The sequence below is a fragment of the Streptomyces sp. AC627_RSS907 genome (assembly GCF_019049165.1).
Window position 1 is genome coordinate 56,351 of the sequence record NZ_JAGMUE010000005.1, and the last position, 46,088, is coordinate 102,438.

Annotated in this window: 45 protein-coding genes and 1 pseudogene (1 of these 46 cut by a window edge); 25 read left to right on the forward strand and 21 right to left on the reverse strand. The window is 72.1% G+C overall.

All coding sequences use genetic code 11. From position 1 onward, the window contains the following. Positions 1–1,080: the 3' portion of a SchA/CurD-like domain-containing protein gene (locus KUM32_RS01005; RefSeq protein WP_217139803.1), read on the forward strand. The gene continues 60 nt to the left of window position 1, outside the view; the window shows 1,080 of its 1,140 coding nt (coding positions 61–1,140); its start codon lies beyond the left edge, outside the window; it ends in the stop codon at positions 1,078–1,080. A 92-nt stretch (positions 1,081–1,172) separates the two neighbouring features. On the opposite strand, the gene KUM32_RS01010 is transcribed toward KUM32_RS01005, so the two are convergent. Beyond that, positions 1,173–2,201, reverse strand: a complete 1,029-nt coding sequence (locus KUM32_RS01010) for a methyltransferase (protein ID WP_217139804.1) — start codon at positions 2,199–2,201, stop codon at positions 1,173–1,175. Positions 2,202–2,250: 49 nt separating this feature from the next. Then, positions 2,251–3,312 (reverse strand): nitrous oxide reductase family maturation protein NosD, encoded by a 1,062-nt coding sequence (locus KUM32_RS01015; protein ID WP_217139805.1) that lies wholly within the window; start codon positions 3,310–3,312, stop codon positions 2,251–2,253. A 114-nt stretch (positions 3,313–3,426) separates the two neighbouring features. Between KUM32_RS01015 and KUM32_RS01020 the strand changes: the two genes are divergently transcribed. From KUM32_RS01020 to KUM32_RS01030, 3 genes are all read left to right on the forward strand, one after another. Next, on the forward strand, positions 3,427–3,963 hold the full coding sequence (locus KUM32_RS01020) for a cysteine hydrolase family protein (protein WP_217139806.1): 537 nt from the start codon (positions 3,427–3,429) through the stop codon (positions 3,961–3,963). A 251-nt stretch (positions 3,964–4,214) separates the two neighbouring features. After that, complete coding sequence (locus KUM32_RS01025; protein WP_217139859.1) at positions 4,215–5,144, forward strand: dihydrodipicolinate synthase family protein; 930 nt, start codon at positions 4,215–4,217, stop codon at positions 5,142–5,144. A 191-nt stretch (positions 5,145–5,335) separates the two neighbouring features. Then, positions 5,336–5,698: a transglycosylase family protein gene (locus KUM32_RS01030; protein ID WP_217139807.1), complete on the forward strand. Its 363-nt coding sequence runs from the start codon at positions 5,336–5,338 to the stop codon at positions 5,696–5,698. 394 nt (positions 5,699–6,092) lie between these two features. Here the strand turns inward: KUM32_RS01030 and KUM32_RS01035 are convergent, their stop codons facing one another. Beyond that, positions 6,093–6,929, reverse strand: coding sequence for an ABC transporter ATP-binding protein (locus KUM32_RS01035; RefSeq protein ID WP_217139808.1), 837 nt, complete (start codon positions 6,927–6,929; stop codon positions 6,093–6,095). Positions 6,930–7,157: 228 nt separating this feature from the next. Beyond that, complete coding sequence (locus KUM32_RS01040) at positions 7,158–7,910, reverse strand: sulfite exporter TauE/SafE family protein (protein ID WP_217139860.1); 753 nt, start codon at positions 7,908–7,910, stop codon at positions 7,158–7,160. Positions 7,911–8,242: 332 nt separating this feature from the next. On the opposite strand from KUM32_RS01040, the gene KUM32_RS01045 reads away from it, so the two are divergent. The 6 genes from KUM32_RS01045 (at position 8,243) to KUM32_RS01070 (ending at position 13,451) form a co-directional block, all read left to right on the forward strand. Then, complete coding sequence (locus tag KUM32_RS01045; RefSeq protein WP_217139809.1) at positions 8,243–9,415, forward strand: sensor histidine kinase KdpD; 1,173 nt, start codon at positions 8,243–8,245, stop codon at positions 9,413–9,415. Beyond that, complete coding sequence (locus tag KUM32_RS01050; RefSeq protein ID WP_217139810.1) at positions 9,412–9,813, forward strand: roadblock/LC7 domain-containing protein; 402 nt, start codon at positions 9,412–9,414, stop codon at positions 9,811–9,813. The genes KUM32_RS01045 and KUM32_RS01050 overlap by 4 nt, the downstream gene beginning before the upstream one ends. Beyond that, entirely contained in the window at positions 9,810–10,187 is a 378-nt protein-coding gene (locus KUM32_RS01055) for a DUF742 domain-containing protein (RefSeq protein WP_217139811.1), read from the forward strand. Before KUM32_RS01050 ends, KUM32_RS01055 begins: the two co-directional genes overlap by 4 nt. Continuing rightward, positions 10,162–10,755 (forward strand): ATP/GTP-binding protein, encoded by a 594-nt coding sequence (locus KUM32_RS01060; protein WP_217139812.1) that lies wholly within the window; start codon positions 10,162–10,164, stop codon positions 10,753–10,755. The genes KUM32_RS01055 and KUM32_RS01060 overlap by 26 nt, the downstream gene beginning before the upstream one ends. Before the next feature lie 15 nt (positions 10,756–10,770). Then, positions 10,771–12,120 carry a cytochrome P450 gene (locus KUM32_RS01065; RefSeq protein ID WP_217139813.1) on the forward strand — a complete coding sequence of 450 codons (1,350 nt, stop codon included), beginning with the start codon at positions 10,771–10,773 and terminating at the stop codon, positions 12,118–12,120. Between the two features lie 203 nt (positions 12,121–12,323). Further along, the gene (locus tag KUM32_RS01070; protein ID WP_217139814.1) at positions 12,324–13,451 is read left to right on the forward strand and encodes a tryptophan dimethylallyltransferase family protein; all 1,128 of its coding nucleotides are present in this window, start codon (positions 12,324–12,326) and stop codon (positions 13,449–13,451) included. Positions 13,452–13,537: 86 nt separating this feature from the next. On the opposite strand, the gene KUM32_RS01075 is transcribed toward KUM32_RS01070, so the two are convergent. From KUM32_RS01075 to KUM32_RS01085, 3 genes are all read right to left on the reverse strand, one after another. Then, positions 13,538–14,836: an NAD(P)/FAD-dependent oxidoreductase gene (locus KUM32_RS01075; protein ID WP_217139815.1), complete on the reverse strand. Its 1,299-nt coding sequence runs from the start codon at positions 14,834–14,836 to the stop codon at positions 13,538–13,540. A 143-nt stretch (positions 14,837–14,979) separates the two neighbouring features. Then, positions 14,980–16,326 carry a phenylacetate--CoA ligase PaaK gene (paaK, locus tag KUM32_RS01080; RefSeq protein WP_217139816.1) on the reverse strand — a complete coding sequence of 449 codons (1,347 nt, stop codon included), beginning with the start codon at positions 16,324–16,326 and terminating at the stop codon, positions 14,980–14,982. After that, positions 16,323–16,769, reverse strand: a complete 447-nt coding sequence (locus tag KUM32_RS01085; protein ID WP_217139817.1) for a hotdog fold thioesterase — start codon at positions 16,767–16,769, stop codon at positions 16,323–16,325. The genes paaK and KUM32_RS01085 overlap by 4 nt, the downstream gene beginning before the upstream one ends. A 175-nt stretch (positions 16,770–16,944) precedes the next feature. Here KUM32_RS01085 and paaA point away from each other — a divergent pair, with 175 nt between their 5' ends. Genes paaA through paaE form a run of 5 tightly spaced genes read left to right on the forward strand, consistent with a single transcriptional unit; the run spans position 16,945 to position 20,655 of the window. After that, entirely contained in the window at positions 16,945–17,922 is a 978-nt protein-coding gene (gene paaA / locus KUM32_RS01090; RefSeq protein ID WP_217139818.1) for a 1,2-phenylacetyl-CoA epoxidase subunit PaaA, read from the forward strand. Further along, positions 17,919–18,212, forward strand: a complete 294-nt coding sequence (paaB, locus tag KUM32_RS01095) for a 1,2-phenylacetyl-CoA epoxidase subunit PaaB (protein ID WP_217139819.1) — start codon at positions 17,919–17,921, stop codon at positions 18,210–18,212. Before paaA ends, paaB begins: the two co-directional genes overlap by 4 nt. Positions 18,213–18,221: 9 nt before the next feature. Next, positions 18,222–19,049, forward strand: a complete 828-nt coding sequence (paaC, locus tag KUM32_RS01100; protein WP_217139820.1) for a 1,2-phenylacetyl-CoA epoxidase subunit PaaC — start codon at positions 18,222–18,224, stop codon at positions 19,047–19,049. Continuing rightward, entirely contained in the window at positions 19,043–19,549 is a 507-nt protein-coding gene (gene paaD, locus KUM32_RS01105; protein WP_217139821.1) for a 1,2-phenylacetyl-CoA epoxidase subunit PaaD, read from the forward strand. Before paaC ends, paaD begins: the two co-directional genes overlap by 7 nt. Further along, positions 19,549–20,655 carry a 1,2-phenylacetyl-CoA epoxidase subunit PaaE gene (paaE, locus tag KUM32_RS01110; protein WP_217139822.1) on the forward strand — a complete coding sequence of 369 codons (1,107 nt, stop codon included), beginning with the start codon at positions 19,549–19,551 and terminating at the stop codon, positions 20,653–20,655. Before paaD ends, paaE begins: the two co-directional genes overlap by 1 nt. Before the next feature lie 109 nt (positions 20,656–20,764). Here the strand turns inward: paaE and KUM32_RS01115 are convergent, their stop codons facing one another. Further along, complete coding sequence (locus tag KUM32_RS01115) at positions 20,765–21,340, reverse strand: tellurite resistance TerB family protein (RefSeq protein WP_217139861.1); 576 nt, start codon at positions 21,338–21,340, stop codon at positions 20,765–20,767. A gap of 437 nt (positions 21,341–21,777) precedes the next feature. On the opposite strand from KUM32_RS01115, the gene KUM32_RS01120 reads away from it, so the two are divergent. Further along, entirely contained in the window at positions 21,778–22,185 is a 408-nt protein-coding gene (locus tag KUM32_RS01120) for a RidA family protein (RefSeq protein WP_217139823.1), read from the forward strand. A 284-nt stretch (positions 22,186–22,469) separates the two neighbouring features. Here the strand turns inward: KUM32_RS01120 and KUM32_RS01125 are convergent, their stop codons facing one another. Beyond that, positions 22,470–23,522 carry a LacI family DNA-binding transcriptional regulator gene (locus KUM32_RS01125; protein WP_217139824.1) on the reverse strand — a complete coding sequence of 351 codons (1,053 nt, stop codon included), beginning with the start codon at positions 23,520–23,522 and terminating at the stop codon, positions 22,470–22,472. 211 nt (positions 23,523–23,733) lie between these two features. Between KUM32_RS01125 and KUM32_RS01130 the strand changes: the two genes are divergently transcribed. Continuing rightward, positions 23,734–25,557, forward strand: a complete 1,824-nt coding sequence (locus KUM32_RS01130; RefSeq protein ID WP_217139862.1) for a beta-galactosidase family protein — start codon at positions 23,734–23,736, stop codon at positions 25,555–25,557. A 72-nt stretch (positions 25,558–25,629) separates the two neighbouring features. Next, entirely contained in the window at positions 25,630–27,450 is a 1,821-nt protein-coding gene (locus tag KUM32_RS01135; RefSeq protein WP_217139825.1) for an RICIN domain-containing protein, read from the forward strand. An 86-nt stretch (positions 27,451–27,536) separates the two neighbouring features. On the opposite strand, the gene KUM32_RS01140 is transcribed toward KUM32_RS01135, so the two are convergent. After that, the gene (locus tag KUM32_RS01140; RefSeq protein WP_217139826.1) at positions 27,537–28,337 is read right to left on the reverse strand and encodes a sulfite exporter TauE/SafE family protein; all 801 of its coding nucleotides are present in this window, start codon (positions 28,335–28,337) and stop codon (positions 27,537–27,539) included. A gap of 84 nt (positions 28,338–28,421) precedes the next feature. Here KUM32_RS01140 and KUM32_RS01145 point away from each other — a divergent pair, with 84 nt between their 5' ends. After that, positions 28,422–29,204: a helix-turn-helix domain-containing protein gene (locus KUM32_RS01145; RefSeq protein WP_217139827.1), complete on the forward strand. Its 783-nt coding sequence runs from the start codon at positions 28,422–28,424 to the stop codon at positions 29,202–29,204. Between the two features lie 98 nt (positions 29,205–29,302). Continuing rightward, a complete protein-coding gene (locus tag KUM32_RS01150; RefSeq protein ID WP_217139828.1) occupies positions 29,303–30,796 on the forward strand; it encodes a family 43 glycosylhydrolase in 1,494 nt (497 codons plus the stop codon). 21 nt (positions 30,797–30,817) lie between these two features. Here the strand turns inward: KUM32_RS01150 and KUM32_RS01155 are convergent, their stop codons facing one another. Beyond that, complete coding sequence (locus tag KUM32_RS01155) at positions 30,818–31,867, reverse strand: LacI family DNA-binding transcriptional regulator (protein WP_217139829.1); 1,050 nt, start codon at positions 31,865–31,867, stop codon at positions 30,818–30,820. 186 nt (positions 31,868–32,053) lie between these two features. Between KUM32_RS01155 and KUM32_RS01160 the strand changes: the two genes are divergently transcribed. From KUM32_RS01160 to KUM32_RS01175, 4 genes are all read left to right on the forward strand, one after another. Further along, entirely contained in the window at positions 32,054–33,475 is a 1,422-nt protein-coding gene (locus tag KUM32_RS01160) for an extracellular solute-binding protein (protein ID WP_217139830.1), read from the forward strand. A 21-nt stretch (positions 33,476–33,496) separates the two neighbouring features. Continuing rightward, positions 33,497–34,441 carry a carbohydrate ABC transporter permease gene (locus KUM32_RS01165; RefSeq protein ID WP_217139831.1) on the forward strand — a complete coding sequence of 315 codons (945 nt, stop codon included), beginning with the start codon at positions 33,497–33,499 and terminating at the stop codon, positions 34,439–34,441. A gap of 2 nt (positions 34,442–34,443) precedes the next feature. Then, complete coding sequence (locus KUM32_RS01170) at positions 34,444–35,343, forward strand: carbohydrate ABC transporter permease (protein ID WP_217139832.1); 900 nt, start codon at positions 34,444–34,446, stop codon at positions 35,341–35,343. A gap of 67 nt (positions 35,344–35,410) precedes the next feature. Further along, on the forward strand, positions 35,411–37,234 hold the full coding sequence (locus tag KUM32_RS01175) for a glycoside hydrolase family 2 protein (protein WP_217139833.1): 1,824 nt from the start codon (positions 35,411–35,413) through the stop codon (positions 37,232–37,234). Here the strand turns inward: KUM32_RS01175 and KUM32_RS01180 are convergent. The 4 genes and pseudogenes from KUM32_RS01180 to KUM32_RS01195 form a co-directional block, all read right to left on the reverse strand. Then, positions 37,141–37,605: pseudogene (locus KUM32_RS01180) on the reverse strand (TauD/TfdA dioxygenase family protein); the annotation flags it as partial. The gene KUM32_RS01175 and the pseudogene KUM32_RS01180 overlap by 94 nt on opposite strands. A 21-nt stretch (positions 37,606–37,626) precedes the next feature. Then, positions 37,627–38,067: a DUF2267 domain-containing protein gene (locus KUM32_RS01185; protein ID WP_217139835.1), complete on the reverse strand. Its 441-nt coding sequence runs from the start codon at positions 38,065–38,067 to the stop codon at positions 37,627–37,629. A gap of 79 nt (positions 38,068–38,146) precedes the next feature. After that, positions 38,147–38,566, reverse strand: coding sequence for a DUF2267 domain-containing protein (locus tag KUM32_RS01190; protein WP_217139836.1), 420 nt, complete (start codon positions 38,564–38,566; stop codon positions 38,147–38,149). A 99-nt stretch (positions 38,567–38,665) separates the two neighbouring features. Continuing rightward, positions 38,666–39,103, reverse strand: a complete 438-nt coding sequence (locus tag KUM32_RS01195; RefSeq protein WP_217139837.1) for an Hsp20/alpha crystallin family protein — start codon at positions 39,101–39,103, stop codon at positions 38,666–38,668. A gap of 127 nt (positions 39,104–39,230) precedes the next feature. Here KUM32_RS01195 and KUM32_RS01200 point away from each other — a divergent pair, with 127 nt between their 5' ends. Beyond that, the gene (locus tag KUM32_RS01200) at positions 39,231–39,875 is read left to right on the forward strand and encodes a type III effector protein (protein ID WP_217139838.1); all 645 of its coding nucleotides are present in this window, start codon (positions 39,231–39,233) and stop codon (positions 39,873–39,875) included. Here KUM32_RS01200 and KUM32_RS01205 read toward each other — a convergent pair. The 6 genes from KUM32_RS01205 to KUM32_RS01230 form a co-directional block, all read right to left on the reverse strand. Continuing rightward, complete coding sequence (locus KUM32_RS01205) at positions 39,856–40,689, reverse strand: class II glutamine amidotransferase (protein WP_217139839.1); 834 nt, start codon at positions 40,687–40,689, stop codon at positions 39,856–39,858. The two genes, KUM32_RS01200 and KUM32_RS01205, sit on opposite strands and share 20 nt — an antisense overlap. A 51-nt stretch (positions 40,690–40,740) precedes the next feature. Further along, the gene (locus KUM32_RS01210) at positions 40,741–42,219 is read right to left on the reverse strand and encodes a glutamate-cysteine ligase family protein (protein ID WP_217139840.1); all 1,479 of its coding nucleotides are present in this window, start codon (positions 42,217–42,219) and stop codon (positions 40,741–40,743) included. 141 nt (positions 42,220–42,360) lie between these two features. Then, a complete protein-coding gene (locus KUM32_RS01215) occupies positions 42,361–42,858 on the reverse strand; it encodes a peptidylprolyl isomerase (protein WP_217139841.1) in 498 nt (165 codons plus the stop codon). Between the two features lie 49 nt (positions 42,859–42,907). Continuing rightward, complete coding sequence (gene gap / locus KUM32_RS01220; protein ID WP_217139842.1) at positions 42,908–43,906, reverse strand: type I glyceraldehyde-3-phosphate dehydrogenase; 999 nt, start codon at positions 43,904–43,906, stop codon at positions 42,908–42,910. A gap of 126 nt (positions 43,907–44,032) precedes the next feature. Then, complete coding sequence (locus KUM32_RS01225; RefSeq protein WP_217139843.1) at positions 44,033–44,989, reverse strand: GlxA family transcriptional regulator; 957 nt, start codon at positions 44,987–44,989, stop codon at positions 44,033–44,035. 28 nt (positions 44,990–45,017) lie between these two features. Beyond that, positions 45,018–45,893, reverse strand: a complete 876-nt coding sequence (locus KUM32_RS01230) for an SGNH/GDSL hydrolase family protein (RefSeq protein ID WP_217139844.1) — start codon at positions 45,891–45,893, stop codon at positions 45,018–45,020. Positions 45,894–46,088: the final 195 nt, after the last annotated feature.

Consider the following 46,088-nt stretch of genomic DNA (forward strand, 5'->3'; position numbering starts at 1 on the left):
TCCCAGTCCGTGTTCGACGGTTCCCGACTCCGCGTCGTCCTGCTGGTGGAGGTCTACGACGGAGCCCAGCAGCAGTTCCTCGAGACGTACGAGCAACTGCGCAGCCACGTCGAGTCCGTCCCCGGGCACATCAGTGAACAGCTGTGCCAGTCCATCGAGAACCCCTCCCAGTGGCTCATCACGAGCGAGTGGGAGAGCGCCCCGCCGTTCCTGAGCTGGGTGAGCAGCGAAGAGCACGTGCGGATGGTGAAGCCGTTGCACAGCTGCGTCCGGGACACCAGGTCGCTCCGCTTCCACGTCGTCCGGGAGACGAGCAACCCGGTGGCGGGCGCCGAGTCCCCCCGGGGCGGACTCCAGACGCCCCGGATCGGTGACGGAGTGATCCGCCACGCGCTGACGTTCACGGTCAAGCCGGGGAGCGAGGACGTGGTCGCCGAGATCCTCGCCGACTACGCCTCACCCGAGCCGCGGGTCGACGACACCACACGGGTGTGCCGCACCTCGCTGTTCCTGCACGGCAACCGCGTGGTGCGCGCCCTCGAGGTGCGCGGCGACCTGCTCGCGGCCCTCCGGCACGTGGCGGAGCAGCCCGAGGTGCGGGCCGTCGAGGAGGCCATCAACCCGTACCTCGAGCAGGACCGTGACCTCGGCGACCCGGAGTCCGCCCGGGTGTTCTACACGCGGGCCGCACTGCCCGCCGTCCACCACGTGACGACGGGGGAGCGGGACCCGGCGGCGCAGCGGCACGCGCTGTCGTACCCGGCTCGTCCGGGCTGCGGCATGCGCCTGGCCCAGCTGCTCGCCGAGCGCGACGAGGCGGCGGCGGACGACCCGCACGGTGCGGTCCTGTGCAGCACGATCTTCCAGCGCGACGACGTGGTCGTACGGCTGATCGATGTACGGGGCGACCTCGCCGCCGCCGATCCGGCGGTGACCCTCGGTCTCCCGGACGCCGGCCGGGTGACCGAGCTGACCACGCTCCTGGACGACGCCTCCACGGCCGGGGGCGGTGCCCTCGCCCGCGCCCTCGCGGGCGCCCGCATGGAACCCGTCACCGACCGCCGCTCGCCCGACGCCTGACGCGCGTTCCCGCAGGGCGTGCACGCACATCGGCCGCCGGTCCGCGTACGTCGCGGTCCGGCGGCCGATGAGCCGTGTGCCTCCCGGTCGGATCAGGCGGGCACGGTGCAGTCGAACGCGTGCAGGTACGGGTTGACCGGGCGGATGTCGCCGATGACGAGGCCCGCGTCGGTCAGCCGGCCGACCATGCTGTCGGTGGTGTGCTTCGCGCCGCCCACGTTGAGCAGCAGCAGCAGGTCCATGGCGGTGCTGAACCGCATCGAGGGCGTGTCGTCGACGAGGTTCTCGATGACCACGACCCGCGCGCCGGGCCCGCCCGCCTCGATGACGTTGCGCAGGGCACGGGCGGTGCTGTCGTCGTCCCACTCGAGGATGTTCTTGATGATGTACACATCGGCCTCGACGGGGATGGACTCACGGCAGTCACCCGGCACGATCCGCACCCGGTCCGCGAGCGAGCCGCCCTCGCGCAGCCGCGGGTCGGCGTTCTCCACCACCCGTGGCAGATCGAGCAGTGTGCCCCGCATCGACGGGTACTTCTCCAGCAGGCTCGCCACCACGTGCCCCTGGCCGCCGCCGATGTCGGCGACCGACGCGCTCCCCGACAGGTCGAGGAGGGCCGCCACGTCCTCGGCCGACTGGCGGCTGGACGTGGTCATGGCGCGGTTGAAGACCTCGGCCGACTCGGGAGCGTCCTCGTTGAGATAGGTGAAGAACTCCTTGCCGTACAGGCCCTCGACGACGTTGCGGCCGGTACGCACCGCCTCGTCCAGACGGGGCCACGCGTCCCAGGTCCACGGCTCGGTGCACCACAGCGTGATGTAGCGCAGGCTGTGCGGGTCGTCCTCGCGCAGCAACCGGGACATGTCGGTGTGGGCGAACGTCCCGTCCTTCCGCTCGGCGAAGACGCCGTAGCAGGTCAGCGCGCGCAGCAGCCGGCGCAGCGGCCGGGGCTCGGTCTTCACCGCGGCCGCGAGGTCCTCCACGGCCATGGGGGTCTCGCCGAGGGCGTCGGCGACGCCGAGCCGGGCGGCCGCGCGGAGGGCGGCGGCACATGCCGCCCCGAACACGAGCTCCCTCAGCCGCATCGGCGGTGGTGGGGCGGACTGTGCGGTCGTCATGTGCCGCTTTCCTTCCTTCGTCGGTCCACGGGTTACTGGGGCCGGCCGGTCAGCACAGGCCGGAGGGCCGGGACGCCGCGCAGGTGTTGCCGTTGAAGGTGTTGGTCGTGCCGGTCTCCGTGCTGACGAGGTCGGCCGGGGCGTTGTCGCGCAGCCTGTTGCCGATGATCTCGTTGTGTTCGCCGGTGACGCCCACGAGACTCTTGAACAGGACGATGCCGCCGGACAGCGGGGAGGTGCCGGAGTTGTCCTCGACCGTGTTGTCCGTGACCCGCACGTCCTCGGTGCCGGTCAGGACGATGCCGGAGCCCTGCAGTGCGGGCAGCCGTTCGGTCTTCGGGCAGGACTTGTTGTTGCTGACGACGTGGTTGCCACGCACCGACAGGTCGCCGGCCTTCGGCCTGTTCTCGTCGCCGACGACGAACACACCCGCGCAGTTCCCGGTGACGTAGTTGTCCGAGACGCTGAGGTTGCGCAGGCGCCGTACGGTGACGCCGATCCGGTTGCCCTCGAGGTGGTTGCGCTCGACGCTCGTGCCCCGGGTGTCCTGGGCGCCTTCCTCGGCGGTGATCGTGTTGGCCACGAAGATGCCGGCGTCGCCGTTGTCCCGGGCGGTGTTGCCCCGGAACACGCCGCGGACCGACCGCTCCTGGGCGATGCCCCAGATCCCGTTCTTCACGGCCGTCACGTTCCGCACGGTCAGACCGTCGGTGGCCGTCGAGTAGACACCGGTGCGGGCGAAACCGGTCACGGTCAGGGAGGCGACGGTGACGCCCTTGACGTTCTCCTTGTCCGTTCCGACCACGCAGATGCCGTTGCCGCCCTCGGCGCACGTGTTGTCGGGGTCCTTCTTCGTGCTCGGCTTGATGACCGTGTGCCGGCCCATGCCGCGCAGGGTGAGCCCGGGCGTGCTCACGTTGACACTCTCGTGATAGGTGCCGGGGGTGAGGAGAACCGTGTCGCCCGGTTCGGCAGCGTCCACTGCCTTCTGGATGGATCCTCCGGGGAGGACCACGTGGGTCATGTGGCCTGCGGACGCCGGGGCCGCACCCAGCCCCGTCCCGATCATCGCTGCGGTGCACACCAGGTACACGGCGTGACATTTCTTCATGTTCCGCACGTTATGCCCGACATACTCGCGTGCGGGCCGGATGAGCCATCCGACGGCGTGTCACGGCGGGCGGGAAGCGCCGTTCCCGCCACCGGCGGTGGCAACCTGGGCGGCATGAGCAAGACCGCGCTGATCGTCATCGACATGATCAACACGTACGACCACGAGGACGCCGAGCTGCTGATTCCCGCCGTGGAGTCCGTGCTGCCCGCGCTGACCGGCCTGCTGGAGCGGGCGCGGGCACACGGCGTCCCCGTGATCTACGTCAACGACAACTTCGGCGAGTGGCGTTCGCACCACGGGGAGATCCTCGACAAGGCCCTCTCGGGACCGCAGTCCCGCCTGGTCGAGCCGGTGCGGCCCGACGAGTCCTCCCTCTTCGTGGTCAAGGCACGCCACTCGATCTTCTTCGAGACCCCGCTGACCTATCTGCTCCGGCAGCAGGGAATCGACCGGCTCGTGCTGTGCGGACAGGTGACCGAGCAGTGTGTGCTCTACTCGGCCCTCGACGCCCACATCCGTCATGTGCAGGTCGTCGTCCCGCGTGACGCGGTCGCCCACATCCACGCCGACCTCGCGGACGCCGCGCTGCGCATGATGCAGCGGAACATGGGCGCCGTCGTGTGCGACAGCGGCGAACTGTGGGCGTGATGCGGTCACCGCGGGGGCCGGTGCCGGGACAGCCGGCCGCGGTGGATGCCGGCGAAGTGCCGGTGCACGGCCGCCCCGCGGCCTCGGCGCCGCCCGCGCGTACGGCGTCGACGATCCTCGGCAGCGACCGATCGCGCGCCCCTCTCGGCCCTTGACACCCCTGCTCCGGCATGTGTCACTCTCCCCCGGGGCGGGCCGGCACCGCGCTGCCCGCCACGATCCCGGGTGAACAGCACGAGCTGGAGTACCGCATGCCCTTGCCCACGCCGCTGCGAGGCGTCATCCCCCCGGTCGTCACCCCCCTCACCCCGGCAGGGGAGGTGGACACCCCCTCGATGCGCCGGCTCGCGGAACACCTGATCTCGGCCGGTGTGCACGGCCTGTTCGTGCTGGGGTCCAGCGGGGAGACCGCCTACCTCACGGACGCCCAACGGCTGACCGCGCTCGAAGCGGTCGTGGACACCGCGGCGGGCCGCGTCCCCGTGCTGGCCGGCGTCATCGACACCACCACCGCCCGCGTACGGGACCGGGCTGCCGACGCCGTCCGGGCCGGTGCCGACGCGCTCGTGGCGACGGCACCCTTCTACACCCGCACCCACCCCGTCGAGATCGCCGACCACTTCCGGCGCGTCCGCGCGGGCGCCGGCCTCCCGCTGTTCGCCTACGACATCCCGGTCGCCGTACACACCAAACTGCCCCGCGACCTGGTGCTCGACCTCGCCGACGACGGCACGCTCGCCGGGCTCAAGGACTCCAGCGGCGACGAGGGCTCGCTGCGCCGCCTCCTCGTCGAGCTGCGCCGGCGTGCACCCGGCTTCTCGGTCCTCACCGGTTCCGAGCTCACCGTCGACTGCGCGCTGCTCGCGGGTGCCGACGGTGTCGTGCCCGGTCTCGGCAACGTCGACGCCCACGGCTTCGTCCGCCTCTACGAGGCCGCCCGGGCCGGGGACTGGTCCGCCGCCAAGGCCGAGCAGGACCGGCTCGCCGCTCTCTTCGCCCTCACCGAGGCGGGTGACCCGGCCCGGATGGGACCCAGTTCAGCCGCGCTCGGCGCCTTCAAGGCCGCCGCCCACCTGCTGGGCCTCATCGACTGCGCGGCCACGGCCGCACCGCAGGTCCCGCTCGACGAGGCGGCCGTCGCGCGGGTCCGCGCCCATCTCACCGGTGCCGGACTCCTGTGACGCCCTGACCGGGCACACCACCCGGCCCCGCCCGTGGTGAGCGCGTCGGGATCGCTCTTCGCGGTGTTCACCCCGCTCGGTCCACCCGGCCGCGGCCTCCTCCCGGACGGAGCAGGCCCGCCTGCTCCGTCCGGCGCAAGGAGGGCGCGGCCCGCACGCCGCCGCCCGTCACCTGGTGTAACAGTCTTCATATGATCTGTAGACGAAATGCTCATACGAGCGGCGTGCGCAGTTCTCACGGACGCGGCATCCGGACCGCCCTGGTGGTCCTGCTCACCGCCACCGCACTGGGCACCACCACGGCGGCGGCCTCGCCGTCGGCCCCACGGGGAACCGACTGGGACGCCATCGCCGCCTGTGAGTCCGGCGGCGACTGGAAGGCGAACACCGGCAACGGCCACTACGGCGGCCTGCAGTTCGCGCAGTCCAGCTGGGTGGCGGCTGGTGGGCTCACGTACGCCCCGCGCGCGGACCTGGCCACCCGCGCGGAACAGATCGCCGTCGCCGAACGCCTGGCCCGTATCCAGGGCATGTCGGCCTGGACCTGCGCCTGAGGCGACGTCACCTCCCCGCGGACCGCGCCGGCCACGGCCGACCGCGCCGTGTCGACGGGGTAACCCGTGGCCGTGCGCCCGCGCCCGGCGACCGCCGCGCCCCGTCTTCTCCCGCCGGTGGGGGGGGGCACCTCTTTCCGGCGGGGGCGAGGAGCGTCCCGGACGTGCAGCGCCGATACGTCCGGGGCCGCCTCGCACCGCGTCCTCCCGGGACGGTCGGGCGTCCGGCACGGGTCGGCGCCATCTGCCGGTTGCCGAGGCCGTGGGGGGCGGGGCCAGGTACGCGGTGACGGCGAGCAGAGCGCATGCCGTGGATACCGGCCGCGTGACCGAAGGGCGTCCCGGCCTGACGGCGGGCTCCGCCGTGACCGTGGTGGCGCCGGTCGCCGGGGGACTACCCGTGAATGCGCCGGCCCGAGTAGGCCGACCAGCGGCCGTCACGCCGGGCCACCGTGATGTCCCGGCCGAAGCAGGCGGTGAGCAGGGTGTCGGTCAGGACGCCGGTCACGGGCCCCCGGGAGAGGATCCGGCCCTCACGCAGCAGCAGGGCGTGGCTGACGGCCGGGAACAGCTCCTCCAGATGGTGGGTGACCGTCACGGTGGCCAGCTGCGGGCGTCCCTCGGCCAGTTGGTGCATGGCCTCGACGAGATCCTCCCGGGAGGGCAGGTCCAGGGCGTTGAAGGGCTCGTCCAGGAGCAGCAGGGCCGGGTCGGCCATCAGCGCCCTGGCGATGAGGACGCGCGCCCGCTGTCCGCCCGAGCAGACGCCGTACGGCCGGTCGGTCAGCTCCTTGATGCCCAGTTCGGTCAGGAGATCGTGGGCACGGAGCCGGACCTCGTCGTCGTACGTCCGCCACAGGGGCTGCACGGTGCCGCTGTGGCCGGTGAGCACGACCGCGTGGGCGGTGAGGTCCTGGGGCACCCGCTGGGCGGAGGTGACATGACCGATGCGCGCCCGGAGCTCACGGACGTCCACCCGGCCGAGCCGGCTGCCCAGGACCTCCACCGTGCCGGTCGTGGGATGCATGAGCGCGCCGAGCAGCCGCAGCAGGGTGGTCTTCCCGGCGCCGTTGGCTCCCAGCAGGGCCCAGTGCTCGCCCGGCCGGACCGTCCAGTCGACGCCGTCGAGGATCAGCTGGTCCGTCGTGTGGCGCCGGACGCACACGTCCCGGAGCCGGAGCACGGCCGCCCGCTCCTCGGCCAGCAGGGAACGGGCTGTCTGTCCGGTCATGCCGAAGCTCCTTCGCGCGGGACGCCGTCGTACAGGGGAGAACGGTAGATGCATTCACCACGCGCCTGCCGGACCGTCCGATTCCTGGACGCCGCGCGCGGGCGCTCAGGCGTGGACGCGTCGTGCGCCGTTCGCGGCGGCGTGTCCGTCGCCCCCGGCGGGAGCACCCCGGGGCGGTCCGCGCGACGGCGTGGTGCGAGCCACGCGCCGCGCACACCGCCGCCCGGCTCAGCGGAGCAGCAGCTGCACCAGGGCCACGGTGCCGACCGTCACGACGAGTATCCGCAGGACCGACGGGCTGAAACGACGGCCCACCTTCGCTCCGCCGTAACCACCGAGGCCGGAGCCGACCGCGATGAGCACGACGGCCGTCCAGTCGAAGTCCGCGACGAAGAGGAAGAAGAGCGCCGCGACGGAGTTGACCACGGCCGAGAGCACGTTCTTGACGGCATTGAGGCGTTGCAGGGAATCGTCGAGGAGCATGCCCATCAGGGACAGGTAGATGATTCCCTGCGCGGCGGCGAAGTAGCCGCCGTAGACGCTGGCGAGCGTCAGGCCGCCGAACAGCAGGGGGCCGCCGTCGCGGTGGGCGGGGACGCCGGTGCGTTCGCGGCGGCGGCGCACCAGCCCGCCGAGCCGCGGCTGGAACGCGACCAGCACCAGGGCGAGGCCCACCAGGACGGGCACGACGGTCTCGAAGGCGCGGGCGGGCAGGGCGAGCAGCAGGGTGGCCCCCGTGAGGCCCCCCAACAGGGCGCCGGCGCTCAGCTTCAGTACGCGCCGGCGCTGTCCCCGCAGTTCCCTGCGGTAGCCGATGGCCCCGCTGACGGAGCCGGGGATGAGGCCGAGCGCGTTGGAGACCGTGGCGGTGACGGGCGGCAGTCCCGTGGCCAGCAGCACCGGAAAGGTGATCAGTGTCCCCGAGCCGACGACGCTGTTGATGGCGCCGGCCCCGACGCCCGCCGTGAACACCGCGGCCATGGCTTCCGGCGTCACGCCGCGCCGTCCCGCGCCGGCCGTGTGCCCCGACGGAACATGTCCTGTGCATCTTTCACGCGGCCGACTGTACCCACCGAAGAATTCGGAGCGCGGAGCGGTCCCCAACCGCTTCTGTACAGCCAGATCTTGACGTCAGTTCACCTGATCATGCGGTGATACGATCACCGCGTTTGCGGAGCGGGTGGATGGGTGAAAGACGGCATCCCCGACTTCAGGGACAGCCCGGGCAGCCACCACGCGACGGGCAGTCCACCGGGCCGCCCGCGTGGACGGGAATTCAGCAAGCCGGCCGTCAGTCGCCTGAAGAGAGTCTTATGACGGAATACATGGGGAACCCATTGCTCTGGGTCCTTCTCGTCGCCCTCGTCGCCGCCGCCGTGCTCATCGGCCGCCAGCGCAGGGCGGCCCGGGCTCTGCGGCAGGAGGTCCAGGGCCTCAGGGACCACTACACGCAGCTGGAGAACGATTACGGACAGTCCGTGCAGGCAGCTCAGGAGCGGGCCGAGGACGAGACGAAGACCGTTCTGAAATCCGCCATGCGGACCCTGCAGGGCCTCGCCGCCGAACAGCAGCTGGTGCTCTCCCGGCTGCAGACCAAGTACGGCGACTCCGCGCTCCTCCAGGACCTCCTGGAGATCGACCACACCAACTCGCAGTTCGGCCGGCGCGCCCAGTCCATCGCGGTGCTGTGCGACGGCTGGCTGGGCGGTCGGCGTGACACCGCCTCGGTGTACGACGTGGTCCGCAGCGCCCAGGGCCGGATCCGGCACTTCCGCCGGGTGGAGATCCTCTCCCAGGTCGACTTCGGCATCACCAGCCGGGCCGTCGAACCCGTCGCCCTGGCCCTCGCCGAGCTGCTCGACAACGCCACCAGCTACTCCAGCCCGGACACCGTCGTCGAGATCAACATCCGGACCGTGCCCAAGGGCATCTGCGTCGTCGTCGACGACGCCGGCGTCGGCATGAGCGACGAGGAGCGGGCCCGCGCCGACAAGCTGCTGGCCACCGAGCGTGCCTCCGGCGTGGCGGGGCTCGGGAATCCGCCCCAGTTCGGCTTCGCGGTCATCGGCCTGCTGTGCGAACGCTTCGGCTTCGAGGTGTCGGTGGACTCCTCCTCCCCCTACGGAGGTGTCCGCGCGGTCGTTCTGCTGCCCCACGAGCTGCTCACCGCCATGCCGGAGAAGACGGCACCCGCCCCGGCCACCCGCGGCACGGCCCGGACGGGCCCGGAGGGTGGCCCGGAGGCCGCGCTCGCCCCGTCCCGGACCAGCGACGGGCTTCCCCGGCGGCGCCGCAAGCGCCCGATGGCCATCGTGCCCGGCAGCGCCCCCGCCCCACGCTCCGCAGGGCGCTCCGAATCCGAGCAGGCGCAGGTCATGGCGGCCTTCCAGCGAGGCACGCAGACCGGCCGCGTCACCCGGCCGGCGGACCCGGACCGGACGAGCAGAACACCTGGTGCAAGCAGTGAAGGACACGTGGACTCGTGAACGACGATCTGTCATGGATGCTCGACAGCGCCCTGGAGATTCCCGGGGCCCTGCACGCGGTCCTGATATCGGCCGACGGACTCCTGATGGCCCGGACGCAGGACTTCGACAAGGACGACGCCGACCGGGTCGCCGCCGCGATGAGCGGTGTCCAGTCACTCAGCCGCACCCTGGCCTTCTTCTGTGAGGACCCGCACCAGGCGTGGCGGCAGACCCTGGTGGAGTTCGACGGCGGCTGGGTCTTCCTGATATCCGCCGGCGAGGGCGCCTACCTCGGCGTCTCCGCCTCCCCGGAGGTCGACATGGCCGACATCACCTTCCGGATGCAGCAGCTCGTCGCCCAGCTCGGCAAGCGGCTGACGACACCGCCGCGCGAGAACCTCGGCAGCCGCTCGTGACCGGCCACGACGGCTGGGAGCCGGAAGCCGCCGCATTAGTACGTCCGTACGTCATCACCAAGGGCCGGGGGCTGCCCGACGACGAGCAGCTCTCCCTCATCACCCTGGTGACCGCGGCGGCCGACGCCGCGCAGCGGCCCACCCGGCTGTCGCCCGAGGAACTGAACCTGCTCGACCTCTGTTCCGCCGGCTACCTCTCGGTCGCCGAGATCGCCGGCCACACCCACTATCCGCTGGGCGTGGTGCGGATCCTGCTGGCATCCCTCATGGAAGGCGGCTACCTCATGACCCGCCCGCCGGTGGCACCCGCCCGCCTCGCGGACAAGGAGATCCTGGAGGAGGTGCTCAATGGTCTCCGCGCCAAGTTTGGGTGAGCAGGACTACGTACGCGGCGGAGCGACCCAGACCGCGGTGAAGATCCTCGTCGTCGGGCACTTCGCGGTGGGCAAGACCACGCTCATCGGCTCCATCTCCGAGATCGAGCCGCTGTCCACCGAGGAGACCATGACGCAGGCCGCCGAGTCGGTCGACGACCTCAAGGGGGTCCAGGGCAAGACCACCACCACGGTCGCCATGGACTTCGGCCGTCTGACCATCAGCGACCGCGTCGTGCTCTACCTCTTCGGCACCCCCGGCCAGCAGCGCTTCGTGCAGATGTGGGAGGACATGGCCCGCGGCGCGCTCGGCGCCCTGGTGCTGGTCGACCCCGAGCGACTGGCGGACTCCTTCCCGGTGATCGACCTGATCGAGCAGTACGGGCTCGAATACGCCATCGCCGTCAACCACTTCGACGGCGCGCCGCTGCGCGACGAGCGCGCACTGCGCGAGGCACTGGACCTGCTCGACGACACCCCCGTCGTCACCTGCGACGCCCGCGACGAGAGGTCCTCGGCCGCCGCACTGACCACCCTCGTCCGCTACTTGCTGGACCACACCCGCTAGGAGCTGGGAGCAGACATGAACGCTCACGACACCGCCCCGGTGCCTCCGCCCGGGTGCCCGGCCCACGGTTCCGGCGCCCGCGTGCCGCTGCACGGGCCGGAGTTCGCGGCCGACCCGCAGGCGTACTACGAATATCTGCGTCACTACGGGGCCGCCGCGCCCGTCGAACTGGCCCCCGGGGTGGAGGCGACGCTGGTCACGGACTACGCGGCGGCGCTCCAACTGCTCCAGGACTCCGGTACCTTCCGCAAGGACGCGCGCCGCTGGCGGGCCTTCAACGAGGGCAAGGTGGGCCCGGACAGCCCGGTCGCGCCGCTGCTGGCCTACCGGCCCAACTGCATGTTCGCCGACGGCGCCGACCATCTCAGGCTGCGGCAGGCGGTCACCGACAGCATGGCGCGGGTGGACACCCGCCGGCTGAGCCGGAGCACCGAGCAGATATCCGGCTACCTCATCTCCCAGTTCGCCGGCCGCGGCTCGGCCGACCTGCTCGGCGACTACGCCCGGCAGCTGCCGCTGTTCGTGTTCAACGAACTCTTCGGCTGCCCCGCCGACATCGGCGACCGGGTGCTGTTCGGCATCTCCGGGATGTTCGACGGGATCAACGCCGACAAGGCCACCGAGGTGCTGTTCCAGGCGGTGGGGGAGCTCGTCGCGCTCAAGCGGAGCAAGCCCGGCGACGACGTCACCTCGTGGCTGATGCGGCACGAGGCGGGGCTCAGCGACGAGGAGATGGTCCACCAGCTCGCGCTGCTGCTGGGCGCGGGCGCGGAACCCCTGCGCAACCTCTTGGGCAACACCCTCCACCGTCTCCTCACCCACGACCGGTACGCCCGTGAGGGCGGCCTGATCGACGAGGCCCTGGACGACACGCTGTGGGAGAACCCGCCCATGTCGAACTACGCGCCGCACTACCCGGCCGCCGACACGGAACTCGCGGGACAGCACCTGCAGGCGGGTGACCTGGTCCTGGTCAGCTTCGCCGCGGCCAACACCGGCCCGGCCCTCAAGGCCTCGCGCCAGGCCGGCAGCAACCGCGCGCACCTGGCCTGGAGCGCGGGCCCGCACGCCTGCCCGTCGAAGGAACCGGCCCGGCACATCACGGTCACCGCCATCGAGCACCTGTTCAACGAACTACCCGACGTCGCACTCGCCGTCCCGGAGAACAGCCTGACCTGGCGCCCGGGCCCCTTCAACCGCGCCCTGGCCACGCTTCCGGCCCGCTTCACCCCGGTGCGTTCCACGCGGCGTCCGGACCCCCAGCCGGACACCGCGGCTCCGGGGCCGCAGCAGACGACCGGTGCGGCCCGCCCGGCCGAACGCGCGGGCATGTGGAGCCAGTTCCTCAACTGGCTCACACGGTGACATGCGCAACACCCGTCCAACCTGCCTCTTTCGCATGAAGGTTCAACGCCACGGGTAGTGAGCAACGCGGCAAGTTGATCACGAGTAGAAGGAGGTTTCGTGGACCACATATCCACGAACGCCGCTTCCCCGCCGCAGAAGCCCCTGATACCCGCCTCGCCAGGCGGGTATCTCTTTGTCCGGCTCTCGCGGGGGACGGGCCGGTGACCGCCCCACCGACGGCAGCGGTCCTGCGGGAGGCACCGACCCTCGGCGACCTCACGAGCGGTCAGCTGCGAAGACTCGGCGCGGTCGCCGGCCTGTCCCGAGCCGACACCGAGACCTACGCCGACGTCCTGACCGACTCCCTGGGCGCGGTCGCCGGACGATCGCTGCGGCTGCCGCCGCCCACCCGCACCTTCCTCTCGGACGATCACACCCCCGTGGAGTTCTCGCTCTCCTTCCAGCCGGACGCGGCGCCCGCCCTGCGGGTGCTCCTGGAACCGGGCTGCGGCGCAGACAGCCTGGCCCACAACGGCAGGGCGGGGCTCGAGGCGATCCGGGCGATGGCGCGGCGCTGGAACTTCACCACCGGTCCGCTCGACCGGCTCCGGGACCTGTTCCTGCCGTCCGCTCCGGACGGCCCCTTCGCCCTGTGGTGCGCCCTGGAGCTGAGACCCGGCGGCGTGCCCGCGGTCAAGGTCTACCTGAACCCGGCCGCGAACGGGGCGGAACGTTCCGCCGGGACGGTGCGCGAGGCTCTGCACCGACTGGGCCACCGGCAGGCCTTCGCCGGCCTCCCCCAGGGCAGCGGATACCCGTTCCTGGCCCTGGACCTGGGGGACTGGGAACAGCCCCGGGCCAAGGTCTACGTGCGCCACGACAACCTCACGGCCGGCCAGGCCGGGCGGCTGACCCGCATGGGCCGCGGTCCCGGCCCCGCGGTGATCGAGGGTTTCTTCCGCACGGCCGCGGGCGTCGGTCCCGGCACGACGGGACTCAGCGGACGGCCCGGCCTGTCCTGCCACTCCTTCACCGACACCGGCACCGCGCGGCCGAGCGGCTTCACCCTCCACATCCCGGTCAGGGACTACGCCCGGCACGACGGGGAGGCGCTGGCGCGCGCCGCGAGCGTGCTGCGGCACCACGGCATGGACGCGTCCGTGCTCGACCGGGCCCTGGCCGCCGTCACCGAACGGCGGCCCGAGGACGGCGTGGGGCTGATCGCCTACCTGGCACTGGCCCACCAGCAGGGCCGGCCGCCACGGGTGACGGCGTATCTCTCCTCGGAGGCGTACGCGGTCCGGCCGCCGGTCGGGGAGGCGGTCCGCCACGCGGTGGCGGTGGGCTGAGCGGGCCGTCCGGACGCGACGGGGCTCCCGGCCGGAACCCGCCGGGAGCCCCGGGACATGGCCGCGCACCGCCCACGGCGGTACGGCTACACGGGCAGCGACTCCCGGAACTCCGCCAGGTACGGGCCGACGTCGACCTGGATCGAGGCGCCCTGGGTGCGGCCGTAACGCTGGACGACGGCAGCCAGGTACGTGCCGATCTCCTCGCGCATCTCGGCCGCCGGGGGCAGCGCGACCTCCTGGTCGATGATCCGCGCCACCCACCGCGCCTGGGCCTCCACCAGCCGGGTGATCGCGCCCACGGGCCGGACCAGGCCGACGAAGTACAGACCCGGCCGGTCGGCCGGGACGACCCGCCGGTACAGCTCGACCGAGCCGTCCGCCGCCACCGGGCAGCCGGCGGGCAGGAAGGGGAAGGTCATGCGGAAGCCGGTGCAGTAGACGACCGCGTCCGCTGCCACGGAGGTGCCGTCGGTGAAGACGACCCGGTCGCCGTCGAAGGACCCGATGGCGGGCTTCGGGGTCACGGCGCCGTGCCGGATCCGGCTGAGGATCTCGTCCGACAGGGTCACCGCCGAGGAGAAGACCGGGTGGTCGGGCTCGGGCAGCCCGTAGTCCGACAGCCTGCCCCGCGCGACGAGCAGGGCCTGCTCCACCCAGCGGCGCTGCTCGGCGAAGGACATCTCGCTCCACCAGGGCGCCTCGGCGATCTCGTCGACCGACATCCCGTAGAGCTGCTTGGGCACGATGTGCAGACCCCGCCGCACCGAGAGCACGGTCTGTGCGGCGTGCCGGGAGAGGTCCGCCGCGATGTCCACCGCCGACGCGCCGAGGCCCACCACGACGACGCGCTGTCCGGCGAAGTCACCGCCGGTGCGGTAGTCGAGGGAGTGAAGAATCCTTCCGGTGAAGGAGTCGGAGCCCGTCGGGAGGGGGTCGGGCAGAGCGGGGTCGGTGTGGTGCCCCGAGGCGACGACCACGTGCTCGAACCGGCGCGACGTCACCGCGCCGTCCGCGCTGCGGCTGTCGACCGTCCACATGCCGTCCGCGTCCTGGCGTACGGACACGACCTCGGTGCGCAGTTCGACCCGGTCCAGGATCCCGGCCCACTCGGCGAAGGACCGCAGGTACGCGGCGACTTCGCTGTGGCGGGGGTAGAGGGGGTAGGAGGAGGGCATCGGGAAGTCGGCGTAACCGGTGAGCTGCTTGGCGGTGTTGAGGTGCAGGGACAGGTACCCCGGGCCCCGCTCGCCGGCCCCGGGCTGACGCCAGATCCCGCCCACGTCGGGGGCCTTCTCCAGGCAGACGAACCCGATGCCACGTTCCTCAAGGGCATGGGCCACCGCCAGCCCGGACAGACCTGCACCGATCACACACACACGCACGGGATTTCCCCCCTGGACGTACTCAACCTCCCCCGATCACGCATTGACTTCCCCTCCGCATCACTTCGCACACCAGCGCGAGAAGCCAACGGGCGTGTTCGTCCTCACATTCCAGACCTCTGATCTCTCATGCCCCTGACGCTTCACGAGCCCCGCAGGTCCCGGACCCGGCGGAGCTTGCCGAGCGAGCGCTCCAGGGTCCCGGGCTCCACGATCTCCACCTCCACGGTGACGCCCACACCGTCCTTGACGTCCCGGCCGATCGCCCCGGCGGCCGCCTCGCGCCGCTCGGGGCCGGCGTCGGGGCGGGCCTCGACCCGCACGGTCATGTGGTCCGTGCGACCGCGCTCGGTGAGCTGGATCTGGAAGTGCGGGGCGACGCCGGGCGTGCGCAGCACGATCTCCTCGATCTGGGTGGGGAAGACGTTCACCCCGCGCAGGATGATCATGTCGTCGCAGCGGCCGGTGACCTTCTGCATCCGGCGGAAGGCGGGACGGGCGGTGCCCGGCAGCAGCCGCGACAGGTCGCGGGTGCGGTAGCGGACGACCGGAAGCGCCTCCTTGGTGAGGGAGGTGAAGACGACCTCGCCCTCCTCGCCCTCCGCCAGCACGGCGTCCGTGAGCGGGTCGACCACCTCGGGGTAGAAGTGGTCCTCCCACACGTGCAGCCCGTCCTTGGTCTCGACGCACTCCTGTGCCACGCCGGGGCCGATCACCTCGGACAGTCCGTATATGTCGACGGCGTGCATGTCCGTCCGCTCCTCGATCTCGCGGCGCATCTCCTCGGTCCACGGCTCGGCACCGAAGACGCCGATCCTCAGGGAGCTGGTGCGCGGATCGACGCCCTGTCGCTCGAACTCGTCGAGCAGGGTGAGCATGTAGGACGGGGTGACCATGATGATCTCGGGCCGGAAGTCCTGGATGATCTGCACCTGGCGGGCCGTCATGCCGCCGGAGGCGGGAATCACCGTGCAGCCGGCGCGCTCGGCGCCGTAGTGGGCGCCGAGGCCGCCGGTGAACAGGCCGTAGCCGTAGGAGATGTGCACCTTGTGGCCGGGCCGGCCGCCCGCGGCACGGATGGAACGGGCGACGACGTCCGCCCACATCGACAGGTCGTTGTCCGTGTAGCCGACGACGGTGGCACGGCCGGTGGTACCGCTCGAGGCGTGGACGCGCCGCACGTCGGCCATCGGGACGGCGAACATGCCGAAGGGGTAGGTGTCCCGCAGGTCGGCCTTGGTGGTGAAGGGGAACCGGGACAGGTCCGCCAGGCTCCGGCAGTCGTCGGGCCGCACCCCGGCGGCGTCGAACTTCTTCCGGTACAGCTCCACGTTGTCGTAGGCGTGCCGGAGGGTCGTGCGCAGCCGGTCGAGCTGCAGCTCCTGGAGCTGATCCCGGGACAGGCGCTCGGCGTCGTCCAGCAGGTCGTGGGGGAGGGGCTCTCCCCTGCGGGGTGCCGGGGCCGCCCCGGTCGTCGGCTCGCTGCTCATCGCGACTCCTTCGTCGTCGTGCCCGGCGTCTCGCGCGCCGTGGTCTCCCGCACGCTGCGGCCGCGCCCGCGGAACTCGGCGACCACGTCCCCGTCGCGCCGCACGGTCACGTCGTGGACGCCGCTGCGGCCGAACCGGGTCCGCTCCTCGGCGCTCGCCACGGGCACGCCGCCCTCGCGGGCCGGCGCGACGAACACGATGCCGGCCCCCGCCGCCACGGTGACCGGACCTTGGCTGGTGCACGCGCAGGCGAAGGCGGTGCCGGCGAGCAGGAAGAGACAGCCGCCGTGGGCGGTCCCGTGGCCGTTCACCATCGCCGAGGGCACGGTCATGCGGAGCACGGCGGCCCCCTCGCCGTGCTCGGCCGGCTCGATGCCCAGCCGCCGGGACGCCTCGCCCGCGGAGAACGTCACCCCCGGCGTCGGCTCCGTGGCCTGCGACATCTCCCACCACCTCGTATCCCGACCGACCATTCGGTAGCGTGCGGCACGGCTCAGTAATCCAGCCGCGCGGTCGCCCTGTCAAGGGGGCGGGCGGAGGGCCCCCCGGGTCTTGCCCGGCGCCGGAAATCAGGTCACACTGATACCGAACGAATGGTCGGTTGGGAAGCTGGTGACGATGACCACGACACACGCCGCCGAGGCACCGCCCCCGGAGCGGTTGCAGGAGGACTTCGACACGACGATCGCGCACGACCGGCGCATCGAGCCGCGCGACTGGATGCCGGACGGCTACCGCAGGACGCTGATCCGGCAGATCGCCCAGCACGCGCACTCGGAGATCATCGGCATGCAGCCCGAGGGCGAGTGGATCACCCGCGCGCCGTCGCTGCGCCGCAAGGCGATCCTGTTCGCCAAGGTCCAGGACGAGGCCGGTCACGGGCTGTACCTCTACTCGGCGGCGGAGACCCTGGGCGCGGACCGGGCGGACCTCACCCAGCGGCTGATCGAGGGGCGCCAGAAGTACTCGTCGATCTTCAACTACCCGACGCTGAGCTTCGCCGACGTCGGCGTGATCGGCTGGTTCGTGGACGGCGCCGCGATCTGCAACCAGGTACCGCTGTGCCGCAGCTCGTACGGGCCGTACGCGCGCGCGATGGTGCGGATCTGCAAGGAGGAGTCGTTCCACCAGCGCCAGGGCTACGAGCTGCTGATGACCATGATGCGGGGCACCGACGCCCAGCGCGAGATGGTCCAGGACGCGGTGGACCGCTGGTGGTGGCCGTCCCTGATGATGTTCGGCCCGCCCGACGACGCCTCCCCCAACTCCGCGCAGTCGATGGCCTGGAAGATAAAGCGGCACAGCAACGACGAACTGCGCCGGCGCTTCGTCGACATGACCGTCCCCCAGGCCGAGAAGCTCGGTGTCACCCTGCCCGACCCCGAGCTGCGCTGGAACGAGGAGACGGGGCACCACGAGTTCGGCACCCCGGACTGGGACGAGCTGATGCGCGTCATCAAGGGCGACGGCCCGTGCAACGACCAGCGGATCCAGCGGCGGCGGACCGCCCACGAGGAGGGCGCCTGGGTGCGCGAGGCGGCCACCGCCCACGCCGCCAAGCAGGCCGCCCGCGCGGAGAAGGGAGCGGTGGCATGACGTCCGCGAAGCAGGGCTGGCCGCTGTACGAGGTGTTCGTGCGCGGCAAGCGCGGCCTCAACCACGTCCACGTCGGCTCGCTGCACGCCGCCGACGACGCGATGGCGCTCACCCACGCCCGCGACCTCTACACCCGGCGCAACGAGGGGGTGAGCATCTGGGTGGTGCGCTCCGAGCACATCGCCGCCTCCACCCGCGACGAGAAGGACCCGTTCTTCGCCCCCAGCGCCGACAAGGTCTACCGGCACCCGACCTTCTACGACATCCCCGACGACGTCCCCCACATCTAGGAGCAGGGCATGAGTGACGACCACGTCTACCTCTCCCTGGCCGAGGGGCACGAGGACGACACCCGCTGGGCCTACGGCACCGGCTTCGAGGACCCGCTGCACGGCGTCGACACCACCGTGCCCGCGGGCGTCGACGCCGGTGACCTGGCCGCGGACTGCGTGGCCCTCGCCGACGACGCCCTGGTCTCGGCCCAGCGGCTCGCCGAGTGGGTCACCCACGCGCCCGAGCTGGAGGAGGAGGTGGCGCTGGCCAACATCGGCCTCGACCTCCTCGGCCAGGCCCGCCTGCTGTACGCGCGGGCCGGCCAGGTCGACGGCACCGGCCGCGGCGAGGACGCCTACGCCTACTTCAGGGACGCCGAGGACTTCCGCAACGTACGCCTGGCCGAGCTGCCGGGTGGCGACTTCGCCTTCACCGTCGTGCGGCTCCTGGTGCTCTCCAGCTGGCGCCTCGCGCACTTCCAGCGGCTGGTCGCCCACCCCGACCCGGTGCTCGCGGCGGTCGCGGCCAAGGGTGTCAAGGAACTGACGTACCACCGTCAGTACGCCGCCGAATGGGCCGTACGCCTGGGCGACGGCACCGCCCAGTCGCACCGCAGGATGCGCGCGGCGCTGGAGCAGGTCGCGCCCTACCTCGGCGAACTGCACACGGCGTACGACGTGCGGGACGACCTCGACGAGGTCCTGCGCCAGGTCACCGGGGCGGCCGGACTGCCCCTGCCCGTCCACCGGCCGCTGCCCGGCTGCGGCCGCGCCGGCGAGCACACGGAACATCTGGCGCCGCTGCTGGCCGAGTTGCAGAGCGTGGCCCGCGCCCACCCGGAGGCGACATGGTGACCGCCACCCCGGACACCCGGCACGCCCGGCACGTCGCCGAGCAGGTGCCCGACCCCGAGCTGCCCATGCTGACCCTGGCCGACCTCGGTGTCCTGCGCGAGGTGGAGGTGACCGCCGACGGCACCGTGGTCGCGAGCCTGACCCCCACCTATTCGGGATGCCCGGCGATGGCCGAGATGCGGGCGGACGTCGCCGCGCGGCTGCGGGAGGCGGGGTACGCGCGCGTGGAGATCCGTACGGTGCTCGACCCGCCCTGGTCCAGCGACTGGATCACCGAGTCCGGCCGTCGCAAGCTCGCGGAGCACGGCATCGCCCCGCCGGCGGCGGCGCCCCGCGGCCCGGTCTCCCTGGTGCTGTCGCCGGCCCGGCGCACGGTGCCCTGTCCCCGGTGCGGCTCGGCGGACACCGAGGAGACCTCCCGCTTCGCCGCCACGTCCTGCAAGGCGCTGTGGCGCTGCCGGGCCTGCCGCGAGCCGTTCGAGTACGTCAAGGAGATCTGATGGCCCCGACCGCCCCCGCCTCGGCGGCACCGGTGCGCACCCGCCGCCGTCCCGCCTTCCACCGCCTGCGCGTCGCCGCGATCCAGCGGCTGTGCGCCGACGCGGCGGCCGTGAGCTTCGAGATCCCGGACGACCTGGCCGCGGAGTTCGCCTTCGCGCCGGGCCAGTCGCTCACGCTGCGGCGCGAGGTCGACGGGCGGGACGAGCGCCGGTCGTACTCGATCTGCTCACCGGCCGGTTCGGCGCCGCGCATCGGGGTCCGGCTGGTGCCGGGAGGGCTGTTCTCGGCCTGGCTCGTGGGCGAGGTGCGGCCGGGCGACACCGTCGAGGTGATGGGCCCCACCGGTTTGTTCACGCCCGACCTCACCACCCCCGGCCACCACGTGCTGATCGCGGCGGGCTCGGGCATCACCCCCATGATGTCCATCGCCGAGTCGGTCCTGGCCGCCGACGACAGCTCGACCGTCACCCTCTTCTACGGCAACCGCCGCACCGACACGGTGATGTTCGCCGACGAGCTGGCGGACCTGAAGGACCTCCACCCGGCCCGCTTCCAGCTCGCCCACGTGCTCTCCCGTGAGCCGCGCGAGGCCGAGGTGCTCTCCGGCCGCCTGGACGCGCGGCGGCTCTCGCTGCTCGTGGATTCCCTGGTGGACGTGACGGCCGCGGACCACTGGTGGCTGTGCGGACCGCAGGGCATGGTCGGTGACGCCCAGCGGGTCCTGTCCGGACTCGGCGTCCCGGCCGAGCGCGTCCACCGGGAGCTGTTCTACGCCGACGACGAGCCCGTACGGGAGGTACGCCACGAGGAGACGGGTCCGCGGGGTCCCGTCAGCGAGGTCGTCATCACCCTGGACGGCCGCTCCACGACCGCCTCCCTCTCCCGGGGGAGGACCATCCTCGACGGCGCCCAGAAGAGCCGGCCCGATCTGCCCTTCGCCTGCAAGGGCGGCGTCTGCGGCACCTGCCGCGCACTGGTCACGGAGGGCAGGGCCGACATGCGGCGCAACTTCGCCCTCGAAGCGGCCGAGGTCGACGCCGGCTACGTACTGACCTGCCAGTCGTACCCCGCCTCCGGGAAGCTGGCCGTGGACTACGACAGCTGAGGGGGCGTCAGCCTCCGGTGGACGGCGGACCGGGGCGCCACCGCTCGTCCACGTCGCCGGGGCGACGCGGGAACGAGCAGCGGCGCCCCGGCGACGGACTGACCGGTGATCAGACCCCGAACTCCGAGGGCGAGATGCCGAGCGCCGTGCAGGCCTCACGGATCGCCTGCTGCTCGGACGCCTCGAAGACCCCGTCGGCCCCGGCGACGACCATGCCGGTCTGGATGACCGCCCGGGCCTCCGCGGGCTTCTTGGCGGCCTTCGCGATCACCTGCAGGGCCTCGCTCCTGCCCTGCTCGAAGTTGGCCAGGAGCCGGTCCACGTGCTGGTTGAACCGCTGGCGGAGCTGGTCCGCCGGGAAGTTCTGCAGCACCTCGTTGGAGACGATCAGCTCCTCCACGCGCTGTCGCTCCGCCGGTTCGACCTGTCCGTCGGCCGCGGCGACCAGCGCGCACAGGGCCATGCTGGCGTCCCGGTAGGCGCCGCTCTTGAGCTCGGTCTTGACCGATGCGAGCTGGGACTTGAACATCCCGATCAGCTGCGCCTTGGAGCCGCCGGAGGACGAGCCCGACGGGCCGGACCCCGGGTACCCCTGCGATCCGTGCCCGGTTCCGGTCGCTCCCCGAGTGCCCTGGGACTGCTGGAAGGTCTTGGCCTGGTCCTTGATCTTGTCCCACATCGCCACTCGTGCCACCTCGGCTTCTGTTGCTGCGTACGCGTCTCTGTCTTCGGCCGCGGTTTCGCGCGGCCACCAGGATGAACGCGTCCGGGGGCCACGGGGTTCCCGAAGGGCAAAGACGGGGCAAAGAGCCCCGCGGCGGCCCGGCAGGCTGCCGCGACCAGGAGGTGTCGGCAGGCCGGCCGCCCGGCGGATCGGCCGGCCGGGCGGGTGTGTGACGCGTGGCCCGGCCGAAGTCGTCGGCGCCGTGGTGCGCTTCGTCGACCCGGGCCGGCCGTCCTGCGCCGTCCCGGACACCGGCAGCGATCTCGTCGCGTGTCTCGCTGACCTGCTGGGTCACCGGCAGGTTCCCCTGTCACTGAAAAGTGCGTTCTTCCACGTCAGCGGAGACTCTCCTACGGTTACCGAGTAACCGCAGGAAACCGTACGTGCAAGGAGAAGTCATGGCCGTCACCCTGGTGAACCCCGAAGGCCTGCCGAAGATCGACGTCTACCGGCAGGTGTCGATCGCGTCCGGATCGAAGCTGGTCTTCCTCGCCGGGCAGGTCGCCTGGGACGCCGACGGCGTCACGGTCGGAGAGGGCGATCTGGCCGCGCAGACCGAGCAGTGCTACCTCAACGTCGCCACCGCACTGGCCGAGGCCGGTGCCTCCTTCGACGACGTGGCGAAGCTGAACGTCCATGTCGTGGACTGGACCCCCGACAAGATGCCGCTGCTGCTGGACGGCATCGCCCGGGCGTCCGCCAAACTGGGGGTGAACCCGGCGGCACCGGCCACCCTGCTGGGCGTCGCGGCGCTGGACGTGCCCGAGCACCTGATCGAGGTCGAGGCCACCGCGGTCATCGACTGAACCGGCTGCTCGCTCGGGGGAGACGGGCGTCCCGCCCGGGCTCACCCGGCCGCCCTCGGGCCCCGACGTGAACGCCCGGCCCCTGGGCGTCAGGGAACCGCGGAGCTGCACAGCGGCCTTCGGTTCCCCGGCGTACCGGCCCGGGGCGGCGGCCGGTTCCTGGTACAGCGTCACCGCCTGCTCCGCCGGCCCCCTCGCGCCCGCGCGGCGGCCGGCCGTGACCAGCAGCGCGGCATACCGGGCGCGCGCGATTCCTCCGACCCCGCCGCGAAGGGACACGTGACTCAGGGGAGCGTCGGTGCCGCCGGCGCCCCCGCCGCCGCTGTGGCGGTGCTCGCCCGGACGATCAGGCGTGGCTCCACCGAGGCCGGTTCGGGCACGGTCTCCGGGGCGGTGAGGTGGCGCAGCAGGTGCGCGACGGCGAGTTCACCCATCTGCGCGAACGGCTGGGCGACGGTGGTCAGGGGCGGTGAGCAGTACTCCGCCAGCTCGATGTCGTCCACGCCGACCACGGAGACGTCCTCGGGGACTCGCCGGCCCAGCTCGCGCAGCGCCCTGACGACTCCGAACGCCATCTCGTCGCTGGCCACGAAGACGGCGGTCACCTCCGGGATCCGGCCCAGGACGAGGCCGTTGCGGTACCCCGAGGCGGGTGACCAGTCGCCCTCCAGGGGCGGTGGCACCGGCCGTCCCGCGGCCTCGAGCGTCGTGCGCCACCCGTCGCGCCGGCTGGCGGCCTCCAGCCACTCGGCGGGGCCGGCGAGGTGCCAGACCGTCCCATGGCCCAGGTCCAGCAGGTGCCGCGTCGCAAGGCGGGCCGCCAGGGCCTGGTCGACGGCCACGACCTCGGTGGCGTCGGTGCGTGAACCGTCGATGGTGATGGTCGGCGTGGCACGGGTGAGCTCCTCGAGCCGCGTACTGCCGTGGATCAGCGGCACCGACAGGATGATGCCCTCCACGCCCTGATCGGTGAGCCGGGACAGGGCGGTCTCGATGGCGAAGGTGTCGAGCGAGGCGGTGGTCGCGGTGCTCACCGCGTATCCGGCGGCCTGGGCGGCACGCTCGATGCCCGAGGTGACCGCGGCACGCGAGTAGAAGGTGGTCTGGAGGGTCACCACGCCGATCGTGCGGCTGCGTCCGGAGGAGAGCATGCGGGCCGCGTTGTTGCGGCGGTAGCCGAGCCGGGTCACCGCGGCCATGACCTTGGCGCGTGTCTCCTCCCGCACATTCGGATGCCCGGAGAGCACCCGCGAGACCGTCTGCGCGGACACCCCGGCGGCCCGGGCCACGTCCGTCATCCCCGGCGGACGCCGCCCGCCGTCACCCTGCTTGGCCATGGGTCCCTTCCTCGACGCCCTTCCCGCGATGCTATCGCTGACACGGGCCCGCACCCGGTGCTCCGCGGGCTCCTGGCAGGCGTGCGGCAGACCTGTTGGCATCGATAACATTCTCTGCCATAGTCGGCTGCGAACACACCGGCCTCAACCGAGGGATCGATAACATCCGGGGCCGGACACCGGGCACGACCACCGGAGCCGTCCAGTGACCCTGGCCAGTACCCCACCCCGCACCCGCGTCGCACGCCCCCCGGCCACCCTGACCCACGCCCACGGCACGTTCCTGCGCGACGGCCGGCCGCATCGCGTCCTGTCCGGTTCGCTGCACTACTTCCGCGTCCACCCGGAGCAGTGGGCCGACCGCCTGGACCGCCTGGCGGCCCTCGGGCTCAACACCGTGGACACCTACATCCCGTGGAACTTCCACGAACGCCGCCCCGGAGACGTCCGCTTCGACGGCTGGCGCGACGTGGCCCGGTTCGCCCGGCTGGCCCAGCGGGCCGGCCTCGACCTGGTGATGCGGCCGGGCCCCTACATCTGCGCCGAATGGGACAACGGGGGACTTCCGGCCTGGCTCACCGGCACGCCCGGCATGCGCCCGCGCACCAGCCATCAGCCGTACCTGGACGCCGTCGGCCGCTGGTTCGACGAACTCGTGCCGCGGGTGGCCGACTTGCAGGCCGTGCGCGGCGGCCCCGTGGTGGCCGTGCAGATCGAGAACGAGTACGGCAGTTACGGCGACGACCACGCCTACGTCCGCTGGGTCCGGGACGCTCTCGTCGACCGCGGCATCACCGAACTCCTCTACACCGCTGACGGACCCACCCCGCTGATGCTCGACGGCGGCACCGTGGCGGGCGAGTTGGCGGCGGCGACGTTCGGCTCGCGGCCCGCCGAGGCCGCGGCGCTGCTGCGCGCGCGCCGGCCCGGTGAGCCCTTCTTCTGCGCGGAGTTCTGGAACGGCTGGTTCGACCACTGGGGCGAGAAGCACCACGTCCGTTCGCCGGACAGCGCCGCCCAGGACGTGGGCGACATCCTGGAGGCGGGCGGTTCGGTCAGTCTCTACATGGCGCACGGCGGCACCAACTTCGGGCTGTGGGCCGGCGCCAACCACGACGGGGACACCTTCCGGCCGACCGTCACCAGTTACGACTCGGACGCCCCGGTGGCCGAACACGGCGCCCTCACCCCGAAGTTCCACGCACTGCGGGAGAGGATCGCCGCCGCTCTCGGTGACAGGGCGCCACGACGGCCCCTGCCCGCCGACCCGCCCCTCCTGCGGCCCCGGACGCTTCCGGTGACCCGGCAGGCGGCCCTGCTGAACGCGCTGCGCGCCGCCACCGAACCGGTGCGCGCCGCCGTGCCGCTCAGCTTCGAGGAACTCGGCCAGTCCGCCGGGCTGGTGCTCTACGCGGCACGTCCCCTGCTGCCCCACGGCGAGCAGGAGCTGACCGTGACGGACCTGCACGACCGCGCCCAGGTGTTCGTCGACGGCGTGCCCGTCGCCGTACTCGACCGCGAGACGTCCTCGTTCACCGTGACCGGCACGGGGGCGCGGATCCGGCTGGAGCTGTTGGTGGAGAACCAGGGGCGGATCAACTACGGCCCGCTGCTCGGCCAGGGCAAGGGCATCCTCGGCGGGGTACGGGTGGAGCGCCGGCTCGTGCACGGCTGGACCATGCGCCGGCTCCCGCTGGACGAGTGGACGCCGCACGACATCACCCGCGCCGCGTCGGCCGGCGCGCCCGGTGGTACGGCCGGCTTCGCGAGCGCGCGCCTGGACGTCACCGAACCCGCCGACACCTTCCTGGCCCTGCCCGGCTTCGCCAAGGGCTTCGTCTGGGTCAACGACGCCCTGCTCGGGCGCTATTGGGAAGTGGGCCCCCAGACCACGCTGTACCTGCCCCGGCCCTTCCTCCGCGCCGGCGCCAACACCCTCACCGTCCTGGAGCTCGAACGGTTCGGCGAGCACGTCGCCCTCCTGGACCGGCCCGATCTCGGACCGGTCGAGGAGTACGTCGAGACGTTCGACTGACGGGGGGCGTCCGCCGGGCCGACCGGCACCACTGGAAGCACCACCACGAGTTGAGGAGTACCTGTGTCACGGATGACAGCTCCCGCAAGCAGACTCGCCCTCGTGGCCGTCGCCACGGCCCTCGCCCTCACCGGCACCGCATCCCTGGGCACCCCGCCCGCGTCGGCGGCCGGACCCGACGCCACCTACACCGTCACCGTCGGTTCCGGGGGACCATGGACCCGACCGGACGACACCCCGGCCGGCACCTACATCGACAAGGACGGCACCTTCTACTACCAGCAGGCCCACGCGCTCTACGGCGCGAACGACAGCCGCGCCTGGAGCTTCTACACCGGCAGGGACTTCGACACGGCGAACCGGTCCGGCGCGATCAGCGACGCGGTCGACCCCCACGAGCCCAGGGACCGCAACAACGACACCACCTGGCGGTGCAACAACAGCCCGACGGGCAAGGAGTCCACCTTCCCACCCGCCGGATCGGGTTACGCGCAGAAGAACTACTGCGACCTGGCCGGCGTATGGGTCGACCCCGACACCGGCGACTGGTACGGCCTGGTGCACAACGAGTTCACCCCGCAGCCCTTCGGCGACGGCCTCCACTACGACGGGATCGACTACGCGGTCTCCCGGGACCAGGGCCGGACGTGGACCATCAAGGACCACGTCATCACCTCGCCGTACAGCACGAAGCGCGGCGACACCCGCGCCTTCCCGCACCAGACCTACCACTACGGCGACGGCGACCCCCGCCTCTTCGTCGACACCGCCTCCGGATACTTCTACGTCTACTACGGCTCCCGCATCGTGGAGAAGGGCGGTGGCTGGAAGGCCTTCCACGCCCACGTGGCCCGTGCCCCGATGTCCGGGAAGATGGCGCCCGGTTCCTGGCAGAAGTGGTACGACGGGGCCTGGTCCGAACCCGGCGTCGGGGGCCGCGAGAGCAACATGGTGCCGGTCGGTGCCTCCGGCGGGACCGGCTACACCCCCGTGTCGGACGAGTACGACCCCGCCAACACCGGCACGGTGAGCGAGCAGGTCGCCGCCGGCGAGATGCCCCCGACCTCGCCCCTGTTCGTCATGGACATCACCTACAACGCCCACCTGGGCCTGTACATAGGGGAACCCCAGGCCGTCGACCAGAGCGGCAACGCCCCGCAGGAGTTCTACGCCACCAAGGACCTCGCCACCCAGAAGTGGTTCCCGGTCGGTGACACCGGCGGCCACACCAACGCCTCCTGGTACCGCTGGTTCCTCGACGGCGTCAACAGGACCGGGTCCGGCATCGTCGGCAGGACGTTCCGCTCGTACTGCTCCTTCGGCTGCTCGGGCGGCAGGGCGAGCGAGTACGTCAACGTCACGATCGACACCTCCGCCCCCGCCGCGCCGGTCGACGCCGGCCGGACCTACCGGATCGCCGGTGCCGGGGGACGTGCCCTCGCCCAGGCGCGGGCGGGGAGTCCCGCGACGACGTCGGTGAGCGAGCCGGCCGGCACCGGTCTGGCGGAATGGGTCTTCACCGCGAACGGCGACGGCTCGTACCGGATCGCCAACGCCGCGACCGGGCAACTGCTCGGTGTCGACTCCTCCTCCACCGCGGGCCGCGCCTGGGGCGCCCGGCCCACCGTCACGCGCTCCGGAAGCGGCGGCCCCTCCGTCGGACAACAGTGGTTCGTCGTCCCCGGCAGGTCCGCCGACGGCACCTCCACCGGCAGGTACCGCCTGGTCAACCGCTACAGCGGCCTGGTGCTCGGCATCTCCGCCGACTCCAGCCGCCGCGTCGAGAGCACGCCCGCCCGCTCGTGGACCAACACCACCGGCGACCCCGTCGGCGGCACCCGCGGCCCCGGCGAGCAGGCCCTGACCCTCACCCCGACCGGGACCCGGGGCTGACTCCGTCACGGCGGGCCGGGACCCGAGAGGCGTCCCGGCCCGGCCACGCGACCCGCCCGCACACCGTGCCGCGCGGCCGGGACTGCTCAGGCCGAGAGCACCATCGCCACCGCCACCCCACCGAGCAGCGCGATGTACGCCCAGGCGTAGGTGCGGTCGGGGACGCGTGGTGGGCGGCGCCGCAGCACCGCGATCACGGGCAGGGCGCCCAGGAGCAGCGCCGCGGCGGCACGGAGGTCGACGAGACCCACCAGGTGCACGTGCGTGTGCGCGGTGGCGGGACCCTCGGCGCCCCCCAGGAAGACCACGGCGGCCGGGAGCGCGATGGCGAGGGTCAGCGGGTTGGCCAGTGCGGTCGCCACGTGCATCGTGTGCCCGGCCCGCCGCATCGCGGGGACGGTCATCACGCTGCCCCCCACCCCGAGGAAGGCCGCCACCGCGCCGACGGGAGCGCCCACCACGGCCGGAAGCGGACGCGGTGCGTCGCGGGTGGTCGCCGGGGCGCGCGGGCGCAGGAAGCCGGGGCGGAGCAGCAGATCGACGACGGTGAGCGCGACGTACGCGACGAACGCCCAGCGCACCAGGCCGGGAGGGGCGTGGCGCGTGGCGAGCGCGCCGGCCCCGGCGCCGGCCGCCAGCAGCAGGAGCAGCGGGCCGCTGCCGCGGAGGGCGGCGAGGACCCGCCGCGGTGTGACGGCCGTCGCGAACCCCGCGTTCACCACCATGACCAGCGCCGAGGTGGCCGTCGCCACCCGCATCGCGTCCGCGCCGAGGGACGCGTCCGCCCACACCACGACCGGGACGGCGACGAATCCGCCGCCGAACCCGAACAGGACGGTCGTCACGCCGGTGAGAAGCCCGATGCCGAGCAAGGCCAGAACAGTCACAGCGCCACTCCACCAGCTCCGGAGCAACGCACGCATTCGATGCCCGGCACGATTCCTTCGCGTCTCGGCCGTAGGGTGGCCGGGGTGAAGAACGTCCCCCTGGCCGATGTCGACGCAGTGGACCGGGCCGTCCTGCCCCTCGGCACCGACTACCCGCCCGGCCACCTGCTGGACTGGCACGCACACCGCCGCGCGCAGTTCCTCTACGGCGCCACCGGCGTCATGGTCGTCGACACCGCCGACGGCACCTGGACCGTCCCGCCCGAGCGTGCCGTCCTGATTCCGGCCGCCACGCGCCACCGGGTCCGCATGCTGGGCGTCAGTACCCGCAGTCTGTACATCGAGCCGGACGCCGTCCCCTGGTGGCCCGGCACCTGCACGGTCGTGGACGTTCCGCCGCTGCTGCGCGAACTGCTCCTCGTGGCGGTCGAGTTCGAGGCGGACTACAGCCTGACCGGACGGGAGGCGAGCGTGGTCTCCCTTCTGCTGTACGAGATCGCCGCACGCACCCCGCTCCCGTTCCACGTCGCCCTTCCCGCCTCCGCCGACCTCGCGACGCTCTGCCGGGACTACCTGGCCGACCCGGACGCCGGTGTCACCAACGCGGCATGGGCCGCGCGGACGGCCATGAGCGAACGGGCCTTCACCCGGCGTTTCCGCTCGGAGACGGGTGACAGCCCCGCTGTCTGGCGGACCCGCGCGCGCCTGCTCGCGGCCGTCCCCCTGCTGCGCACCGCGTCGGTCAGCGAGGTCTCCGGCCGCCTCGGCTACGCCTCTCCCGCCGCGTTCACCGCCGCTTTCACCAGGGCCTTCGGCGTAGCGCCGTCCCGCTTCACCACGAGCCGCCGGAACCCGCTCCAGGGCTGACCCCGAGCCCGCGGACGCGGTTGACACCGGGACCGGTCGTCCCTAGCGTGACGCCCCGCCTTTATATCGATGTAAAAGAGCTGTGGAAAGGACCCCCTGTGCCTCCCAGCCACCCGCTCCGTCCCCGCGCACGCGTCGGTCTGCTCGTGGCCGCCCTCCTCGGGCTCGTCGTGGGCCTGCTGTCCGCGTTCACCGCGCCGGCCGCCGCGGCGTCACCCCCGCCCTCGCCGTCACCCTCGCCGAGCGCCGCCGGCGCGGCGTCCGGCACGTTCCGCAACCCGCTCAACCCCGGGCCGGACCCGTTCATGACGCACTGGAAGGGGAACTACTACCTCACGACCACCCAGGGCAACAGCATCAGGATGTGGCGCTCCGCGTCCCTGGGCACCCTCGCGGTCGCTGACCCGGTCACCGTGTGGACGGACTCCGACCCGTCCCGCAACCGCAACATCTGGGCGCCGGAGTTCTACCGTTTCGGTGACCGCTGGTACCTGTACTACACGGCCGACGACGGCGTCGACGAGCATCACCGCCTGTACGTCCTGCAATCGGAGCGCGACGACCCGGCCGGCCCGTACCACTTCAAGGCGAAGCTCGCTCCGCCCAACCACGCGAACGACTTCGCCATCGACGCCGGCATCCTCCACGTGCGCGGCCGGCTCTACCTCGCGTACAGCGGCATCAACCGGTACCAGCACAACGGGATCAACATCGCCCCGATGTCCAACCCGTACACCGTCTCCGGCAACGCCGTCGCCGTCGACGCGGCCGGCGGCTGCCCCGAGGTGCGGGAAGGACCGGAGTTCCTGTACCGCAACGGCCGGGTGTGGATGACGTACTCCGCCTGTGACACGGGCAAGCCCGACTACCAGGTGTGGATGATGTCGATGCCGCTCGACGCCGACCCGCTCGTGCCGGGCAACTGGCGCCAGCACCAGGGCGCGGTGTTCTCCCGGGCCGACGACCGGGGCGTGTTCGGGCCGGGCCACCACGCCTTCTTCCGTTCCCCGGACGGCACGGAGGACTGGATCGTCTACCACGCCAAGACCACGTCCGTGAACACCTACAGCAACCGCACCACCCGGGCGCAGAAGTTCACCTGGCGAGCCGACGGCAGTCCCGACTTCGGCCGCCCGCTCGCGATGGGCGCCACCCAGGACCTGCCCTCCGGCGACCCCGGGTCCGGGAACTACTGGATCAACGACGACGGCCGTTCCAGTGGTCCCGGCGGCGTCAGCTACACGGGTGCCTGGAACTCCGGCACGGGCTGCGCCACCCAGTGCTTCTGGAGCGACGACCACTGGAGCGACCGCGCCGGTGCCACGGCGACCTTCTCCTTCACCGGCACCCGCATCGCCCTGCTCTCCGTCAAGGACACCGGCAACGGCTACGCGGCGATCAGCGTCGACGGCGGCCCCGAGCGACGCGTGGACTTCCACAACCCGATCCGCGTCGGCGAGGCGGTGCAGTACGTCAGCCCGCGTCTCGCGTACGGCGGCCACACCCTGCGGATCCGGGTGACGGGCGAGCACGACTCCCAGTCCGGGGCGTCCTTCGTGAGCGTCGACCGTGCCGAGGTGTACGTGAACTGACGCACCGGGCCACCCGGCCCGTCACCGCCGCTCGTGGCCCTCCGTGCTCTCCCGCAGGACGAGCCGGTGGGCCACGATGCGGTCCTGGGGTGACAGCGAACCCGGCCCGTCGCCGCGGCCCTCCGGTCCCGTCGCCTCCTCGATGCGGTCCTGGAGCAGTTGCACGGCGACCTTGGCCACCGCCGCCTTGTCCGGAGCCACCGTGCTCAGCGTGGGCACGCTGAACCGCCCGCCCTCCACGTCGTCGAAGCCGATGACGGCGACGTCCTCGGGCACCCGGACCCCGTGCTCGTGCAGGGCGCGCAAGGCGCCCAGGGCCAGCTGGTCGTTGAGGCAGAGCAGCGCGTCGGGCCGCGCGCCCTCCCGCAGCGCCCGCGCCACGGCCTCGGCACCGTCGGGCATCCGGAACGAGCCGACCGGCAGCAGGGCGGCCGGATCGTAGGCGATGCCCGCCTCGGACAGGGCGGCGCGGTAACCACGGGTGCGGGCCTCGGCCGTGCCCAGACCCGCGTCGTCACGACCGCCGACCGCGAGGATGGCGCGGCGCCCGAGGCCGATCAGGTGGCTGGTCGCCTCGTGCGCGGCCCGCTCGTTGTCGATGGCGACGTGGTCGGCGCCCTCCTCCAGGAGCTCACCGAGCAGCACGGTGGGCGGCGCCCCCTCGCGATCGCGCAGGTCGTCCGCCGTCAGGGCGAGGGGGCTGAGGATGATCCCGTCGACGAAGGCGGACCCGAAACCGGCCAGCGCCGCCAGCTCGTGGGCCCGGTCCGCCCCGGACTGATGGATCAGGACGGTCAGGGAACGCTGCTCGGCCTCCCGGATGACATGCCGGGCCAGCTCGGCGAAGTACGGTATGTCGAGCTCCGGAACGACCAGCGCGATGATGCCGGTGCGACCCCGGCGCAGGTGACGGCCCGCCAGGTTGACCCGGTAGCCGAGCTGTTCGATGGCCTCACGCACCACGCGTCTGGTCCGGTCGGAGACATGGGCGTAGTCGTTGATGACATTGGACACCGTCTTCTCCGAAACGCCCGCGTGACGTGCGACGTCCTTGATCCTGGGCCGAGCCACCGAGACCTCCCTGCCTCTTTCGCGCTGCCAGAGTCTATGTCCGGCACCGCACCGGCCCGAGCGCAGGTCGGCGTGATGTCGATCTTCCGGTCGCCACCGCCGATCCCCGCCCCAGCTCTTTACAGCCCATGTACATCGATGTAAAAACAAGCCACCGCACAGCGTCCGGCCGTCGAAAGGTCCGCGATGAGTTCCCCTTTGCCCGCCCGTGAGGTGCCGGCCGGGTCCGGCCCGGCACGCCGCCTCAGCCGCCGTCGGCTTGTGCGGCACACCATGGCCGGAGCGGGCGCCCTGCTCGCCGTCGGCCCGCTGTCCGGCTGCGCCTCACCGGCCAACGCCTCCGGCGCCTCGGCACTGAGCGTCTGGGACCTGTTCCAGGGCGGCGACGGCATGCTGATGGACGACATGATCGACGCGGTGTCCAAGGGGGCCAGGGAAGCCGGGGGAGGAGCCGGGCGAGCCGCGGAGGCGAAGGGGGCCGGGGGTTCCAAGGGCTTCGAGGTCGACCGCACCATCCTGGACTGGGGACCGTCCTACTACACCAAGCTCGCCATGTCCGCCGCCGGCGGCCGGGCCTCCGACGTGGCCGCCATGCATCTGTCCAGGCTCGCGGGCTACGCGCCCGGCGGCCTGGTGGACGCCTTCGACCTGGACCTGCTCGCCGAGTTCGGCGTCAGCCGGAAGGACTTCACGCCCGCGGTCTGGGCGCGGACACAGCACGAGGGAACGGTCTACGCCATCCCCTTGGACGTCCACCCGTTCATCGTCTTCTACGACAAGGAGGCGGCGGACACCGCGGGGCTCCTCGACTCCTCGGGGCAACTGGCCGCGATGGGCTCGCCCGAGGCCCTTCTGGACGCGGGCAAGGCGCTCGCCGAGGCGACGGGGGAGTCGGGCATCCTGTTCGGCCACGTCACCGACACGGCGCAGAACTGGCGCCTGTTCGCCACCCTGTACGCGCAGACCGGCGCCGCCTTCCTCCTGCCGGAGGGCGGTCCGGTCGAGATCGACGTCGATGCCGCGGTGCGCGTCGTGACGTTCATGCAGCAGCTCTTCGACGGCCGGACCAACCCCGGCAACCTGGACTACAACGGCGCGTTGGCCGCCTTCACGAGCGGTCGCGGCGGCATGGCGATGCTCGGCGAGTGGGAGCTGCCGACGCTGAAGAAGTCCGGCATCCCCCTGGGCGCCGCGCCCTTCCCGCAGGTCTTCGACAAGCCGGCCGTCTACACCGACAGCCACAGCTTCGTCCTCCCGCACCAGGACGACCCCGACCCGGCGCGGCGGCGAGAAGCCCACCGGTACGTGGCCGAGATCCTCAAGCAGAGCCTCACCTGGGCGACCGCCGGGCACATCCCCGCCTACCAACCGGTGCTCGCGGAGCCGAGGTACGCGGCTCTCGACCCGCAGTCCTCCTACGCGCGGGCCGCGGAGGTGGCGGTGCTCGACCCGCCCAACTGGTTCGCGGGGGCCGGTTCCAACTTCCAGAACCGGATGTGCCAGCCGCTCCAGTCGGCCCTGCTGGGCAACACGTCCGCGCAGAAGGCGGTACGCCAGATGGTCCGCGAAGCGGACGCGCTGCTGCGGCAGCCCAACCCGGTGGCCTGACCAGCACAAGGAGTGACCGACGTGACCACCACCGCCCCCCTCGGCACCGAGGCACAGGCCGACCCGCCCGCCCTCCGCGTCACCGGCCGTACCGGCCGCTGGACCCCGCGCACCGGCACCCGCACAGGTCTGGTCTTCGTCCTGCCCTTCCTGCTCGTCTTCGTCCTCTTCCTGGTCTGGCCCGTCGTGCAGGGCCTGTGGATGAGCTTCACCGACAGCTCGCTCGCCCTGCGTGACACGAGCTTCGTCGGCTTCGACAACTACGCGGAGGCCTTCGGCGACCCCGACGTGTGGAGCAGCCTCGGCAACACCGTCTTCTTCACCGTCATCTCGAGCGTGCCCCTGGTCCTGGTCGCCCTGGCGATGGCGTTGCTGGTGCACAGCGGGCTCGCCGGCCAGTGGGCCTGGCGACTGGCCTTCTTCGCCCCCTACCTGCTGCCGGTGACCGTGGTGACGCTCATCTGGACCTGGCTCTACCAGCCGGACCTGGGCCTGGCCAACCAACTCCTCGGCACGCTCGGCCTCGACTCCGTCGGGTGGCTCTCCGACGAGTCCGTCGCGATGTGGTCGATCGCCGCGCTCACCGTCTGGTGGACGGTCGGCTTCAACTTCCTGCTCTACCTCGCGGCACTCCAGTCCCTGCCGGCGACCTTCGACGAGGCGGCGGCACTCGACGGCGCCGGTGCCTGGCGGCGCCTGTGGTCCGTCACCCTGCCGCAACTGCGCAGGACCACCGGGCTGGTGGCCCTGCTGCAGATCCTCGCGTCGCTCAAGGTGTTCGACCAGATCTACATCCTCACCAAGGGCGGCCCGAACGGCTCGACCCGCCCCGTACTGGAGTACGTCTACGACGTCGGGTTCACCGGCTACCGGCTCGGTTACGCCTCCGCCGTCTCGTATCTCTTCTTCGCGCTCGTCATCGTCGTCTCGCTCGTGCAGCTCCGCCTCTTCCGCCAGGAGGACTGACCGTGTCCGCCACCGCACCGTCCCCCCGCCCGCGGCGCCGCCCACCCCGCGAGACAGCCGGCTCCCCCCTGCTCCTCGGCCACGGCCGGCTGCCCCGCGTCCTGGCCGGCACGGCGCTGGCCGTCCTGGCGGCCATCTGGCTGGTGCCGTTCCTGTGGACGATCGCCACCTCCGTCCAGAGCGAGCAGGACGTGTCCAGCCCCGGACTGTCCCCGCTCAAGGGCGCCTTCACCCTGGAGGCGTACCGGCAGATCCTCGAACGCGGGAACGTGGCCGTCTGGGCCCTCAACAGCTTCCTGATCGCCGCGCTGGTCACCCTGATCACCGTGGCCGTCTCCACGCTCGCCGCGTACGGGTTCTCGCGCGGCACGTTCCGCGGCCGCAGGGCGCTGCTCGCGGTCACCGTCGCCGCCGTCATGGTCCCGCCGCAACTGCTGGTCGTGCCGCTGTTCGAGCAGATGCTCCTGTTCAACCTGGTGGACACCTACGCGGCGGTCATCCTCCCCCAGGTCGTCGCCCCGATGATGGTGTTCATCCTCAAGCGGTTCTTCGACGGCATCCCCCGCGAGCTGGAGGAGGCGGCCCGGATCGACGGCGCCTCCGAGCTGCGGGTCTTCCGGTCGATCGTGCTGCCGCTCTCGCGGCCGATCGTGGCCGCGGTGGCGATCTTCGTCTTCATCGGAGCGTGGAACAACTTCATGTGGCCGTTCATCGTGACCAACGACCCCGACCTGATGACCCTCCCGGTGGGACTGGCCACCGTGAAGGACGCCTACGGCATCCAGTACGCGCAGTCCATGGCATCGGCCCTGCTGGCGGCGCTGCCGCTGATCGTGGTCTTCCTCCTCTTCCAGCGCCGCATCGTCAACTCCGTGGCCACCACCGGCCTCGGCGGTTCCTGACCCGTTCCCCCCGCTGTACACACGGGCCCGGCACACCACGCCGGCCCACCGATCGACTGGAGCATGTGTGCCCACTCACTCCGCACCGCGCCCGGAGTACCCGCGACCGCAGTTCGTGCGCCGCGACTGGCTCAACCTGAACGGCGCCTGGCAGTTCGAGACGGACCGAGGGGACAGCGGGCTCGAACGCGGTCTGCTCGACCGCGAACTGCGCGACGAGATCCTCGTGCCCTTCCCGCCCGAGTCCGAGCTGTCCGGCATCGGCGACACCGACTTCCTGGAGGCCGTCTGGTACCGGCGGACCCTCACCCTGCCGGCGGCGTGGGCCGGGCGCCGGGTGCTGCTGCACTTCGGCGCCGTCGACCACGACACCACCGTGTGGGTGGACGGCAGGGAGGTGGCCCGGCACCGCGGCGGCTTCACCCCCTTCACCGCCGACCTCGGCGACATCGCCGGGGCGGGGGAGGAGGCCGTCGTCACCGCCCGGGCCCGCGACCCCAGGTCCGGCCCGCAGGCACGCGGCAAGCAGGCCGTGCAGTACGCCAACCACGACTGCAACTACACCCGGGTGACCGGCATCTGGCAGACCGTCTGGCTCGAGCCCGTGCCCGACGTGCACCTGCGCCGCCCCCGGATCACCCCGGACCTGGCCGGCTCCGCCTTCCACCTCGAACTGCCGCTGTCCGGCAACCGGCCCGGCCACCGGGTGCGCGCCGTGCTCAGTGACGCCGACGGCGAGGTGAGCCGCGCCGAGGCCCGCGCCGACCTGGACCTCGCCCCGCGCCTGCACCTGCCGGTGCCGGACGACCGGCGACGCGAGTGGGGCCCCGACGACCCGCACCTGTACGACCTGCGCCTCGAACTCCTCGACGCCTCCGGGCAGGTCGTCGACAGCGCGGAGAGCTACGCCGGGCTGCGCGCCGTGGCACTGCGGGGCAAGGCCGTCCTCCTCAACGGGCGGCCGCTCTTCCAGCGTCTCGTCCTCGACCAGGGCTGGTACCCGGACGGGCTGATGACCGCACCGACCGACGAGGCGCTGGTCCGGGACATCGAGCTGGCCATGGAAGCGGGCTTCAACGGAGCCCGGCTGCACCAGAAGGTCTTCGAGGAGCGCTTCCTCTACCACGCGGACCGCCTCGGCTACCTGGTCTGGGGCGAGTTCGGCGACTGGGGCTGCGAGACGGGCGGCTCCTCGGGCGACAACCAGCGCCCCGACGCCTCCTACGTCGCGCAGTGGCTGGAAGCCCTGGAGCGCGACTACTCGCACCCCTCGATCATCGGCTGGTGCCCGCTGAACGAGACCTACCAGAAGCTGCACGACCGCATCACGCAGCTCGACGACGTGACCCGCGCGATGTTCCTGGCCACCAAGGCCATGGACACCACCCGGCCGGTGATCGACGCCTCCGGATACGCCCATCGGGTCGCCGAGACCGACATCTACGACGCCCACACCTACGAGCAGGACCCGGCGGTCTTCCGCCGGCTGATGTCCGGCCTCGCCAAGGACACCCCCTTCGTCAACACCCACGAGAACGGCGCCCCCTACTCGCAGCCCTACCGCGGGCAGCCGTACTTCATCAGCGAGTTCGGCGGCATCTGGTGGGACCCCGAGGCGGCCGCAGACCGGTCGGGCGAGGACCGCACCGTCTCCTGGGGATACGGCGAACGGGTCCGCGACGAGGAGGAGTTCCACGAGCGGTTCAGCGGTCTCACCGAGGTGCTGCTGCGGGACCGAGGCATGTTCGGCTACTGCTACACCCAGCTGACCGACGTCTTCCAGGAGCAGAACGGCATCTACCGCTTCGACCGGGGCCGCAAACTCGATGTCGAACGCGTCCGCGCCGCGCAGCTGCGTCCGGCCGCGATCGAGGAGCAGGACCCGGCGTAGCGAACCCCGTGGGCCGCAGGCGGCAGCACCGCCTGAGGCCCACGGGCACGGTGCCAGAAGGGACGGTCGCCCTCGATGGCGACGCGTTCGGCGACGCGGCGGCCGGACCCGTGGTCGCCCACCGCGTAGTGCTGCGCGGCCCGGTTGTCCCAGAAGGCGATGCCGCCGCGCTGCCGGCGGAGACGCACCTGGTACTCGGGAACGTGCGCCTGCCGCAACAGGTGGCGCAGCAGCCGGTCGCTCTCGTCCCGGTCCATGCCCCGGGATGTGCGTGGTGCGGGACGTGTTGTGACGAACAGCGTCCGCCGCCCGGTCCCGGGACGGGTGCGTACGACGGGGTGCTCCACGGGCGGGAAGAATGTCCCGTGGTCCTGTCGACGGGGCTCCGGGCGTCAGGCCGCCTGGGTGAGTTCCGCGCGTCCGAAGAGGATCGCGTAGCCGGAGGGGAGCTGGGCGAGGACGCGGTCCAGCAGGGCGGGCCCGGCGAGGCGCGCGACGACGCCCAGGACGGAGCCGACGTCCCAGCGAGTGGTCGCGAGGGTGCCGCCGGTGCGGGCGGCGAGGTCCCGGACGAAGGCCCAGCCGGTCATCGAGTCCGTTCCGGGGATCTGGGAGGCGAAGATCCGGCGGGCTTCGAGGGGGAGGCGGGCCGCCAGTTCGACACGTTCCTCGCCGGTGACGCGGCGGCCGAGGGCGGCCAGGACGGCGGTGACGACGTCTTCGGCTCGCTCGCGGGTGGGGTAGGCGCCGTCGTAGCGGACCTGCTCCAGCAACTGGCCGAACGTCATGGCCGGTTCGGTGGTGATGGACGCCGGGGCCGTCGTGGACTGCATCGGTGGAGGACGCCTTTCTCGCTGTCGGGGTCTGTCTGAAGGGGATCGGCCGGTGACCGGCGGAACACGGGCGCGTCGGTCACCGGGCGTGCGGGCCGGGGGCCGTGCCGTCCTGCGGCCGACCGAAGAGCAGGTCGTATCCGGGCGGGAGCTGGAGCAGGACCCGGCGGACCAGCTCCTCGCCCGCCGCGTCGGCGGTCACGCTGAGCACGGCGCCGATGTCCCAGGCCGCGGTCTGTTCCGTGGCCCCCTCGATCCACGCCGCGGTGGCCCGTACGAACCGCTCGGCGGAGAGGGGTTCGGCGGCCTGGAGCGGGTTGAGCAGGATCAGGGCGAAGGTCTCCGGGAGCCGGGCGGCCAGCTCTGCCCGTACCTCACCGACCAGGTGTGCGCCGAGGAGCGCCAGCACGGTGCGCGCGGCGCGGTCCGCCTCGGCGCGGGTCGGGTACTCGCCGCGTTCCTGTACCCGGTCGAGGAACACGTCCCACCGCATGGCCATCGGGGTACTCCTTCCCTGGGCGCTTCCTGCCGGCGCGCGGGCAGGAGGCGGAGGGCGGGGTGGCCGTCCGCCCTCCGCGACCGGGAGCGGGGCTCTGCCTCAGCCGGAGATCTCCTTGCGGTCCGCGCCCCCGCTGATGGAGATCTTGCGGGGCTTGGCCCGCTCGGCGATCGGGACGCGCAGGGTGAGCACGCCCGCGTCGTAGTCGGCACTGATGTGCTCGGTGTCCAGGGTGTCGGCCAGCATCACCTGGCGGGAGAACACGCCCAGCGGACGCTCCGAGAGCTCCATCTGGACGTCGTCACCCTTGGTGACGGGCCGGCGCTCGGCCCGGACGGTCAGCATGTTCCGCTCGACATCGATGTCGATCGCGTCCGGGTCGACACCGGGCAGATCGAGTGCGATCACGTACGCGTCACCCTCCCGGTAGGCGTCCATCGGCATCGCCGTGGGACGCGACCAGGTGCCGGACGCGTTGCCGAACAGCTGCTGGGTGAGCCGGTCGAACTCACGGAAAGGATCGGTGCGCATCAGCATCGTGAACACCTCCACTTCGAGCAGAACCGCTCATGCGCTGCTTCCTGCTTTTCTTGTAGCATGTCATCGAAATGATGACAAGTGATGGTGTCACCCGTCGGGTGACGTGATCGAGCGGAGGTGACCCATGACCGCAGACCCGCAGGAACCCGGTTCCCGGCCCGCGTCCTTCCTCGCCGCCGAGGCAGCGCTGGCGGCGATCGACGAGGCGGTGCGCACCGCCCAGACACCGCCGGCCGGGGAGCAGCCCGGCTCCGAGGTCAGCTCCGAGCAGGCACTGGCCGCGCTGCTGCTCCTGCGCGAGGTGCGCGACCAGCTGGCGGGGTGGGAGACGGGACTGATCGAGACCGCCCGCGAGGCAGGCGCGAGCTGGGCCGACCTCGCCCATCCCCTCGGCGTCGCCAGCCGGCAGGCCGCGGAACGCCGCTACCTGCGCCTGCGCCCGGGAGCACCCGGCACCACCGGCGAACAACGCGTCCGCGCCACCCGGGACCGCCGCGCCGCCGACCGCGCCGTCACCACCTGGGCCCGCGGTAACGCCGCCGACCTCCGTCAGCTCGCCGGCCAGATCACCGCCCTCGCCGGTCTGCCGGCCGAGGCCCGCACCGCTCTCGTGCGGGCGCTGGGCCACGACGACGCCGCCGGGCTCATCGGGCCACTGACCAGCGCCCGGCATCACCTCTCGGCCCGCCATCCCGAGCTGGCCGCTCGCATCGACACCCTCACCCACCACACGGACCGGCTCCGCCGGGTCAGGCCGCCTGCGGAGTGAAGGCGAACAGGGCGTCTCCCTCGGGCTGGACGACGCCGTAGCTGCTCTCGGGGACCTTGTTCCAGACGCCGGGCAGGTTGCCCAGGGGTTCCGACACGATCAGGCGGGTGTCGTCGGACACCTCCTGGAGGAACGACATCCCGGGATGGAGCGAGCGCAGGGTCTCCACGCGGGTGCTGTAGTACAGCGAGCGTGAGTCCCCCTGGCTGGAGTAGCGGAACGCCCAGAGCCGGCGTCCGTCGGTCACGGCGACCGTCATCTGCAAGGGGTGTTCGACACCGTGCTCATGGCCGACCTCCTCCACCAGCCCCGCCATCCGTGCCACGGCCCCCGGCGGGTCCTGCTCCAGGCCCAGCGTGAGGGCCAGGAAGAACATCAGCTCCGAGTCCGTCGACCCCTCGATGTCGCGGAAGAGCCGGGGGGCGACGGCCAGGGCGAGGTCACGCCGGAGCCGGTGGAACTCGGCGATCGCGCCGTTGTGCATCCACATCCACCGGCCGTGGCGGAAGGGGTGGCAGTTGGTCTGCTGCACCGGGCTGCCCGTCGAGGCCCGGATGTGCGCGAAGAACAGGGGCGAACGGACGTGTCCCGCGATCTCCCGCAGATTGCGGTTGCTCCACGCCGGCCCGATCTCCCGGACGATCGCGGGCGTCCGCATCTCCGGGCCGAACCATCCGACGCCGAACCCGTCCCCGTTGGTCGTCTCGACGCCCATCCGGGAGTGCAGGCTCTGGTCGATCAGCGAGTGCTCCGGCTCGTACAGGATCGTCTCGAGCAGCACGGGGGTACCGGAGTAGGCAAGCCATCGGCACATCGTCTGCCGCCTCTCTGGTCGTGGGCGCGTGCCGCGCGCGGCCCCGGACGTTCAGTCGACCGGCCAGGTGTGGACCGGGGCGTTGAGGTGCATGTACTCCATGTACTGCTGGGTCATCCGCCGCAGGGCCTCGTGGCGGCCCGGCCGGGCGGTGGCGTCGATGTGGTGGAACATCTCCTTCTGCCAGACCGCCCCGTTGCGGCCGGTGACGCACCGCTGCTCGATGATGCCGAGCAGCGGCTCCCGCCAGGCCGCGTCCATGCCGGAGAGTTCCAGCCCCCGGTGCGCCAGCGGCAGCAGCCGTCGCAGGACGAGTTCGGGCACGGGCACCTCGCCCATGCCGGGCCAGTACAGCCGCGCCTCGATACCGTGCCGGGCCGCCGTGTGCAGGTTGTCCTCGGCGACCGAGAAGGACATCCGCGACCACACCGGCCGGTCCTCCTCCACCAGGGCGCGGGTGAGCCCGTAGTAGAAGGCGCCGTTGGCGAGGATGTCGGCGACGGTCGGACCGGCGGGCAGGACCCGGTTCTCCACCCGGACGTGCGGTTTGTCGTCGGCGACGGCGTAGACGGGCCGGTTCCAGCGGTAGATGGTGCCGTTGTGGAGGGTGAGCTCGCCCAGTTCGGGGATGTCGCCGCGGTCCAGCGTCTGCGCGGGGTCCTGTTCGTCGCACAGCGGCAGCAGCGCGGGGAAGTAGCGCAGGTTCTCCTCGAAGAGGTCGAAGACGCTGTTGATCCACCGCTCCCCGAACCACACCCGGGGCCGCACGCCCTGCGCCTTGATCTCCTGGGGCCGGGTGTCGGTGGCCTGCTCGAACAGGGGGATGCGGCTCTCGTGCCAGAGCTCCTTGCCGAGCAGGAAGGGCGAGTTGGCCGCGAGGGCGACCTGGACCCCGGCGATCGCCTGGGCCGCGTTCCAGTAGTCGGCGAACTCCTCCGGGGACACCTGGAGGTGGAACTGCGTGCTGGTGCAGGCGGCCTCCGGCGTGATCGTGTCCGCGTAGGTCCGCAACCGGTCGACGCCGTCCACCTCGATGTGCAGGTCCTCGCCCCGGGCCGCGAACACCTGGTCGTTGAGCAGCCGGTAGCGCGGGTTCTCCGAGAGGGCCGCCTCGCCCACGTCCGACTGGCGCAGCGTGGGAAGGATGCCGACCATGATCAGATGGGCGCCGACCGACCTGGCCCGGTCCTCGGCGTGGTTCAGGGCGGCGCGGATCTCGGTCTCCCAGGAGTCGGGGCCGCCCGCCGTCAGCCGGCGGGGAGGCACGTTGATCTCCAGGTTGAACCGCCCGAGCTCGGTGGACCAGGCGGGGTCCGCGATCGCTTCGAGCGCGTCGATGTTGCGCATCGCCGGCTCGGCCTTGTCGTCGACCAGGTTCAGCTCGATCTCCAGCCCCACCTGGGGCCGCTCGGTCTCGAACCGGGACTCGCGCAGCATCTGCGCGAAGGCCTCGAGGCACTCCTGCATCTTGATCCGGTACCGGCGCCGGTCCTCACGGGTGAAGACCAGCTCCGGGACGTCCCGTCCCATCGGCCCTCCCGGGGTTGGCTTCGTCGGGCGCCTGTCCACCCCAGCGTCGCACCACCCGGCGCCCCCCACCAGACGGGACGGGACGGGGCCCACCGCACACGGTGGGCCCCGTCCCTTCGGGTCCTCGTGCTGCCCGCAGCCCTACAGGCGGCCGGACTCCCGCACCGTGATCTTCGCGGAGGTGCGGCCCGTCGGGGAGGAGCCGTAGCCCTCGATCCGGTCCACCACGTCCGTGCCCTCGACGACCTTGCCGAAGACGACGTGCTTGCCGTCCAGCCACGGGGTCGGGACGGTGGTGATGAAGAACTGCGAGCCGTTGGTGTTCGGACCCGCGTTCGCCATGGAGAGCAGGTAGGGACCGGTGTGCTTCAGCGTGAAGTTCTCGTCGGCGAACTTCTCGCCGTAGATGCTCTTGCCACCGGTGCCGTCGCCCCGGGTGAAGTCACCGCCCTGGAGCATAAACTGCGGGATCACACGGTGGAACGGGGAACCCGCGTAGCCGAAGCCGTGCTCGCCGGTGGCCAGCTCGATGAAGTTCTTGGCGGTCTTGGGGGTGACGTCCTCGAAGAGTTCGAAGACGATGCGGCCCGCATCCTGACCGTCGATGTCGATGTCGAAGTAAACCTTGGAATTGCTCATCGCACCATTGTGACCTGCGGGCCCCCGTGATGCCGAACCGGCTGCCCCTTCATCGCGCGGCGAGCAGCCCGAGCGTGTCGATCACGCGGTTGGAGAAGCCCCACTCGTTGTCGTACCAGGCGACGACCTTGATGTGACGTCCGTCGACCCGGGTCAGGGCCGAGTCGAAGATCGACGAGGCCGGGTTGCCCGTGATGTCCGAGGACACCAGCGGGTCCTCCGAGTACTCGAGGACGCCGGCGAGCGGTCCCTCGGCGGCGGCGCGGTAGGCGGCCAGCACGTCCTCGCGCGTCACGTCACGGGCGACGGTGGTGTTGAGCTCGACGATCGAACCCACCGGTACCGGCACGCGGATCGAGTCGCCGGACAGCCTGCCGTCGAGGTTCGGCAGCACGAGGCCGATCGCCTTGGCGGCGCCCGTCGTGGTCGGCACGATGTTGACGCCGGCGGCACGGGCCCGGCGGGGGTCGCGGTGCGGGCCGTCCTGGAGGTTCTGCTCCTGCGTGTAGGCGTGCACCGTGGTCATGAAGCCGTGCTCGATGCCGGCCAGCTCGTCGAGCACGGCGGCCAGCGGCGCGAGCGCGTTGGTGGTGCAGGACGCGTTGGAGACGATCGTGTGCGCGGCCGGGTCGTACGCGTCGGTGTTGACGCCGAACGCGAGCGTGACGTCGGCACCGTTCGACGGCGCGCTGACCAGGACCTTCCTCGCGCCCGCGGTGATGTGGGCGCGGGCGGCGTCGGCCGAGGTGAAGCGGCCGGTCGCCTCCAGCACGATGTCGACGCCGAGCTCCGCCCACGGCAGTCGCGCCGGCTCGCGCTCGGCGAGCACCCTGATGCGGTGACCGTCGACGACGAGGGTGTCACCGTCGACGCTCACCGGGCGGCCGAGCCGTCCGGCCGTCGAGTCGAAGGCGAGCAGACGGGCCAGGGCGGCGGGCTCCGTGAGGTCGTTGACGGCGACCACCTCGAGCTTGGTGTCGCGTTCGAGCAGGGCGCGCAGGACGTTGCGTCCGATGCGGCCGAAGCCGTTGATGCCGATGCGCGTCATGAGTGGTGTGTCCCTTCGTTCCACGGGTCCTTCGCCACCAGACTCGCGCGCGCCGCCCGCGTGCGGCAGCGGCGCGAGTGCCACGGTTCGCAAGGATCGCGCCACGCGCCCCGGACCCGCGGCGGACTACTCGCCGCGGGCGAAGGTGCGCCGGTACTCGCTCGGTGTGGTGCCGAGGATGCGCTGGAAGTGAAGCCGCAGATTGGAGCCGGTGCCCAGACCGACGTCGGCGGCGATCTGCTCGACGCTCCGCTCCGAGCGTTCGAGCAGTTCACGGGCCATGTCGATGCGGGCGCGCATGACCCACTGCATCGGCGTGTACCCCGTGTCCTCGACGAAGCGCCGCGAGAACGTGCGTGCCGACACCGCCGCGTGCCGGGCGAGTGCCTCCAGGGTGAGGGGCTCGCCGAGCCGGCGCAGTGCCCACTCGCGGGTGGCGGCGAACCGCTCGCCCAGCGGCTCGGGCACGCTGCGCGGCACGTACTGCGCCTGGCCGCCGCTGCGGTAGGGGGCCGCGACGAGGCGCCGTGCCGCGTGGTTCGAGGCGGCGACCCCGAGGTCGCCGCGCAGTATGTGCAGGCACAGGTCGATGCCCGAGGCGGCGCCCGCGGACGTCAGCACGCTGCCCTCGTCGACGAACAGCACGTTCTCGTCGACCCGCACGCGAGGGTGCTTCGCCGCGAGCGCCCGCGTGTAGTGCCAGTGCGTGGTGGCGCGTCTGCCGTCGAGCAGGCCCGTCGCGGCGAGCGCGAAGGCGCCCGTGGAGATGGCGGCGAGCCGCGCCCCCCGCTCGTGGGCCGCCGTCAGCGCGTCGACGACGGCTCCGGGCGGCTCGTCCAGGTCGGGGGACCGGTAACCGGGCAGGAAGACGACGTCGGCCCACGCCAGCGCGTCGAGGCCGTGCGCCACGTGGTACGCCAGGCCGTCACCGCCGGTCACGAGGCCGGGCGCCGCACCGCACACCCGCACGTCGTACGGCATGCTGGCGCGCGTCGTGAACACCTGCGCGGGAATGCCCACGTCGAGCGGCTTCGCCCCCTCGAGCACGAGGACGGCGACGCGGCGGAGACGGGGTGACGGCACGGGGTCAGGTTACGCGGGGCGCGGGTCCTCAGCTCAGGCCGAGGGTGCTCATGGCGTGCTCGGCCATGCGCCGCTCACCGAGGGCGTTGGGGTGGACGGGGACGAGGCTCCGGCCGAAGAGGAGTGGTTCGATCCAGCGGGTGCCGCGGGCCGCACAGGCGTCGTGGCCGTCGGACACCCCCGAGAAGTCCACGTAGGTGACACCGGTCTCCTCGGCGGCGCGCCGGACGACGGCGTTGAGGTGCGCCTGAATGCCCCGCAGGTACGGGACGTCGCCGGAGGCGATCGGCAGCTTCGCGAAACAGGACGGGTCCGCGGTCGCCGGAGTGATCCACGGGTAACCCAGGGCTGCCACCCGGGCGTTGGGGGCCTTGGCGCGGACGTCGCGCAGCGCGGCCTTGAGCGCGGGATAGGTGTTGACGTCGATCTGGTCGTCGAAGGTCGTGCCGTGCCGGTCCTTGCACGGGCTGCCCTTGCCTCCGCTGAGGAGGCCCGCGGAGCCGCAGGCCGTCACGGCGTTGACGAACGTGTTGTTGTCGTTGCCGCCGATGGTCAGGGTGACCAGGTCCGTGTCGGCGCTGAGCGCGTCCACCTGGGGGCCGACGCCCGGGTACTGGGCCTGCGTGAAGTGCGCGGTCTGGGCGGCGCCGCAGGTGACGTCCTTGAGGCGGGCGCCCGTCGCGGCGGCGATGACGTGGGGGTAGTTCGCGGTGGAGCGCAGACAGAGCAGATTGGTGGGGTCCACGGGCAGGACGCCCGAGCCGGCGCTGTAGCTGTCGCCGAGGGCGACGTAGTCCACGGAGGTGGTGGCGTGGGCGGTGGCGTCGGTGAGGCCGAGGGCCAGGGTGCCGACGGCGGCGACTGCCGCGGTCATGACACGACGACGGACGGCGTGCTTCGGCATGGGCTCTCTCTTTCTCCGGGCGTGGGCACGGGGGCGTGGGGGGACGGGGGCGGGCGCGACGGCGCCCTGGGTGTGCGCTGTTCCGTGAGAGTGAGGCCGGGGGTTACCGGTGGTTCTACTCACAAGTAATGTGCACGCGCCCCTGACTTCCCGTCAATGTCGCCGACCGGATTCCCCGCGGCGGGTGCCTTCCGC

Excerpts from the sequence above, each read along its gene's own strand:
- KUM32_RS01010 (WP_217139804.1), bottom strand. The coding sequence starts at position 2,201 with ATGACGACCGCACAGTCCGCCCCACCACCGCCGATGCGGCTGAGGGAG.
- KUM32_RS01015 (WP_217139805.1), bottom strand. The coding sequence starts at position 3,312 with ATGAAGAAATGTCACGCCGTGTACCTGGTGTGCACCGCAGCGATGATC.
- KUM32_RS01020 (WP_217139806.1), top strand. The coding sequence starts at position 3,427 with ATGAGCAAGACCGCGCTGATCGTCATCGACATGATCAACACGTACGAC.
- KUM32_RS01025 (WP_217139859.1), top strand. The coding sequence starts at position 4,215 with ATGCCCTTGCCCACGCCGCTGCGAGGCGTCATCCCCCCGGTCGTCACC.
- KUM32_RS01030 (WP_217139807.1), top strand. The coding sequence starts at position 5,336 with ATGATCTGTAGACGAAATGCTCATACGAGCGGCGTGCGCAGTTCTCAC.
- KUM32_RS01035 (WP_217139808.1), bottom strand. The coding sequence starts at position 6,929 with ATGACCGGACAGACAGCCCGTTCCCTGCTGGCCGAGGAGCGGGCGGCC.
- KUM32_RS01040 (WP_217139860.1), bottom strand. The coding sequence starts at position 7,910 with ATGGCCGCGGTGTTCACGGCGGGCGTCGGGGCCGGCGCCATCAACAGC.
- KUM32_RS01045 (WP_217139809.1), top strand. The coding sequence starts at position 8,243 with ATGACGGAATACATGGGGAACCCATTGCTCTGGGTCCTTCTCGTCGCC.
- KUM32_RS01060 (WP_217139812.1), top strand. The coding sequence starts at position 10,162 with ATGGTCTCCGCGCCAAGTTTGGGTGAGCAGGACTACGTACGCGGCGGA.
- KUM32_RS01065 (WP_217139813.1), top strand. The coding sequence starts at position 10,771 with ATGAACGCTCACGACACCGCCCCGGTGCCTCCGCCCGGGTGCCCGGCC.
- paaK (WP_217139816.1), bottom strand. The coding sequence starts at position 16,326 with ATGAGCAGCGAGCCGACGACCGGGGCGGCCCCGGCACCCCGCAGGGGA.
- KUM32_RS01085 (WP_217139817.1), bottom strand. The coding sequence starts at position 16,769 with ATGTCGCAGGCCACGGAGCCGACGCCGGGGGTGACGTTCTCCGCGGGC.
- paaA (WP_217139818.1), top strand. The coding sequence starts at position 16,945 with ATGACCACGACACACGCCGCCGAGGCACCGCCCCCGGAGCGGTTGCAG.
- paaB (WP_217139819.1), top strand. The coding sequence starts at position 17,919 with ATGACGTCCGCGAAGCAGGGCTGGCCGCTGTACGAGGTGTTCGTGCGC.
- paaC (WP_217139820.1), top strand. The coding sequence starts at position 18,222 with ATGAGTGACGACCACGTCTACCTCTCCCTGGCCGAGGGGCACGAGGAC.
- paaD (WP_217139821.1), top strand. The coding sequence starts at position 19,043 with ATGGTGACCGCCACCCCGGACACCCGGCACGCCCGGCACGTCGCCGAG.
- paaE (WP_217139822.1), top strand. The coding sequence starts at position 19,549 with ATGGCCCCGACCGCCCCCGCCTCGGCGGCACCGGTGCGCACCCGCCGC.
- KUM32_RS01120 (WP_217139823.1), top strand. The coding sequence starts at position 21,778 with ATGGCCGTCACCCTGGTGAACCCCGAAGGCCTGCCGAAGATCGACGTC.
- KUM32_RS01125 (WP_217139824.1), bottom strand. The coding sequence starts at position 23,522 with ATGGCCAAGCAGGGTGACGGCGGGCGGCGTCCGCCGGGGATGACGGAC.
- KUM32_RS01135 (WP_217139825.1), top strand. The coding sequence starts at position 25,630 with ATGACAGCTCCCGCAAGCAGACTCGCCCTCGTGGCCGTCGCCACGGCC.
- KUM32_RS01160 (WP_217139830.1), top strand. The coding sequence starts at position 32,054 with ATGAGTTCCCCTTTGCCCGCCCGTGAGGTGCCGGCCGGGTCCGGCCCG.
- KUM32_RS01185 (WP_217139835.1), bottom strand. The coding sequence starts at position 38,067 with ATGCAGTCCACGACGGCCCCGGCGTCCATCACCACCGAACCGGCCATG.
- KUM32_RS01190 (WP_217139836.1), bottom strand. The coding sequence starts at position 38,566 with ATGGCCATGCGGTGGGACGTGTTCCTCGACCGGGTACAGGAACGCGGC.
- KUM32_RS01195 (WP_217139837.1), bottom strand. The coding sequence starts at position 39,103 with ATGCTGATGCGCACCGATCCTTTCCGTGAGTTCGACCGGCTCACCCAG.
- KUM32_RS01200 (WP_217139838.1), top strand. The coding sequence starts at position 39,231 with ATGACCGCAGACCCGCAGGAACCCGGTTCCCGGCCCGCGTCCTTCCTC.
- KUM32_RS01205 (WP_217139839.1), bottom strand. The coding sequence starts at position 40,689 with ATGTGCCGATGGCTTGCCTACTCCGGTACCCCCGTGCTGCTCGAGACG.
- KUM32_RS01210 (WP_217139840.1), bottom strand. The coding sequence starts at position 42,219 with ATGGGACGGGACGTCCCGGAGCTGGTCTTCACCCGTGAGGACCGGCGC.
- KUM32_RS01215 (WP_217139841.1), bottom strand. The coding sequence starts at position 42,858 with ATGAGCAATTCCAAGGTTTACTTCGACATCGACATCGACGGTCAGGAT.
- gap (WP_217139842.1), bottom strand. The coding sequence starts at position 43,906 with ATGACGCGCATCGGCATCAACGGCTTCGGCCGCATCGGACGCAACGTC.
- KUM32_RS01230 (WP_217139844.1), bottom strand. The coding sequence starts at position 45,893 with ATGCCGAAGCACGCCGTCCGTCGTCGTGTCATGACCGCGGCAGTCGCC.